50 protein-coding genes and 3 tRNA genes (1 of these 53 cut by a window edge) are annotated in these 57235 nt (G+C 71.2%); 29 read left to right on the forward strand and 24 right to left on the reverse strand.

The genetic code is table 11. From position 1 onward, the window contains the following. The first annotated feature begins 289 nt into the window (after window positions 1–289). The 7 genes from AC2CHE_RS16400 to AC2CHE_RS16430 all read left to right on the forward strand — a co-directional run bounded on the left by AC2CHE_RS16400 (window position 290) and on the right by AC2CHE_RS16430 (window position 12398). On the forward strand, window positions 290–1579 hold the full coding sequence (locus tag AC2CHE_RS16400) for an adenylosuccinate synthase (RefSeq protein WP_484505750.1): 1290 nt from the start codon (window positions 290–292) through the stop codon (window positions 1577–1579). Window positions 1580–1701: 122 nt separating this feature from the next. Next, entirely contained in the window at window positions 1702–2952 is a 1251-nt protein-coding gene (gene purD, locus AC2CHE_RS16405) for a phosphoribosylamine--glycine ligase (protein ID WP_484505751.1), read from the forward strand. A 361-nt stretch (window positions 2953–3313) separates the two neighbouring features. Further along, window positions 3314–3799, forward strand: a complete 486-nt coding sequence (locus AC2CHE_RS16410) for an RNA polymerase sigma factor (RefSeq protein ID WP_484505752.1) — start codon at window positions 3314–3316, stop codon at window positions 3797–3799. Then, the gene (locus AC2CHE_RS16415; RefSeq protein WP_484505753.1) at window positions 3796–4392 is read left to right on the forward strand and encodes a hypothetical protein; all 597 of its coding nucleotides are present in this window, start codon (window positions 3796–3798) and stop codon (window positions 4390–4392) included. Before AC2CHE_RS16410 ends, AC2CHE_RS16415 begins: the two co-directional genes overlap by 4 nt. Before the next feature lie 78 nt (window positions 4393–4470). Next, window positions 4471–5163, forward strand: a complete 693-nt coding sequence (locus AC2CHE_RS16420; protein WP_484505754.1) for a hypothetical protein — start codon at window positions 4471–4473, stop codon at window positions 5161–5163. 139 nt (window positions 5164–5302) lie between these two features. Further along, a complete protein-coding gene (locus AC2CHE_RS16425; protein WP_484505755.1) occupies window positions 5303–7324 on the forward strand; it encodes an SPFH domain-containing protein in 2022 nt (673 codons plus the stop codon). Beyond that, on the forward strand, window positions 7317–12398 hold the full coding sequence (locus tag AC2CHE_RS16430) for a DNA repair ATPase (RefSeq protein WP_484505756.1): 5082 nt from the start codon (window positions 7317–7319) through the stop codon (window positions 12396–12398). Before AC2CHE_RS16425 ends, AC2CHE_RS16430 begins: the two co-directional genes overlap by 8 nt. An 80-nt stretch (window positions 12399–12478) precedes the next feature. Here AC2CHE_RS16430 and AC2CHE_RS16435 read toward each other — a convergent pair whose 3' ends face one another. Continuing rightward, a complete protein-coding gene (locus tag AC2CHE_RS16435) occupies window positions 12479–13624 on the reverse strand; it encodes a serine hydrolase domain-containing protein (protein ID WP_484505757.1) in 1146 nt (381 codons plus the stop codon). 367 nt (window positions 13625–13991) lie between these two features. Here AC2CHE_RS16435 and AC2CHE_RS16440 point away from each other — a divergent pair, with 367 nt between their 5' ends. After that, window positions 13992–14456, forward strand: coding sequence for a G1 family glutamic endopeptidase (locus AC2CHE_RS16440; protein ID WP_484505758.1), 465 nt, complete (start codon window positions 13992–13994; stop codon window positions 14454–14456). 308 nt (window positions 14457–14764) lie between these two features. On the opposite strand, the gene AC2CHE_RS16445 is transcribed toward AC2CHE_RS16440, so the two are convergent. Further along, on the reverse strand, window positions 14765–15979 hold the full coding sequence (locus tag AC2CHE_RS16445; protein WP_484505759.1) for an acyl-CoA dehydrogenase family protein: 1215 nt from the start codon (window positions 15977–15979) through the stop codon (window positions 14765–14767). Between the two features lies 1 nt (window position 15980). Next, window positions 15981–16433 (reverse strand): SCP2 sterol-binding domain-containing protein, encoded by a 453-nt coding sequence (locus tag AC2CHE_RS16450; protein ID WP_093403799.1) that lies wholly within the window; start codon window positions 16431–16433, stop codon window positions 15981–15983. Between the two features lie 67 nt (window positions 16434–16500). Here AC2CHE_RS16450 and AC2CHE_RS16455 point away from each other — a divergent pair, with 67 nt between their 5' ends. Continuing rightward, window positions 16501–17136 (forward strand): TetR/AcrR family transcriptional regulator, encoded by a 636-nt coding sequence (locus AC2CHE_RS16455; RefSeq protein ID WP_484505760.1) that lies wholly within the window; start codon window positions 16501–16503, stop codon window positions 17134–17136. 12 nt (window positions 17137–17148) lie between these two features. On the opposite strand, the gene AC2CHE_RS16460 is transcribed toward AC2CHE_RS16455, so the two are convergent. From AC2CHE_RS16460 to AC2CHE_RS16470, 3 genes are all read right to left on the reverse strand, one after another. Further along, on the reverse strand, window positions 17149–17763 hold the full coding sequence (locus AC2CHE_RS16460; protein WP_484505761.1) for a DedA family protein: 615 nt from the start codon (window positions 17761–17763) through the stop codon (window positions 17149–17151). 255 nt (window positions 17764–18018) lie between these two features. Next, a complete protein-coding gene (locus AC2CHE_RS16465) occupies window positions 18019–18864 on the reverse strand; it encodes a MaoC/PaaZ C-terminal domain-containing protein (protein WP_484505795.1) in 846 nt (281 codons plus the stop codon). A gap of 302 nt (window positions 18865–19166) precedes the next feature. Continuing rightward, window positions 19167–20540, reverse strand: coding sequence for a 3-oxoacyl-ACP reductase (locus AC2CHE_RS16470; protein WP_484505762.1), 1374 nt, complete (start codon window positions 20538–20540; stop codon window positions 19167–19169). Between the two features lie 54 nt (window positions 20541–20594). Between AC2CHE_RS16470 and AC2CHE_RS16475 the strand changes: the two genes are divergently transcribed. The 4 genes from AC2CHE_RS16475 (at window position 20595) to purB (ending at window position 27039) form a co-directional block, all read left to right on the forward strand. After that, the gene (locus AC2CHE_RS16475; protein WP_484505763.1) at window positions 20595–21887 is read left to right on the forward strand and encodes an acetyl-CoA C-acetyltransferase; all 1293 of its coding nucleotides are present in this window, start codon (window positions 20595–20597) and stop codon (window positions 21885–21887) included. A 118-nt stretch (window positions 21888–22005) separates the two neighbouring features. Next, complete coding sequence (locus AC2CHE_RS16480) at window positions 22006–23013, forward strand: glycosyltransferase family 2 protein (protein ID WP_484505764.1); 1008 nt, start codon at window positions 22006–22008, stop codon at window positions 23011–23013. 148 nt (window positions 23014–23161) lie between these two features. Then, window positions 23162–25498: a hypothetical protein gene (locus tag AC2CHE_RS16485; protein ID WP_484505765.1), complete on the forward strand. Its 2337-nt coding sequence runs from the start codon at window positions 23162–23164 to the stop codon at window positions 25496–25498. Window positions 25499–25614: 116 nt separating this feature from the next. Then, a complete protein-coding gene (purB, locus tag AC2CHE_RS16490) occupies window positions 25615–27039 on the forward strand; it encodes an adenylosuccinate lyase (protein ID WP_484505766.1) in 1425 nt (474 codons plus the stop codon). Between the two features lie 32 nt (window positions 27040–27071). Here the strand turns inward: purB and AC2CHE_RS16495 are convergent, their stop codons facing one another. After that, window positions 27072–27635, reverse strand: a complete 564-nt coding sequence (locus tag AC2CHE_RS16495; RefSeq protein ID WP_484505767.1) for a YbjQ family protein — start codon at window positions 27633–27635, stop codon at window positions 27072–27074. Window positions 27636–28041: 406 nt separating this feature from the next. Here AC2CHE_RS16495 and purS point away from each other — a divergent pair, with 406 nt between their 5' ends. The 4 genes from purS (at window position 28042) to AC2CHE_RS16515 (ending at window position 32575) form a co-directional block, all read left to right on the forward strand. Then, window positions 28042–28305: a phosphoribosylformylglycinamidine synthase subunit PurS gene (gene purS, locus AC2CHE_RS16500; protein WP_484505768.1), complete on the forward strand. Its 264-nt coding sequence runs from the start codon at window positions 28042–28044 to the stop codon at window positions 28303–28305. Then, window positions 28302–28985 carry a phosphoribosylformylglycinamidine synthase subunit PurQ gene (gene purQ, locus AC2CHE_RS16505; protein ID WP_484505769.1) on the forward strand — a complete coding sequence of 228 codons (684 nt, stop codon included), beginning with the start codon at window positions 28302–28304 and terminating at the stop codon, window positions 28983–28985. The genes purS and purQ overlap by 4 nt, the downstream gene beginning before the upstream one ends. 67 nt (window positions 28986–29052) lie before the next feature. Continuing rightward, window positions 29053–31815, forward strand: a complete 2763-nt coding sequence (gene purL / locus AC2CHE_RS16510) for a phosphoribosylformylglycinamidine synthase subunit PurL (RefSeq protein ID WP_484505770.1) — start codon at window positions 29053–29055, stop codon at window positions 31813–31815. Window positions 31816–31819: 4 nt separating this feature from the next. After that, the gene (locus AC2CHE_RS16515; RefSeq protein WP_484505796.1) at window positions 31820–32575 is read left to right on the forward strand and encodes a 2-phosphosulfolactate phosphatase; all 756 of its coding nucleotides are present in this window, start codon (window positions 31820–31822) and stop codon (window positions 32573–32575) included. Between the two features lie 141 nt (window positions 32576–32716). Here AC2CHE_RS16515 and AC2CHE_RS16520 read toward each other — a convergent pair whose 3' ends face one another. Next, the gene (locus AC2CHE_RS16520; protein ID WP_484505771.1) at window positions 32717–34846 is read right to left on the reverse strand and encodes a carboxypeptidase-like regulatory domain-containing protein; all 2130 of its coding nucleotides are present in this window, start codon (window positions 34844–34846) and stop codon (window positions 32717–32719) included. Window positions 34847–35036: 190 nt separating this feature from the next. Between AC2CHE_RS16520 and AC2CHE_RS16525 the strand changes: the two genes are divergently transcribed. From AC2CHE_RS16525 to amcA, 5 genes are all read left to right on the forward strand, one after another. Next, window positions 35037–35369 (forward strand): sterol carrier family protein, encoded by a 333-nt coding sequence (locus AC2CHE_RS16525; protein WP_484505797.1) that lies wholly within the window; start codon window positions 35037–35039, stop codon window positions 35367–35369. Window positions 35370–35530: 161 nt separating this feature from the next. Then, window positions 35531–37093 (forward strand): amidophosphoribosyltransferase, encoded by a 1563-nt coding sequence (purF, locus tag AC2CHE_RS16530; RefSeq protein ID WP_484505772.1) that lies wholly within the window; start codon window positions 35531–35533, stop codon window positions 37091–37093. Window positions 37094–37157: 64 nt separating this feature from the next. Further along, the gene (purM, locus tag AC2CHE_RS16535; RefSeq protein ID WP_484505773.1) at window positions 37158–38312 is read left to right on the forward strand and encodes a phosphoribosylformylglycinamidine cyclo-ligase; all 1155 of its coding nucleotides are present in this window, start codon (window positions 37158–37160) and stop codon (window positions 38310–38312) included. Window positions 38313–38486: 174 nt separating this feature from the next. Then, a complete protein-coding gene (amcB, locus tag AC2CHE_RS16540; protein ID WP_484505798.1) occupies window positions 38487–39590 on the forward strand; it encodes a cyclophane-forming radical SAM peptide maturase AmcB in 1104 nt (367 codons plus the stop codon). Further along, window positions 39559–39795, forward strand: coding sequence for a multiple cyclophane-containing RiPP AmcA (gene amcA / locus AC2CHE_RS16545; RefSeq protein WP_484505774.1), 237 nt, complete (start codon window positions 39559–39561; stop codon window positions 39793–39795). The genes amcB and amcA overlap by 32 nt, the downstream gene beginning before the upstream one ends. 146 nt (window positions 39796–39941) lie before the next feature. Here the strand turns inward: amcA and AC2CHE_RS16550 are convergent, their stop codons facing one another. Both AC2CHE_RS16550 and AC2CHE_RS16555 read right to left on the reverse strand, forming a co-directional pair. Then, window positions 39942–40154, reverse strand: a complete 213-nt coding sequence (locus AC2CHE_RS16550; RefSeq protein ID WP_093403828.1) for a DUF3073 domain-containing protein — start codon at window positions 40152–40154, stop codon at window positions 39942–39944. 367 nt (window positions 40155–40521) lie between these two features. Next, on the reverse strand, window positions 40522–41604 hold the full coding sequence (locus AC2CHE_RS16555) for a Glu/Leu/Phe/Val family dehydrogenase (protein WP_484505775.1): 1083 nt from the start codon (window positions 41602–41604) through the stop codon (window positions 40522–40524). A 269-nt stretch (window positions 41605–41873) separates the two neighbouring features. Between AC2CHE_RS16555 and AC2CHE_RS16560 the strand changes: the two genes are divergently transcribed. Next, the gene (locus AC2CHE_RS16560) at window positions 41874–42713 is read left to right on the forward strand and encodes a DUF8083 family protein (protein ID WP_484505776.1); all 840 of its coding nucleotides are present in this window, start codon (window positions 41874–41876) and stop codon (window positions 42711–42713) included. Between the two features lie 253 nt (window positions 42714–42966). After that, window positions 42967–43176, forward strand: a complete 210-nt coding sequence (locus AC2CHE_RS16565; protein ID WP_007073996.1) for a BldC family transcriptional regulator — start codon at window positions 42967–42969, stop codon at window positions 43174–43176. A gap of 101 nt (window positions 43177–43277) precedes the next feature. Here AC2CHE_RS16565 and AC2CHE_RS16570 read toward each other — a convergent pair whose 3' ends face one another. Beyond that, window positions 43278–43658, reverse strand: coding sequence for a PPOX class F420-dependent oxidoreductase (locus tag AC2CHE_RS16570; protein ID WP_484505777.1), 381 nt, complete (start codon window positions 43656–43658; stop codon window positions 43278–43280). Between the two features lie 54 nt (window positions 43659–43712). Here AC2CHE_RS16570 and AC2CHE_RS16575 point away from each other — a divergent pair, with 54 nt between their 5' ends. Continuing rightward, complete coding sequence (locus AC2CHE_RS16575) at window positions 43713–44492, forward strand: class I SAM-dependent methyltransferase (RefSeq protein WP_484505778.1); 780 nt, start codon at window positions 43713–43715, stop codon at window positions 44490–44492. A 108-nt stretch (window positions 44493–44600) separates the two neighbouring features. Here the strand turns inward: AC2CHE_RS16575 and AC2CHE_RS16580 are convergent, their stop codons facing one another. Then, the gene (locus tag AC2CHE_RS16580; RefSeq protein ID WP_484505779.1) at window positions 44601–44897 is read right to left on the reverse strand and encodes a hypothetical protein; all 297 of its coding nucleotides are present in this window, start codon (window positions 44895–44897) and stop codon (window positions 44601–44603) included. Window positions 44898–45091: 194 nt separating this feature from the next. On the opposite strand from AC2CHE_RS16580, the gene AC2CHE_RS16585 reads away from it, so the two are divergent. Both AC2CHE_RS16585 and AC2CHE_RS16590 read left to right on the forward strand, forming a co-directional pair. Further along, window positions 45092–46033, forward strand: a complete 942-nt coding sequence (locus tag AC2CHE_RS16585; RefSeq protein ID WP_484505780.1) for a 3-hydroxyacyl-CoA dehydrogenase family protein — start codon at window positions 45092–45094, stop codon at window positions 46031–46033. Beyond that, window positions 46030–46773 (forward strand): enoyl-CoA hydratase/isomerase family protein, encoded by a 744-nt coding sequence (locus AC2CHE_RS16590; RefSeq protein WP_484505781.1) that lies wholly within the window; start codon window positions 46030–46032, stop codon window positions 46771–46773. Before AC2CHE_RS16585 ends, AC2CHE_RS16590 begins: the two co-directional genes overlap by 4 nt. 60 nt (window positions 46774–46833) lie before the next feature. On the opposite strand, the gene AC2CHE_RS16595 is transcribed toward AC2CHE_RS16590, so the two are convergent. Next, window positions 46834–48192 carry an ABC transporter substrate-binding protein gene (locus AC2CHE_RS16595; RefSeq protein ID WP_484505782.1) on the reverse strand — a complete coding sequence of 453 codons (1359 nt, stop codon included), beginning with the start codon at window positions 48190–48192 and terminating at the stop codon, window positions 46834–46836. A gap of 154 nt (window positions 48193–48346) precedes the next feature. Here AC2CHE_RS16595 and AC2CHE_RS16600 point away from each other — a divergent pair, with 154 nt between their 5' ends. Continuing rightward, window positions 48347–48736 carry a hypothetical protein gene (locus AC2CHE_RS16600; protein ID WP_484505783.1) on the forward strand — a complete coding sequence of 130 codons (390 nt, stop codon included), beginning with the start codon at window positions 48347–48349 and terminating at the stop codon, window positions 48734–48736. Between the two features lie 34 nt (window positions 48737–48770). Here the strand turns inward: AC2CHE_RS16600 and AC2CHE_RS16605 are convergent, their stop codons facing one another. The 11 genes from AC2CHE_RS16605 to hemL all read right to left on the reverse strand — a co-directional run bounded on the left by AC2CHE_RS16605 (window position 48771) and on the right by hemL (window position 57027). Further along, on the reverse strand, window positions 48771–49283 hold the full coding sequence (locus tag AC2CHE_RS16605; RefSeq protein ID WP_484505784.1) for an SRPBCC family protein: 513 nt from the start codon (window positions 49281–49283) through the stop codon (window positions 48771–48773). A 253-nt stretch (window positions 49284–49536) separates the two neighbouring features. Further along, window positions 49537–49610, reverse strand: a tRNA-Phe gene (locus tag AC2CHE_RS16610). Between the two features lie 103 nt (window positions 49611–49713). Next, window positions 49714–49787 (reverse strand) — tRNA-Asp (locus AC2CHE_RS16615). 33 nt (window positions 49788–49820) lie between these two features. Continuing rightward, a tRNA-Glu gene (locus AC2CHE_RS16620) sits at window positions 49821–49893 on the reverse strand. Between the two features lie 154 nt (window positions 49894–50047). Further along, a complete protein-coding gene (locus AC2CHE_RS16625) occupies window positions 50048–50854 on the reverse strand; it encodes a polysaccharide deacetylase family protein (protein ID WP_484505785.1) in 807 nt (268 codons plus the stop codon). 78 nt (window positions 50855–50932) lie between these two features. Further along, a complete protein-coding gene (ccsB, locus tag AC2CHE_RS16630; protein WP_484505786.1) occupies window positions 50933–51916 on the reverse strand; it encodes a c-type cytochrome biogenesis protein CcsB in 984 nt (327 codons plus the stop codon). Further along, window positions 51916–53562, reverse strand: a complete 1647-nt coding sequence (locus tag AC2CHE_RS16635) for a cytochrome c biogenesis protein ResB (protein ID WP_484505787.1) — start codon at window positions 53560–53562, stop codon at window positions 51916–51918. The genes ccsB and AC2CHE_RS16635 overlap by 1 nt, the downstream gene beginning before the upstream one ends. Then, window positions 53562–54401 (reverse strand): cytochrome c biogenesis CcdA family protein, encoded by an 840-nt coding sequence (locus tag AC2CHE_RS16640; RefSeq protein ID WP_484505788.1) that lies wholly within the window; start codon window positions 54399–54401, stop codon window positions 53562–53564. Before AC2CHE_RS16640 ends, AC2CHE_RS16635 begins: the two co-directional genes overlap by 1 nt. Continuing rightward, window positions 54401–54976, reverse strand: a complete 576-nt coding sequence (locus tag AC2CHE_RS16645; protein ID WP_484505789.1) for a TlpA family protein disulfide reductase — start codon at window positions 54974–54976, stop codon at window positions 54401–54403. Before AC2CHE_RS16645 ends, AC2CHE_RS16640 begins: the two co-directional genes overlap by 1 nt. Window position 54977: 1 nt before the next feature. After that, the gene (locus AC2CHE_RS16650) at window positions 54978–55625 is read right to left on the reverse strand and encodes a histidine phosphatase family protein (RefSeq protein WP_484505790.1); all 648 of its coding nucleotides are present in this window, start codon (window positions 55623–55625) and stop codon (window positions 54978–54980) included. Between the two features lie 64 nt (window positions 55626–55689). Then, window positions 55690–57027, reverse strand: coding sequence for a glutamate-1-semialdehyde 2,1-aminomutase (gene hemL / locus AC2CHE_RS16655; protein WP_484505791.1), 1338 nt, complete (start codon window positions 57025–57027; stop codon window positions 55690–55692). Between the two features lie 140 nt (window positions 57028–57167). Between hemL and AC2CHE_RS16660 the strand changes: the two genes are divergently transcribed. Beyond that, window positions 57168–57235, forward strand: the 5' end (the start) of a protein-coding gene (locus tag AC2CHE_RS16660; protein WP_484505792.1) for an STAS domain-containing protein. 268 nt of this gene lie beyond the right edge of the window; only the first 68 of its 336 coding nucleotides appear in the window; the start codon lies at window positions 57168–57170; its stop codon lies off the right edge, out of view.

A 57235-nucleotide genomic window follows, 5' to 3' on the forward strand; every position in this document is an offset into this window, starting at 1 on the left:
CGAGGGGGGGGCCGCGCGGCGGCCGCCCCCCCCGCCCCCCCCCCCCCGCCCCCCCCCCCCCCCCCCCCCCCCCCCCCCCCCCCACAGCAGGCTTCGTCGCTGCCACACCCGGCTCCCGGAGCGTCCCGCTCCGAGCCGAGGGTGAGCAGCACCACGTCGTACACGGGTAGCTCCTCCTGCTGTTCCCGACGCGACCCCTGCCGGCCGTGCCGTCACTACTTGTTAACCTGACACCCCGGGCTCGCTGACCGGTCGCCATCTGGCACCCGAGCCTTCTGGAGGCGAGAAGATGCCAGCGATCGTGCTCCTCGGCGCCCAGTGGGGCGACGAGGGCAAGGGCAAGGTTACCGACCAGCTGGGTGGGCGGGTCGACTACGTCGTCCGCTTCTCTGGCGGCAACAACGCCGGTCACACCGTGATCACCCCGGACGGGCAGAAGTACGCGCTGCATCTGATGCCGTCGGGCGCGCTCTCCCCGAACGCCGTGATCGTCATCGGCAACGGTGTGGTGGTCGACCCGAAGGTACTGCTCAGCGAGATCGACGGCCTGGCCGAGCGGGGTGTCGACGTGTCCCGGCTGCGGATCTCCGGCGACGCGCATCTGATCATGCCGCACCACCGGGCGCTGGACCGGGTGGTCGAGCGGTACCTGGGCAGCTCGCGGATCGGCACCACCGGCCGGGGCATCGGTCCCGCGTACGGCGACAAGGTGGCCCGGATGGGCATCCGGGTGCAGGACCTGCTCGACCCGGGCATCCTGCGCAAGAAGCTGGAACTCGCGTTGCGCGAGAAGAACCAGGTGCTGTTCAAGGTCTACAACCGTAAGGCGATCGACGTCGACGCCACCATCGAGGAATACCTCGAGTACGCGGAGCGGCTGCGGCCGTACATCGCGGAGACCCGGGCGATGCTCTGGGACGCGCTGGACCGTGGGGACACCGTGCTGCTGGAGGGTGCCCAGGCCACCATGCTCGACATGGACCACGGCACCTATCCCTTCGTCACCTCGTCGAACCCGACGGCCGGCGGGGCGTGCGTGGGTGCCGGCATCCCACCGACCGCGATCACGAAGGTGATCGCGGTGAGCAAGGCGTACACCACGCGAGTCGGTTCCGGACCGTTCCCGACCGAGCTGTTCGACGACAACGGTCAGCACCTGCGCAAGGTTGGCCACGAGTACGGCACCACCACCGGGCGGGAACGCCGGTGCGGCTGGTTCGACGCGGTCGTCGCGCGGTACGCCTGCCGCCTGAACGGCGTCACCGATCTGGTGATCACCAAGCTGGACGTGCTCACCGGCCTGCCCACGGTCCCGATCTGCGTCGGCTACGAGATCAACGGCAAGCGGGTCGACGACATGCCGATGACCCAGACCGACTTCCACCACGCGGTCCCGATCTACGAAGAGCACGCCGGTTGGTGGGAGGACATCACCAAGGCGCGCACCGCGGACGACCTCCCCGAGAACGCCAAGCGCTACATCGCCCGCATCGAAGAACTCTGCGGAACCCGCGTCAGCGTCGTAGGCGTAGGCCCTGGCCGCGAAGAAAACGTAACCCGCCACCCCCTCCTCCCCTAACCCGACCCACCCCCCAACCCACCTCTGCGTTGATCATGAATTGTCATCGCCGGCGCGGCGTGTCGGAAGCAATAACCTCATGATCGACGGGATCGGTGGTGGGGTCGGTAGGATGACTCGGCGTGCGGGTTCTACTTCTTGGTGGTGGTGGGCGGGAGCATGCGCTCGCCCTGGCGTTGGCCGATGATCCTTCCGTCGAGGCGCTGATCGCGGCACCGGGAAATCCGGGGATCGCGGCGGTGGCGGAGTTGCGGGGCGTCGATCCGGTCGATCCGGTGGCGGTGGCGGGGCTCGCCGTCGAGGTGAGCGCGGACCTGGTCGTGATCGGGCCGGAGGCGCCACTGGTCGCCGGGGTGGCCGACGCCGTCCGGGCCAAGGGCATCGCGGTCTTCGGGCCGTCGGCCGAGGCGGCCCGGCTGGAGGGCTCCAAGACCTTCGCCAAAGAGGTGATGACCGCCGCCGGTGTCCCCACCGCACGGGCGTACACCTGCACGGACGAGGCGAGCACGGCCGCCGCCCTGGACCGGTTCGACCCACCGTACGTGGTCAAGAACGACGGGCTCGCCGCCGGCAAGGGTGTGGTGGTCACCAGCGACCGCACCGTCGCCGAGGCGCACGCGCGTGAGTGCGGGCGGGTGGTGATCGAGGAGTACCTCGCCGGTCCCGAGGTGTCGCTGTTCGTCGTCACCGACGGCGAGACCGCGGTGCCGCTGCTGCCGGCACAGGACTTCAAGCGGGTCGGTGACGACGACAGCGGCCCGAACACCGGCGGCATGGGGGCGTACGCGCCGCTGCCGTGGGCGTCGGCAGATCTGGTCGACGAGGTCATGCGGGATGTGGTGCACCCGACGCTTACCGAGATGCGCCGCCGGGGGACGCCCTTCTCCGGTCTGCTCTACGTCGGCTTGGCGATCACCGCCGACGGCCCCCGGGTGATCGAGTTCAACGCCCGCTTCGGTGACCCGGAGACGCAGGTGGTGCTCGCGCTGCTGGAGACACCGCTGGGTGGGCTGCTGCACGCCGCCGCCACCGATTCGCTGGCCGACCATCCGCCGCTGCGCTGGCGTACCGGTGCCGCAGTGACGGTGGTGGTCGCCGCCGAGGGTTATCCGGCGGGGCCGCGTACCGGCGACGTGATCACCGGCGGCGAAATGCCGGGCGTGATCCACGCGGGCACCGCCCGCCGGGCTGTCGACGGCACCCTGCTCTCCGCGGGCGGCCGGGTCCTTTGTGGTACGGCCACCGGCCCGGACCTGGCCGCCGCCCGTGATGCCGCCTACCAGGTGGTACGCGGCATCACGCTGTCCGGCTCGCACTACCGTCGGGACATCGCCGCCGCGGCGGTCGACGGACGGATCGCCCTTCCAGGGTGACCCGCCCGCCTGGTCGGGTCTCTGCGTGACGTTGTCGTCTGTCGTGCCCACACTTCATCGTCGGCGCTGCTGCCGTCCCTTTGGGGCTGCTCCACCACCAATGGACCTGGTGGCCGTTGCTGTGCGCTATGGGGGGCGCATGCCGACATTGACTTGTGTGCCTCTCGGGACGACCGACCCGCCCGGTAGTTGTTACTGTCTGCCCAGTTCGAGAAGGCAGACTCCGGCTCCGTCTTCTCGGTGCTGATGGTGCTCCTCCCGCGCTGTCGTGAGGCATCCCGCCCGTCGGTGAAAGTCCGCCGGGGCGATGCTGCAACTTGATGCACCGGTAGTGGCGTCTCTTACCGGTGAGGGAGGTGGGATGGACGCCGACGAGTTCGAGACATTCGTACGCGACACCGCACCGGCGCTACGTCGGTACGCACGCGCCGTCACCGCCGACCCGAATCAGGCCGAGGAACTCCTCCAGCAGACGTATGTGCGGATGGTGACGACATGGCATCGCCGCGACGCCGAGGGCGGACCACTGACGTACGCGAAGCTGGTGATGGTGCGGCTGCATGTCGGTCGGCTGCGGACGATCGTCCGGCGGTTCCGATCGGCGCCGGCCGCTTCGCCGTCGGCGGCTGCCGACGAGGTCGACAGCCTGCGCCGGCTGCTCGCCGGGCTTCCTCCGTTGCAGCGGGTCGTACTGGTCATGACCTATCTCGACGACCTGGACGACGAGTCCATCGCGGCGGCGATCGGCCGTCGTCCGGCGACCGTCCGGTCGCTGCGCCATCGCGCCCTGTTGCGGGCAGGGCTGCCGATCGCCCGGGTACGCGCGGCGGGGGAGGTGACGGGATGACCGATGTCCGGGACGCGCTCCGCGAGGTCTGGAACGCCGATGCCGGGCCGCCGGTCCTGGATCCGTTGCCGGCGGTGCGAGCCCGCCTGCGTCGTCGCCGCAAGCTGCGGGCCGCTGCCGCCGCGCTCGCCTCGTGCGCGGTCGTCGGGATGGCGGTGTTCATGGCCGCTACCGCACGGCACGACGAACCTTCGCCCTCGGTGACCGGGCCGCCTGCCAGCCCGGTCGTTCCCGAGTTGCGGGGGCTGCCGCCCTATCTGCGGCCGGTCGATGCCACGGATGCGGTGTTGCGGATGGCTCGGCCGGAGGTGGTGCCGAGCGGCACCCGGTCGGCGTACGAGGGTGCCGGCCCGGTCTCCCGGGTGGTGATCGTGTTCGACTTCGAGGCGCCGCGTGGGCTGCCCGGCACGCCACGCGAGGTGACCGTGCCGACCCGAGCCGAGGTGATGGCCACGGATGATCCGGCGACGTCCACGGCATACCTGTCGGCGTGGGCGCCGGACGGGCGCTGCTGGTTCATCGCCGTGACGGCGGCCGAGGCCGAGATCCGGTCGTCGACGTTGGACGCCCTGATCGAGGCCAATCTCGGTTGAGCACCACCGCCGGTCGCTGAGCCTGACCGGTCAGGCCGGCGGGATCAGCCGATCGGCCACCGCAGGCATTGACATCCCATGTCACGATCATCGTGCCGGTGGCTGGCCAGCACCCACCGGTACGGGGAGGAGGACGCGGTGACCGGCTTTCTCGGCGCGGCGCTCAGCTTCCCCACCGTGCTGTTCAGCTTCCTGCTGGTGGTGGTCGTCGGCTACTGGCTGCTGGTGTTGACCGGCGTGCTGGATCTCGGCGACGACCTTGACGTCGACGGCGTACCGGGCACCGTACTGGCCGGTCTCGGCCTGGGCGGCGTGCCCAGTGCCGTCATCTTCTCCCTGCTCGTGGCGGTGGCCTGGTTCGTCAGCCTCGCCGGCACCGCCCTGCTCGACGGCCTCGGGCTCGGCTCCGGCACCCGGATCGCCGTCTCGGTCGGTGTGCTGCTGGCCGCCGCGGCCTGCGCGTGGCTGGTGACCCGGCTGGTCGCGGTGCCGCTGAGCCGGCTCTTCCCCACCGAGACGGACGCCACCCGGCACGCCTTCGTCGGTCGCCTCTGCGTCGTGCGCACCGGTACGGTCACCGCCGACTTCGGTCAGGCCGAGGTGACCGCGGCCGACGGTTCGTCGGCGGTGGTCCAGATCCGGCAACCGGGCGACGAACAGATGACGGCCGGAACCTCCGCGTTGATCTACGACTACGACACCGACGGCGAGTTCTTCTGGGTGATGCCCGCCGGACCCGCCTTCGATCCGATGAGACACGTCCCCGAATAGTCCACAAACCTGTCGAGCGCAGCCGGTCGATTCCCTTCGGCCGGCCCGCCCCACGCTGCCCCTGAGCCGCCCCCGAAAGGAGGATGCGCGGCGTCCCGCCCGGCCCGTCGGCCGGTCGCCACCGCACGCGCGCCCAGCCATGGATGTCATCACCACCGGTATAGGCGTACTCCTCGCCGTCGTCCTGCTCGTCGCGCTCGGCGTGGTGTTCATGGTCAGCCGGCTGTTCCGCAAGGTCGAGCAGGGCAAGGCTCTGATCGTCTCCAAGGTCCGGCGGGTCGACGTGACCTTCACCGGCGCGGTCGTGCTGCCCGTCCTGCACAAGGCCGAGACCATGGACATCTCGGTCAAGACCATCGACATCGAACGGACCGGCAACGAGGGTCTGATCTGCCGCGACAACATCCGGGCCGACATCCGGATCACCTTCTTCGTCCGGGTCAACAAGACCGTCGAGGACGTCATCAAGGTGGCGCAGGCGATCGGCACCGCCCGGGCCAGCGACCGGGAGACGCTCCAGGAGCTGTTCAACGCGAAGTTCTCCGAGGCGCTCAAGACGGTCGGCAAGCAGCTCGACTTCGTCGACCTCTACACCAAGCGCGACGAGTTCCGCGACCAGATCATCCGGGTGATCGGCACCGACCTCAACGGCTACAGCCTGGAGGACGCGGCGATCGACTTCCTGGAGCAGACGCCGATGGCGCAGCTCGACCCGAAGAACATCCTCGACGCCCAGGGCATCCGGAAGATCACCGAGCTGACCGCGCTGGAGCACGTGCGGACCAACGAGTTCCGCCGCAGCGAGGAGAAGGAGATCACCCGGCAGAACGTCGACGCCCGGGAAGCCATCCTGGAGCTGGAGCGCCGGCAGGCGGACGCCGAGGCCAAGCAGCGCCGCGAGATCGATACGGTACGGGCCCGCGAGGAGGCCGAGGTCACCCGGGTACGCGCGGAGGAGCGCCTGCGGGCGGAGACCGCGAACATCCGTACCGACGAGCAGTTGGGCATCCAGCACGAGAACCGGGCCCGGGAGATCGCGGTCGCCGAGAAGAACCGCGAGCGGGTCATCGCCATCGAGACCGAGCGGATCGAGAAGGACCGCCTGCTGGAGGTCATCGGCCGGGACCGGGAGACCGAGCTGAGCACGATCGCCAAGGACAAGGAGGTCGAGGCCGAGAAGCGGACCATCGCCGAGGTGATCCGGGAGCGGATCGCGGTGGAGAAGACCGTGGCCGAGCAGGAGGAGAACATCAAGCGGCTGCGGGTCGTCGAGGAGGCCGAGCGGACCCGGCAGGCGCTGGTGATCCAGGCCGAGGCCGAGGCGCAGGAGAACCTGGTCAAGGACATCAAGGCGGCGGAGGCCGCCGAGGCGGCGGCGAAGCACCGCGCCCGCGAGGAACTGGTGCTGGCCGAGGCCCGGCAGCAGGCCGCCGAACTGGACACCCGGGCGAAGATCCGGCTGGCCGAAGGCGTCCAGGCCGAGGCGGCAGCGGCCGGCCTGGCCGACGTGCAGGTCCAGGAGCGCAGCGCCGAGGCGATCGAGAAGGTCGGGCGCGCCGAGGCCGCCGTCGAGCGGGAGAAGGCCGTGGCCGCCGCCGAGGCGGTGCGCGAGAAGCTGAAGGGCGAGGCCGAGGGTCTGACCGAGAAGGCCGCCGCGATGGCCGCGCTTGACGACGCGACCCGCGAGCACGAGGAGTACCGGCTGCGCCTGGAACTGGAGAAGGAGGTCCGGCTGGCCGGGCTGGACACCCAGCGTCAGGTCGCCGAGGCGCAGGCCAAGCTGGTCGCCACGGGCCTGGAAAAGGCGAACATCGACATCGTCGGCGGGGACAGCGTCTTCTTCGACCGGCTGCTCAGCTCGATCTCGTACGGCAAGAGCGTGGATGGTTTCGTGGCCCACTCGGACGTGGCGAAGAACCTGGCCCAGCCGTGGCTTGACGGCACCGCCAGCTTCACCGACGACCTGGCCCGCATGGTCGGCTCGATCGACAGCGCCGACGTGCAGAATCTCACCCTCTCGGCGTTCCTGATGCAGCAGATGCGTTCCGGCGGCGGGGACAAGGGCAAGCTCCAGGAGCTGTTGAAGGCCGCGCAGCGCCTCGGAGTGGCGGAGACCCCGGTGGCCGCCCTGACCGGCCCACGGCAGCGCGCCGGTGAGTGAGCCGACCGCCGGTCCGGCCGCTGCCGGGCGTACGCCCGGCGACGCCGGACCGGCTCCGGCCGCCCCGGACCCGACCGGGCCGGGTGCGACGGACGCCGCTACCCGGCCGGGACTGGACGACGGCAGCTACGAGGTGCTCCGCAGGCGACTCGCCACGCAGGCGACCGAGCTGGCCCGGCGGGCGGAGACGCTCAACGCCCGCCGACTGGAGGTCTTCGGCAGCACCGAGTTGCGGCTGCTGAGCACCGAGCGGATCCGCACCGAGCACAACTGCGTACCCCGGGACATCGTCTCGGTGGGCGGGCTGATGCTGTTCGGCTACAACGTCTTCATCGGGTTGAAGCCGGAGACCTCCGTCGACGACGTCTTCTCGCTGCACCGGTTCAGCCGCGAGCCCGGCGAGGGTGACGAGTCCCGCGACGGCGGGCCGGAGGTGGCCGGGTTCCGGTTCGACGAGGCGGGCCACGACGAGCTGCCCGGCCTGCTCCGCGACCCGCAGTTCGTCCGCGACTTCGGTGAGCTGTACCGCTACTACCGGCAGGCCCGGCTGCTGCAACTGCGTCGGGTGGACGGCCGCCTGCTGGCGGTGTTCCAGACCGGGCCGCGCACCGAGGACATCCGGGTGCTGCGGTGGCGGGTCGGCGTCGACGGCGTGCCCGAGTACCTGGACAGCCGGGGCGAGCGGGACCACGTCTTCCCACCGTCACACGACTTCGAGTGGACCGAGACGACCCGCGAGGACCACGTCCTCGGCCGGCATCCGCACATCTCCATCGACGGCCAGGTCTTCGTGGAGACGGTCGGCGGCACGCTGACCGTGAAGGTGGAGAACAACACCGAGGTCGGCGAGGGCATCTACAGCGAGCCGGTGGACGAGCCGTTGCAGAGCCTCGCCGACGCCGACGTTCACTGGGCCCGGGTGGGGCCGCTGATCCTGCTGCGACTGCGGCCGTACAAGGAGACGCAGTGGCGGCACCTGGTGTTCAACACGCTCACCCGGGAGGTGATGCGACTCGACGGCATCGGCGTCGCCTGCCAACGGCTACCCGAGGACCACGGCATCATCTTTCCCGGCGGGTACCACCTGGTCACCGGAGTCACCCGGACGTTCGACACCGACGTGTCGGAGCTGGAGTTCGAGCGGGTGGTGCGCTCGCCCAACGGCGAGGACGTGCTCTACGTCTTCCACGCCCGCGCCGACGGCCGAAGCCTGCTGCTGCCGTACAACGCGATCCGCAAGGAGGTGGCCGCGCCGATCCCGTGCCACGGGTTCTCGCTGTTCGACGACGGCACGCTCGTGGTGTTCCGGGCGGTGTCCGAGGAACCGACCCGGGTCCACCCGATGCAGGTGTGGCAGACACCGTACGTCTCGGACGCGTACGCGGCGGCGCAGCCGGCCGGCACCGGGCCGCTGGAACGGATCGGCAACGCCGACCTGGTACGCGGCATCTCGGACTGCCTCTCGGCGGCCGGGATGGTCGACGACACCGCCACCGCCGGGCTCTACGAGGCGCTGATCGCCGCCTGCGCCCGGATCGCCGACCACTACCACTGGCTCGGTGAGGACGAACTCGGTGACCTGGCCACGCCGCTGGCCGGGCTGCGCCGCACCGCCGCCGCCGTGCTGGAGGAGCACGAGAAGGTCCGGACGCTCACCGAGCAGGCCCGCGCCGAACTGGACGACAGCGCGGAGCAGATCGCCTCGCTGGCCCGCCGGGCGCGCGGCGAGGCGCCGCTGACCGCCGACGACTGGGTCACCCAGTTGGGCGGCCTGCGCCGCGCCCGGGGTCACCTGGAAACGCTGCGGGAACTGCGGTACGTCGACCACGCCCGGATCGACGAGTTGGCCGGTCGACTTGACGAGGAACTGGCGGCGGCCGGTCGGCGGGCTGTCGAGTTCCTGCGCCGCGACGAGGCGTTCAGCGGTTACCAGCAGGAGGTGGAGCGGCTGGCCACGAAGGCCGTAGGGATCGGCACGGTGGCCGAGGCGGGCACCGTGCACGACGAGCTGGCCGCGCGTACCGACGGACTCCAGACCATCACCGACGTGGTCGGCGGGTTGGACATCGCCGACGCGACGGTCCGCACCGCCATCCTGGGCCGCGTCGGCGAGGTGCTGGGTGCGGTCAACCGGGCCCGTGCGGTGCTGGACAAGCGCCGCCGGGAGCTGGCCGCCGCGGAGGGTCGGGCCGGCTTCGCCGCCGAGTTCGCCCTGCTCGGGCAGGCGGTCACCGGGGCGCTGGCGGCGGCGGACACCGCCGAGCGCTGCGACGAGCAGCTGGGCCGGCTGCTGCTGCGGGTGGAGGAACTGGAGTCCCGGTTCGGCGAGTTCGACGACTTCCTCGCCGAGTTGGCCACCCGGCGCACCGACATCTACGAGGCGTTCTCCTCCCGCAAGCAGGCGCTGCTGGACGAGCGGGCCCGCCGTGCCGACCGGCTCGTCGCCTCCGCCGAGCGGATTATGGTGAGCGTGCACCGGCGAGCCGGCAGCCTTGGCTCGCTCGACGACATCAACACCTACTTCGCGGCCGATCCGATGGTGGACAAGCTGCGCGCGGTGGTCGAGGAACTGCGTACCCTCGGCGACGCGGTGCGGGCCGAGGAGCTGGACGGCCGGGTCCGGGCCGCCCGCCAGGAGGCCGGGCGTGGCCTGCGTGACCGTCTCGACCTGTACGCCGACGGCGGCGAGACGATCCGGCTGGGCCGGCACCGCTTCGCGGTGAACACCCAACCGATCGACGTGGCGGTGGTGCCGGCCGAGGGCCGGATGGTGGTGGCGGTGACCGGCACCGACTATCGCGCCCCGATACGCGACGAGGAGTTCCAGCAGACCCGACGGTTCTGGGACCAGCTGCTGGTCTCCGAGTCGGCGCAGGTGTACCGGGCCGAGTACCTGGCGACCTCGATCCTGGCCGCCGCCGAGGCCGGTCGCGACGGTCCCGGCCTGGACGAGTTGCACACGGCGGCGGTGGACGCCGACGGGCTGCGGGAGCTGGTCCGGCGGATCGCCGAGACCCGCTACGACGAGGGATACGAGCGCGGCGTGCACGACCACGACGCGGCCGAGATCCTGCGGGTGCTGCTGCGCCTGCACGCCGGCGCGGGGCTGTTGCGCTACCCGCCGGCCGACCGCGCCGCCGCCCAACTCTTCTGGCGGTACGCCACGGACGAGTCGGCCCGGTCGACCTGGACGGCGCGCGCCGCCTCGCTGGCCCGGGCCCGGGCGCGGTTCGGTCGTCCGGACGGTGCGGACGCCGCCGACCTGCTCTGCGGCCAGCTGGCCGAGGCGATCGAGGTGTTCCTGCGCGAGGCCGGACTGCCGGTGCCGTCCGGTGGCACCGCGCTTGCCGGCGAGTATCTGTTCGCCGAACTCGCCGCACCGCCGGTGCGCTTCGTCACCGGGGGCGGGGCGCGGGCCCTACTGGACCGCTTCCGCCGGGCGCTCGATGGCCCGCAGTCGCGTTCCTCCCGCGAGTTCGACGACGACCTGCGGGCGCTCGGTGACGACCTGGCCGGCCGGTACCAGCTGATCGACGCGTGGCTGACCGCCTTCCTGGCCACCGACGACGGTGGCCTGTCCGGTTACGACCTGCCGGAGGCGGTCACCGTGGAGTTGTGCGGCCCCGATCTGGCCCGCGAGGACAGCGCGGCGACGATGACGGACACGGTCGGCGACCTGCTCGGCGCGCACTCGCGCGTCGTGGGCTCCACCCTGGACGTACGGCTGGACGAGACGCTGGCCCGCACCCGCAGCTTCCGCACCGACCTGGTCCCGGCGTACCGGGACTACCAGCGGCGACGCAACGCGCTGGTGGAGGTCGAGCGGGAGCGCCTGCGGCTGGAGGAGTACCGGCCGAAGGTGATGAACGCCTTCGTCCGCAACCGTCTGCTCGACGAGGTGTACCTGCCGCTGATCGGCGACAACCTGGCCCGGCAGCTCGGCGCTACCGGCGACGGCAAGCGGGTCGACCAGTCCGGCCTGCTGTTGTTGATCTCACCGCCCGGCTACGGCAAGACCACTCTGATGGAGTACGTGGCCAGCCGGCTCGGCCTGGTCTTCGTCAAGGTCAACGGGCCGGCGCTGGGCTCGAAGGTCACCTCGCTGGACCCGGCGGAGGCGCCCGACGCCACCGCCCGGCAGGAGGTCGAGAAGATCTCCTTCGCCCTGGAGCTGGGCAACAACGTGCTGCTCTACCTGGACGACATCCAGCACACCAACCCGGAACTGTTGCAGAAGTTCATCTCGCTCTGCGACGGGCAACGCCGGATGGAGGGTGTCTGGGAGGGCCGGACCCGCACGTACGACCTGCGCGGCAAGCGGTTCGCGGTGTGCATGGCGGGCAACCCGTACACCGAGTCGGGGAAGCGGTTCCGGGTGCCGGACATGCTTGCCAACCGGGCCGACGTGTGGAACCTCGGCGACGTGCTCTCCGGCCGGGAGGAGGTCTTCGCGCTCAGCTATGTCGAGAACGCGCTCACCGCCAACCCGGTGCTGGCACCGCTCTCCGGCCGGGACCGCGCCGACCTGGAACTGCTGGTGCGGATGGCCCGGGGCGACGAGACGGTCCGCCCCGACCAGCTGTCGCACCCCTACCAGCCGGTGGAGCTGGAGCAGATCGTCTCGGTGCTGCGCAAGCTGCTGCGGGTGCAGCAGGTGGTGCTGGCCAACAACCAGGCGTACATCGCCTCGGCGGCCCAGTCCGACGACGCCCGCACCGAACCGCCGTTCCAGCTCCAGGGGTCGTACCGGAACATGAACAAGCTGGCCGAACGGATCGTCCCGGTGCTCACCGACGAGGAGCTGGAGGCGGTGATCGACGATCACTACCTGGGTGAGGCACAGACCCTGGCGGCCGGCGCGGAGGCGAACCTGCTGAAGCTCGCCGAGCTGCGCGGCCGGCTCACGCCGGAACAGGCCGCCCGCTGGGCCGAGGTGAAGGACGCCTTCCAGCGCTCGCGGGCGCTCGGCGGCACCGGCGACGACCCGGTCGACCGGGCGGTGGGCGCGCTCGGCCTGCTCGCCGACCGGGTCGGCGGCGTCGCCGCCGCCATCGGCCGCGCCACCGACCGCTGAGCCCGACATCAGGAAGGGCTACCTGCCGATGCCTCCGGTGCGGCAGGGCCCTCCCTGACCGGCCGGCGTCGTGGCAGCCCTCAGGTGAGCGCCAGCGCGGCGGCCAGCACCCGCTGGAGCAGCGCCGACTGACCCTCGGCCTTGGCGTCGGTCGGGGTGGCGGCGAACACCAACCGCAGACCACCGTCGTCGAGTGCGCCGACGGCCGCCTGGTAGCCGTAACGGGCGCCGGACTTGCCCCAGAAGACCCGGCCGTCGGGAAGCCGGATCGAGGAGAGGCCGCCGTTGCTGTACTCCGCACCCGTCCACGGATGGGTGAACAGTTCACGTTGCTGCGCGGGGGCGAGCAGCCGGCCGTCGAACAGGGCGGCGGAGAACCGGTCCAGGTCGGCGACGGTCGAGATCAGGTCACCCGAGGCGGGTGTGAAGGTCTGACTCCAGCGAGTCGCATCCACCAGCACGGTCCGGCCGTCCTGGTTCACCTGCTGGTAGCCCCGCACGTGTGGACCACGGATCCCGGTGGCGACGCCCGGGGCGTACGTGTCGCGCAAGCCGAGCGGCCGGAAGATCCGGTGTCGCATCTGCTCGGCGTACGACCGGCCGGTCACCCGCTCGACCAGGATGCCGGCGACGATGTAGCCCATGTTGGTGTAGCGCTGGGCGGTGCCGGGGGCGTAGTCCGGCGGGTTCGTCAGTGCCGTGCGGACGATCTGCTCAGGAGTCCAGCGGTCGAAGCGGTGGGCGAGTTGCCATTCCAGCCCGTCGGGTAGTACCGGGCTGGGCAGGCCACTGGTGTGGGCGAGCAACTGCCGTACGGTCACCGTCGGCCAGTCGGCCGGGATCAGGTCCGGCAGGTAGGGGCGTACCGGGTCGTCGAGGTCCAACTGGCCCTCCGCCACCAGTTGGTAGACCACGACGGCGGTGAAGAGCTTGGTGACGCTGCCGATCCGGATGCGGGCGTTCGGCGGTACCTGTGCCGAGGAGCGCAGGTCCCGTACCCCGAAGGTGTCCCTGAAACAGCCGGTCGGGGTGGTGACCCGCAGTTGGACGCTGGTGGTGGTGAGCTCGGGGTCGGGAATCGCGCCGACGGACGTGATCAGGCTCGTCGGGTCGAACGATCCGATCGGGCAGTCGCGGTGGGTCGCGCCGGCGGGTACCGCCAGGGTGCCGGCCAGCAGCGCGCCGACGGTGACTCCGGCGAGGAGATTACGCATGGTGAGTTTCATGGGGAGAGCCTGCCGAGCCCGGCGGCGCGGGAGGTATCCGGAATCCACCCGACCGTCCCCTGAGGACTCTCCCGTAGGGGCGTGTCCCGATTCCCCTCCCACCGGGTCGCCGCCGCTGCCTCGGTCCGGTCGGCGGGCAACCTCGCACGAAATCGCTGTCGAGTCAAGTCGCGGATTGTCGGATCTCAGTCGAAAACGTCGTCCGATTCTGGCCCGCTTTCCGAATCTCAGCATTCCCCTATTTCTCCCTCAGACTTCCCACAAGAAAGTGCTGGCGCCGATAACGACACTTGGATGTGTCAGCTGCGGCGCGCCGTACCGCCAGCAGCGGGCATCCGTCGAATTGCGAGAGAAGTGGGGTAACGACATGCGATTCAACAACTCCGGTGTGACCGCCGCCATCCTCGGCCGGCGTGGACTGGCGCTGGTCGCCGCGGCCGGGACGGTGGCCGGCTCCGTGCTGCTCGGAGCCGTTCCGGCGTACGCCAACGCGACCACCAAGACGGTGGCGTCCAACGGCGACAGCATCACCTTTACCACCAGCGACAGCAGCCGGAAGGTCAGCGGGAACGTTTCCTTCACGATCAACCGGGACGGGAACTGGGAGATCGACGCGAGCGCCCGAAACGGGAACCTGATCGGCCGCAATGCGCACTGGATCTGCGACCTGACGTTGGGCTCGTCGGACCTGCGGAAGTCGACCGGCACCAAGTGGGTGCCGGGTAAGAAGACCCGCAGCCTCAACGCCGCCGCGTACGAGCCGTTCATCCAGGTCAGCTTCGACGCGCTGGTGGCGACCGGGCAGGCCGACTGCGACATCGTCGTCGGCTGACCCGGACGTCGCCCGGTTCGAGGGGGGGTACGGCCAGAGCCGGTGTGACTGTGGGGGGTCCGGTCGAGGGGCGTTGGTGTGGCGGCAGGTTGCGCCCACCGCGCCCTTCGGCGTTGGCGCTGGGTACGCAGGTCTTCGCCGAGGGGTCGTCAGACGCGGTGAACACCGATGTCACGACGTGCGAAGTTCACCGGCGAGGCTCCAACCCCTTGCGTACCGCGCTGAGCTGGGCTGCGACGCGGATCGGACGACCCGGGGCGAGTGGGCCCCGCCGGGTCAGCGTGCTGACGATGAACGGCAGATCCGTGTCAGCGGATCGGCATCCCGGAGATCGCCCGGGAGATGACCAGCCGCTGAATCTCCGAGGTGCCCTCGAAGATGGTGTAGATCTTGGCGTCGCGGTACCAGCGCTCGACCGGATGGTCCCGCAGGAAGCCGGCACCACCGAGCAACTGGACCGCCTTCTCGGTCACCGAGACGGCCACCTCGCCGGCCTTGAGCTTGGACATCGAGCCCTCACCGGCGCTGAACGGTCGGTTGTTGCGGCCCATCCAGGAGGCCCGCCAGACCAGCAGCCGAGCGGCGTCGATCTCCATGCGCATGTCGGCCAGCGTGAACGCGACCGCCTGGTTGGTGATGATCGGCCGGCCGAACTGGACCCGCTCCTTCGCGTAGTCCAGGGCGTACTCGTAGGCGGCCCGGGCCACGCCGAGCGCCTGCGCGCCGACGGTGGGTCGGGACAGCTCGAAGGTACGCATCGCGGCCTGGCCGGAGGCGCGTTGCCCGGAGCGGGCGCGGGCCAGGCGTTCCTCCAGCGCCTCCTTGCCGCCGAGCAGGCACCGGCCCGGTACCCGGACGTCGTCGAGGAAGACGTCGGCCGTGTGTGAGGCGCGCAGGCCGAGTTTGCGCAGCTTTCGGGTGGCGCTGAGCCCGGCGGTGCCCGGCGGTACGACGAAGGCGGCCTGTCCCCGCGAGCCCAGCTCCGGCTCGACGGCGGCGGTCACCACGTGCACCCCGGCGATCCCGCCGTTGGTGGCGTACGCCTTCTGCCCGCGCAGCACCCACTCGTCGGTGGCCTCGTCGTAGGTCGCCCGGGTACGCATGGCGGCGACGTCCGAACCGGCCTCCGGCTCCGAGCTGCAGAAGGCGGCGACGGCCGGGGAGTCGACGTCCCCGAAGCACTGCGGCACCCATTCGACGAGCTGGTCCGGGGTGCCCGCGCCGTAGATCGCGGCGACCGCGAGGGAGGTGCCGAAGATGCTCAGCCCGATGCCGGCGTCGCCCCAGAACAGTTCCTCGTTGGCGATCGGCAGCGACAGCCCGGTGGGGTCGGCCCAGCAGGTGGCGAGGAACTCGAAGCCGTAGAGCCCGACCTTTGCCGCCTCCTGGATGATCGGCCAGGGAGTTTCCTCGCGGGTGTCCCACTCGGCCGCGGCTGGGCGCACGACCTCGCGGGCGAAGCCGTGCACCCAGTCCCGTAGATCCCGCTGTTCCTCGTTCAGGTCGAGCGAGAACTCGACCATCTCAGGCCTTGGGGATGTCGAAGAGGTTCGCGATGTTGGCGGCCAGGCCCAGGTCGCCCTTTGCCTTGAGCTTGCCGGTCATGAACATCATGACCGGGTTGGCGCCGCCCGAGACGATCTTCAGGAACTCGACCGGGCCCATGGTCAGGCTCAGTCGGGGGTCGTGCTGCGGGGTCTCGTTGACCGTGCAGGTGCCGTCGGCGATGACCACCTCGTAGGTGTCGGTGCCGCCGTCCGGGGCGCCGGTGATGTTCCAGTGGATGACCGCGTTGGTGGAGCCGGCCCGGTCGGCGCGGAACAGCTGCGGCATCCGCCCGAAGACCTCGCCGAGGATCTTGCCGCGCAGGTCACCGGACATCACCTCGGCCAGCTTGCTCTCCGGGGTGTTCTTGACGAGCTGGGCGAACTCCTTCGGGCCGACGTTGGCGAAGTTGGCCGGGTCGAAGTCAGTCATGGAAAGGCACCTCTCGGACAGTGGCTACTCGTGCGTAACCCTACGCATGGGTAGGTATGCTCGCAAGGTGTCCACCGGTCCCGCCTTCAAGCGCCTCCCGCGCGCGGTTCGGCAGCAGCAGATGCTCGATTCCGCGGTGCGGATCTTCGCCCGGCGTGGGTACCACGGTGCGAGCATGGACGAGATCGCCGAGGTGGCGGGCATCTCCAAGCCCATGGTGTACGCGTACCTGGGCACCAAGGAGGAACTTTTCGTCGCCTGCCTGCACCGCGAGGGCACCCGGATGATGGAGGCCATCGCCGGTGCCGCCGTACCGGACCTGCCCGCCGACGAGCGGCTCTGGCGCGGGTTGCGGGCGTTCTTCGGATTCGTCGGCGCGCACCGGGACGGCTGGGCGGTGCTCTACCGGCAGGCCCGCGCCGAGCAGCCCTTCGCGCGCGAGTTGACCGTGATGCGGGCGAGGCTGCTGGAGGTGGTCGCCGGACTGCTCGACCACGCGCTGCGCGCCGAGGGGCGAGAGGTGGCCCACACCGAGTTGGAGGTGGTCGCGTACGCGCTGGTCGGCGCGAGCGAGTCACTGGCCGACTGGCTGGCCGACCATCCGGAAGCCGACCCGGAGAAGACCGCCACGCAGATGATGAACGTCGCCTGGCTGGGCGCCGGACAACTGCTGCGCGGCGTGACCTGGCATCTGCCCGGGTGACCCTGCCACACCTCAGCGCCGTGCGGCCCGGCGATGGGCGCGGCGGCGCAGCCCGCGGGCCAGCTGCACCAGCAGGGTGACCGCGATCGACAGGCCGATTCCGGCCAGGATCCCGTAGATCGGCTCACGTTCGAAGGCCAGCCCGCCGAAGAGGCCGAGCAGCACGCAGTAGAGCGCCCAGGTGCCGGCGCCGATCAGGTCGTAGAGCAGGAACGGGCGCAGCGGATAGCGCACCGCACCCATGGTCAGGGTGACCGCCGTCCGCCCGCCGGGCAGGTACCGGGCGGTGGTCAGGATGACGCCGCCGTGCCGGCACACCGCCCGCCGCGCCCACCGCGATCCGGCCCGGCGTCGGCTGTCCTCCGGCGAACGATCCAGCCGACCTGAGCCGCCGCCGCGCCCGATGGCGTAGGAGATGTGGTCGCCGACCGTGGCACCGAGCATGGTCACCACGATCACCAACACCAGATTCGGCTCGCCGCCGGTGGCGAGAACGGTGACCGTGATGACCGCCGCCTCGGCCGGCACCAGCGGGAGGATCGCGTCGATCGCGGTGAGTCCGAACAGCAGCAGATACACCCACGGTGAGGTGAGCGTGTGCCGGAGCAGGTCGAGCGCGGCCTCCATGGATACATGCTCGCCGTCGGACGGAGGCATCGGGGCGGGACGGACGGATCACCGCAAATGGGGCCTTCCGCCCGCCGTCGACCAGCTAGCCGCGCCGCGTGCGGAACGGGCGGCGTCGAGCTGAGCCGTTCGAACCCGCTTGTCCTCGGCGGCGTCGTCGGCCGGACGAAACCGCCGGGAAGCGCCCAGAGGCCCCCTGCGGCTGTTCGCTCCGGCGAATCAGCAGCAGGGGGCCGGGCGAGCGCCCGGCCCCGCTCAGCGGATGGTGCCCACCAGGTGGAATCGACCCCGCCGGTCGTGCAGGCTGAAATCCCAGCCCGAACCGAGCGAGGTGGCACTGAAGGCCACCGTGCCGGGCAGCGGCACCGGCAGCTTGAACGCCACGTCCACCGTGTACGCCTCGGGCAGTCGGCTCTCCAGCGCCGCGAGACACCGCGCCTTGCTCCACATGCCGTGCGCGATCGGCCGGGGGAAGCCGAGCAGCCGCGCGCCCAGTCGTGAGGTGTGGATCGGGTTGTGGTCGCCGGAGACCCGCGCATAGTCCGTACCCACCCGGGGAGTGACCTGCCAGCGGGCGGTGGCGGCCGGCGGCGGGGGCCGCTCACCGTGGTCGCGCCGCTCGCCGCCGTCCGGGGTGCGCTGCCGGCCGAGGTACGTCGAGACGCCGCGCCACACCTCCTCGCCGTCGACCGACCCGACGAGTACGACGTCCACCTGCCGTCCCCGGTCGTGCGGACGCAGGTTCTCCGCCCAGGTGGTGAAGTCCAGCCGCTCGCTGATGGTGACCGGCCGCCGCACCGTGATCCGGTTGCCGACGTGCACCACGCCGGTCAGCGGGATCGGAAACTCCGGCGCGGTGATCAGGCGCAGCGTCAGCGGAAAACCCATGACGTGCGGAAAGGTCGCGGGCAGCCGGTCGGCGAGGCGGAACCCGCAGACCCGGTCGTAGTCGGCCAGCCGCTCCGGGTCGACCGCCACCCCGGCGACGGCCAACTCCACCGCCGGTACCCCGGCGGCACGCCGGCCACCCAGCCCCGGCACCGCGTTCAGCAGCGCCCGCCGGTACAGCGGCCCGGCCGCCGGCACCCGGGACAGTTCCACCCGGGCCCGCGCTGCGGGGTCGCCAGGGGCGGCCGCGACGCCGGCCGGACCACCGACAGCGGCACCGGCTGCCCGTGTGTCGGCGTGGCTCGTCTGCGCCGGCTGATCCGTCGACGGGTCGGAGTTCCCGCTGGCCGGGGCGAGGTGGGAAAGGTCGTGGGTCGCCTCCAGGTCTTCGCCGCCCGCCCGTCGGGCGAGCGCGGCGGCCCGGATCTCCGGGGTCAGGATCTCGGTGGGCCCGTCGATCAGCTCGCCGACCGAGAGATCGTCGCTCGGCTCGTCGCCGCGTTTACGCCTGGCCATCACGCCCCCAGCATGCTCTGGCCGCAGACCCGGACCACGTTGCCGCTTACCGCACCGGACGCCGGCCAGGCGAGCCAGCCGATCGTCTCGGCGACGTCCACCGGCAGCCCACCCTGCGAGAGGCTGTTCATCCGGCGGCCGGCCTCCCGCAGCGCCAGCGGGATCCGGGCGGTCAGCCGGGTCTCGATGAATCCGGGGGCGACCGCGTTGACGCTGATCTGCCGTCCCCGCAACGTCGGGGCGAGCGAGTCGACCAGCCCGATGACCCCGGCCTTGCTGGTGGCGTAGTTGGTCTGGCCCCGGTTGCCGGCGATCCCGGCGATCGAGGAGACACCGATGATCCGCCCGCCGGCCGGGATCAACTCGCGTTCCAGCAGCAGGTCGTTGATCCGCTCCTGGCTCGACAGGTTGACGTCGATGACCTGGTTCCAGCGGTCGGCGTCCATCCGGCCGAGGGTCTTGTCCCGGGTGATGCCGGCGTTGTGCACCACCACGTCCACCCGCCCGTGCCGGCTGGCCAGGTGCTCGGCGAGCCGGGCCGGTGCCTCGGCGGCGGTCAGGTCGAGCTGTACGGCGCTGCCGCCGATCTCGTTTGCCACCGCGGCCAACTCGTCCCCGGCGGCCGGGATGTCCAGCGCCACCACGGTCGCCCCGTCGCGGGCCAGCACCCGGGCCAGCGCCGCGCCGATGCCCCGGGCCGCACCGGTGACCAGCACCACCTGCCCGTCGAGCGGGCGGTCCCAGTCGGCCGGAGCGGTGGCCTGGCCGGCACCGACCCGGATCACCTGCCCCGAGACGTACGCGGAACGACCCGACAGCAGGAACCGCAGGGTCCCCTCCAGGCTGGTCCAGGTGCCGGCGTCTGCCTCCCGCGTGACGTACACCAGCTGCGCGGTGATGCCCCGGCCGAACTCCTTGCCGATGCTGCGGGTCAGCCCCTCCAGTGCTCGTTGGGCGGTCGCCTCGCGGGGCGTGCCGCACTCGGTCGGCGGGGTGCCCAGCACGATCACCCGGCCGTTGGGCTGCACCGCCCGGGCCTGCGGGTGGAAGAAGTCGTAGAGCTGGCGCAGTTGGGACGACTCGGTGATGCCGGTAGCGTCGAAGACGAGGGCGGCGCTCTCCGGCGTACGACCGGTTGCCGGATCGGGGACGGCGGTGGCCGGATCACGCAGGGCGAGCCCGGCGGCGGCCAGGGCCTTGCCGACCGGCTCGGTGAGCCGCCCGCCGGTGGCGGCTCCGAGCAGAACCAGCCCGGGCAGAATCGGCTCGCCGGGCGCGTGCCGGCGCAGGCGCGGCGGATCGGGCAGCCCGAGGCGCTTGACCAGCGCCCGTCCGGCCCCCGACTGGACGAAGCTCGCATACCTGTCGGTCATAGGCGTAGCCTACTGATGAGTAGGGTGTAGGCAAAACTTTCGAGGAGACGGATCGTGCAGAACGTTCGACGGGTCGCGGTCATCGGCGGCAACCGGATCCCCTTCGCCCGCGCCAACTCGCGCTACGCCAGCGCCGCCAACGCCGACATGCTCGGCGCCGCGCTGGACGGGCTGATCGCCCGGTTCGGTCTGGCCGGGCAGCGGGTCGGCGAGGTCGTCGCCGGTGCGGTGCTCAAGCACTCGAAGGACTTCAACCTCACCCGAGAGGTTGTGCTCGGCTCGAAGCTCGACCCGCGCACCCCGGCGTACGACATCCAGCAGGCCTGTGGCACCGGCCTGGAGGCCGTCATCCTGGTCGCCAACAAGATCGCCCTCGGTCAGCTCGACGTCGGCATCGCCGGTGGCGTCGACACCACCTCCGACGCTCCGCTCGCGGTCAACGAGGACATGCGTCGCACGCTGCTCAAGCTCAATTCCGCCCGCACGCTCGGCGAGCGACTGCGGATCGCCGCGAAACTGCGCCCGGCGCAGCCGTTCAGGCCGGAGATCCCCCGTAACGCCGAGCCGCGCACCGGCCTGTCCATGGGTGAGCACGCCGCGCAGACCGCGCTGCGCTGGAACGTCGACCGGCAGGCGCAGGACGAGTTGGCGCTGCGGTCGCACCAGCGGCTGGCCGCCGCATACGACAAGGGCTTCTTCGACGACCTGATGACCCCCTACCTGGGGCTGACCCGCGACCAGAACCTGCGCCCCGACACCACCCTGGAGAAGCTGGGCACGCTGCGGCCGGTCTTCGGCACCAAGGGGTCGGACGCCGAACGGGCGACCATGACCGCCGGCAACTCGTCGCCGCTGACCGACGGCGCCTCCACCGTGCTGCTGGCCAGCGAGGAGTGGGCGCGCGAGCACAACCTGCCGGTGCTGGCCTGGTTGTCCTGGTCGGAGACGGGCGCGGTGGACTTCGTGCACGGCGAGGAGGGGCTGCTCATGGCACCCGCGTACGCCGTGCCCCGGCTGCTCGACCGGGCCGGGCTCACCCTTCAGGACTTCGACTACTACGAGATCCACGAGGCGTTCGCCTCGCAGGTGCTGGCGACCCTGGCCGCCTGGGAGTCACCGGAGTTCTGCAAGGACCGGCTCGGCCTGGACGCTCCGCTCGGCGCCATCGACACCGACAAGCTCAACGTCAACGGATCGTCGCTGGCCGCCGGTCACCCGTTCGCCGCCACCGGCGGCCGGATCGTAGCCACCCTGGCCAAGCTGCTCGCCGAGAAGGGCAGCGGACGCGGCCTCATCTCCATCTGCGCCGCCGGCGGCCAGGGCGTCACCGCGATCCTGGAGCGCTGACCGCCATTCGCCGACCGTTCACGACAGCGAGAGGTTCGCGTCAACTCGACGCGAGACAGTGCGGGTTCTGCGTACCTCGCAGTGTGACCTTTCTATGTGGAGCGGGGCCAGTAGAAGGATGCAATCCGAGCCAACAGGTGAAATCACGCTGTCCGTCGTCATCCCGATGTACGACGAGGAGGCGATGATCGGCAACCTCGTCGCCCGGCTCCGGCCCGTGCTGGACGGGCTGCACACCAGCTATGAGGTAGTGGCCGTCGACGACGGCAGCCGCGACGCCACGGTCGGCCTGCTCACCGCGCAGGCCCGCGACTGGCCCCAACTGCGGATCGTCCGGCTGCGCCGCAACAGCGGCCACCAGGCGGCACTCACCGCCGGTCTGCACCGGGCCCGCGGCCGGTGGGTGGTCAGCCTCGACGCTGACCTCCAGGATCCGCCGGAGACCATCCCCGAGATGTTGCGGCTGGCCCGCGCCGGTGCCGACGTGGTGTACGGGGTGCGCGCCGATCGCAGCACCGACACGTTCTTCAAGCGGCACACCGCCCGGGCGTACTACCGGCTGATGCGGCGGATCGTCGGCGCCGAGGTGCCGAACCAGGCGGGCGACTTCCGGATGGTGAGCCGTGCCGTGGTGGAGACGCTGCGGCGGTTGCCCGAACGCGTCCCGGTCTACCGTCTGCTCGTGCCCGCGCTCGGCTTCTCCAGCGCCGAGGTCCGCTACGCCCGTGCGGCCCGGCTGGCCGGGAAGACGAAGTACCCGCTTCCACGCATGATCGCCTTGGCCTGGGACAGCGTCGCCAATTTCACCGCCACACCCCTGCGGCTGGCCACCTGGCTGGGCCTGGGCAGTTTCCTGGTCAGCCTGGCACTGATCGTGTTCGGCGTGCTCGGGCACCTGCGTGGGGCGACGATCCCCGGCTGGACCTCGCTCTTCGTCGCGGTACTGCTGTTCGGCGGGGTGCAACTGGTCTGCCTGGGCCTGCTCGGCGAGTACGTCGGACGGATCTACGCCACGGTGCAGAACCGGCCGACCTTCCACATCGGGTGGGACTCCGCCGACGATCCGCCCGGCACGCCGCAGTCGCCGGCCGACAACGGTCGCCCGGTCGCCGCCGTCCGTGGCTGAGACGCGGCTGCCGGTCGACCATCCGGCGGTGTCATCCACGTCGCGCGGGGCACCGGCCTCCCGGACGACGCAGACGGAGTCGGCGGGCGAGCGCGTCAGGGCGACGGCGGTTGTCGCGGGTGATCGACCTGAGTCGGTGAAGTGGACGATGGCGCGCCGGCTCGCAACGCTGCTGCCCTGGCTGGTCGTGCTCGCCTCGCTGCCGGTCGTCTGGTGGCGCGGCGGCACGCCGGGCGCCGACATCGTCGCGTTCGTCGGGTACTGGGCGCTGGCGCTGGTGCTGCCGGGAACACTCGTGCACCGGGCGCTCCGCGGCAGCCGGGGCAACCTGCCCGAAGACCTCGGCTACGGCGCAGCCACCGGCCTGCTGCTCGAACTCGGTGGCTGGGTGCTCGCTGCTGCCGCCGGCACGCAGCACCTGCTGCGTTGGTGGCCGCTGCCGATCCTGGTGGCCTTCCTGGCAGTGCCCCGGATGCGACGGCACTGGCGGACGGGCCCCGGCCGGCGGCTACCGCTGGCCTGGCACTTGACGATCTGCGCGGTGCTCCTGCTGATCGCCCTCTGGGGGTACGCCAACTGGCGGTTGCTGCCACTGCCGCCGGCGAACTACGCCTACTATCCGGACCTGCTCTACCACCTCGGCCTGGTGCACGAACTCACCCGGACCATGCCCTTCGAACTGCCGCAGGTGGCGGGAGATCCGCTGCGCTACCACTACCTGTCGGACGCGCACCTGGCCAGCGCCAGCATGATCAGCGGTGTGCCGCCGGCGACGGTGCTGCTGCGGCTGTGGGTGGTACCGGTCGGCTGGGTGGCGGCGCTGGTCATCGCCGGGCTGGCCCGCGAACTGGCCGGACGCTGGTGGGTCGGACCGCTGGCCGCGGCAGCCGGGTACCTCGGCGCGCCACCCACCCTCGGCTCGCCGCTTAACATCCCCTGGACCCGCGCGCTGTCGTACGCCAGCCTCTCCCAGACGTACGCCCTGCCGCTGTTGATGCTGCTTGCCGCTGTCTGTGTACAGGTGCTGCGCGGGCGCGCCCTGGGCGCGGCCTGGGTACTGGTTCCGGCGCTCGGACTGGCCTGCGCGGGGGCCAAGTCCAGCGCCCTGCCGCCGTTGATCGCCGGACTCGGGCTGGCGGCTCTGGCGGTGTGGGCACGCACCCGGCGGGTGCCCTGGCGGGTGTTCGCCATGCTGACCGTACTGGTGGCGGCGATGGCGGCCGGCTACCGGCTCTTCGCCGGCGGCGGGGCCGGGACACTGCGTGCGCAGCCGCTCGGCCTGATCCGTCACATGCTGCCCTACCAGCAGACGTACGGTGCCGAGGAAGGTGCCCAGTTCGGTGGTCTGCTGCCCCCGGGGCTGGCCGGAGCCGACGGGTCCGCGGCGTGGTTGCTGGCGGTCGCCCTGGTGGGTACGTGGCTGCTCTGGCAGACGCCCCGGCTGGCGGGCGGTCTCCTGTTCGCCGGCCCGGTCCGACGTGACCCGGTGGCCTGGCTGTTCAGCGGTGCCGTGGTCGCCGGTCTCGCCGTCGCCTGGCTCACCTACCATCCCTCGGCCAGCCAGGTCTACTTCTGGCTGCCCGTCATCCCGTTCGGTGCGCTGCTCACCGCCTGGTGGCTCGCCCGGACCGGAGCGTCCTGGCCGGTGCTCGTCACGGCCGGCGTTCTCGGTGTGCTCGCCCAACTCCTCGCCCCGCCACTCGCGTCGCCCCCGATGGTGAGCAGGGCGGAACGAGCGATCGAGTCGGTGCGCGTCGCCGCCGCCGACCGCTGGCTGGTGACGCTTGGATGGTCGGCAGCCCGGTACGCCGCCCTGATCGCGCTCGCCGCCCTGCTGGCTGTGGCGGTGGAGTCGGTGCGCACTCGGCACCGCCGCGCCGTCGTGGTACGTCGGTTGGGCCGGCCGGCTCTTGCGACATTGCTCGGCCGGTCGGCGCTTGCCGGCATCGTTGCGGCGCTGCTCGGTGCGAGCCTCGCTACCGGCGTGGACATCTCGGTCCGTCAGCTGGCACGCGAAAGCTCGCTCGGCACGACTAACCAACAGCTCGTGGTGACCGCAGCCGAGATGCGGGCCGCGCTCTGGCTGGACGGGTACGCCGACCCCGACGACGTGGTGGCTACCAACGTGCACTGCCGGCCGGTACGTCACGCACCGCACTGCGACGCCCGCGCCTTCTGGGTGACCGGGTTGGGCGGTCGCCGGGCGTTTGTCGAGAGCTGGGGCTACGCCGACGCCACCCTCGCCGCCCACGGGCGTGACGGCTTCCGGTATCCCAACCAGCCGGCACCCGACGCGGCGCTGTTCGCCCTCAACGAGCGGGTCTTCACCTCACCCACCCCTGCCGACCTGGCCTGGCTACGCGACACCCACGGGGTGCGTTGGCTGTTCGCCGACGCCAAGGCCGGACCGGTGTCACCGGAGCTGGCTCGGCTGGCCCCGGTCCGGTACGCCGACGGTCCGGTCACCATCCACGAGCTACGGTGACTCTTCGATAGGTCGCTCAGATCGACCGATCGGCCCAGCCCTCGACCGGGTGCCCGACGCCGCCGCGTCCGGCACCCGGTCGGGAGGCAGGGCGGCGATATTGCGAAAATGGTGGGGTGACGATGATTCCCAACGTGCTCGCCAATCGGTACGGCTCGGCCGAGCTGGTCACTCTCTGGTCGCCGGAGGAGAAGGTCCGCCTTGAGCGGCGGCTCTGGCTGGCCGTGCTGCGGGCGCAGCGGGATCTCGGCGTGCCGGTGCCGGACGGGGTGGTCGAGGCGTACGAGCGGGTGCTCGACGATGTCGACCTGACCTCGATCGCGGCGCGGGAGCGGGTCACCCGGCACGACGTGAAGGCTCGGATCGAGGAGTTCAGCGCGCTCGCCGGGCACGAGCACGTGCACAAGGGGATGACCTCCCGGGACCTCACCGAGAACGTCGAGCAGCTCCAGGTGCGCCGCTCACTGGAGCTGATCCGGGATCGGGTGGTGGCGACGCTGGCCCGACTCGCCTGGCACGCCCACGAGTACGCCGACGTGGTGATGGCCGGCCGGTCGCACAACGTGGCGGCGCAGGCGACCACGCTGGGCAAGCGCTTCGCGTCGGCGGCGGAGGAGCTGCTCATCGCGTACGAGCGGCTGGAGGACCTGATCGCCCGGTACCCGCTGCGCGGCATCAAGGGGCCGGTCGGCACCGCCGCCGACCAGTTGGACCTGTTCGACGGCGACGCCGAGAAGGTCGCCGAGTTGGAGCGGCGGGTCGCCGAGCACCTGGGCTTCAGCCGAGTGCTGGGCAGCGTCGGCCAGGTCTACCCGCGTTCGCTCGACTTCGACGTGCTCTCCGCGCTGGCACAGGTGGCCGCGGCACCGTCGTCGTTGGCCACCACGATTCGGCTGATGGTCGGTCAGGAGTTGGCCACCGAGGGCTTCAAGCCCGGCCAGGTCGGCTCCAGCGCGATGCCGCACAAGATGAACACCCGCTCGTCGGAGCGGGTCAACGGCTTCGCGGTGATCATCCGGGGTTACCTGTCGATGGTCGGCGAGTTGGCCGGTGACCAGTGGAACGAGGGGGACGTCTCCTGCTCGGTGGTGCGCCGGGTGGCCCTGCCGGACGCCTTCTTCGCCGCCGACGGGCTGTTCCAGACGTTCCTCACCGTGCTGGACGAGTTCGGCGCGTACCCGGCGGTGATCGACCGGGAACTGGAGCGGTTCCTGCCGTTCCTGGCCACCACCAAGATCCTGGTGGCCGCCGTCCGCCGGGGCGTCGGCCGGGAGGCCGCCCACGAGGCGATCAAGGAGCACGCCGTCGCGGTCGCCCTGGCCATGCGGGAGAAGGGCACCCCCGACAACGACCTCTTCGACCGCCTGGCCGCCGACCCTCGCCTGGGCCTGTCCCGCCCCGAGATCGACGCCCTGGTAGCCGACCGCGCCGCCTTCGCAGGCGCCACCCCCACCCAGATCCAGTCGGTAACCGCCAGAATCACCAAAATCGTCCAATCCCACCCTCAAGCCGCCACCTACTCCCCACCCCCCATCCTCTAAACCCACCCAACGGCAGCGGTGCGGGAGCGGGGTCAGTCGCGGGTGGGGGTTTCGGGGGCGGTGCCGAGGGTGGGGGCGCTGGGGGGTTCGGCGATCTTGCCGAGTTCCTCGGCGAAGGCTGGTTCCTGGGCCGTCTCGGCGGCTACCAGGGGCTGGTCGGAGGGCATGACGTCGGGGGCCTTGGGCACCACGATCACGGCGGTGCCGTAGGCGCAGATCTCCATCCACATCTCGCCGCAGTCGCGGCTGTCGAACCGCATCCCCACCACGGCGTTCGCGCCGAGCCGCCGGGCCTCCTCGCCGAGGCGGGCGACCGAGTCGGTACGCCAGCGGGTCAGGTTGTCCGGCGCCATCGGGTCGTACGCGCCGCCGCGCAGGTTCTTCACTCCCTCGCGGTACGGGTTGCGGGTTCTGGCCATGGAGGAGACCACCTCGCCGAGGATCTGGCGGATCTCGTAGCCGGGCAGTTGATCCGTCGTCACGACCAGCACGTTTCCGATGTTGGCAGGCCCGGGTGCGGCACATCGGGAGCCCTGTTCACCTGCTCTGATGCTGAAAAACCGCCCGGCGCGGACGGCGGGCGCAGGGGCCACCATCCGCGCCGCCACGGACGCTAACCGTCAGACGCCGGAAACGGACCGGATCCAGGCATGGTTGTACGCGACGCTGCCGTAGTTCCGGATGCTCTGGCCGTCGGCGGTGGTGAGGAGATGTAACAGTTCGATTTCCCGTCGCCGGGCCGCTCGGGACCCGCGGCGGCTCTCAACTGCTCTGCCACCGGGGGCCATCCGTTCGGTGGGGCGATCGGCAGGGGCTGGCAACGAAGCCATATCGGGATCACAACGAACCCGTATCGGTCCCGACAGACCCGTGCGGGTGAGGTCCGAGCGGTACTCGGACGGCGTCCGGCCGGTGCGTCTGGCGCGGCATCTGCCAGGTAGGCTGGCTGCGCTCGCCCGTTGTGGGTAGGCACCCAACTGCGTACACAGTCAGGAGTGCCCAGTGCCTCGCGTCGTCGTCGACGTCATGCTCAAGCCCGAGATCCTCGATCCTCAGGGCCAGGCCGTCGCAAACGCGCTGCCCCGGCTCGGCGTCAACGACGTCGCCTCGGTACGGATCGGCAGGCGGATCGAGATCGACTTTGCCGGTGAACCGGACCTGGACCGGGCCCGGGAGATCGCCGACAAGCTGCTCGCCAACCCGGTCATCGAGGACTTCACGGTCCGTCTGGTCGAGACCGACGAGCCCGCGGAAGCCCGGCCGTGACCGCCCGGATCGGTGTGGTGACGTTCCCCGGTTCGCTCGACGACGGGGACGCCGCCCGGGCCGTACGGATCGCCGGCGCCGAACCGGTCCGTCTCTGGCACGGCGAGGCGGAGCTGCACGGGGTGGACGCGGTCGTCCTGCCCGGTGGCTTCTCCTACGGCGACTACCTGCGCTGCGGCGCGATCGCCCGGTTCGCCCCGGTGATGGAGAAGATCGTCGACGCCGCCGGTGGGGGCCTGCCCGTGCTGGGCATCTGCAACGGCTTCCAGATCCTCTGCGAGGCTCACCTGCTGCCCGGGGCGCTCACCCGCAACCAGCACCTGCACTTCCGCAACCGCGACCAGATCCTGCGCATCGAGGCGACCGGCACCGCCTGGACGAACACCTTCCAGCCGGGCCAGGAGGTGCTGATTCCGGTCAAGAACGGCGAAGGGTGCTACGTCGCCGACCCGGCGACGCTGGACACGCTCGAGGCCGAGGGCCGGGTGGTCGCCCGCTACGTCGGCGGCAACCCCAACGGATCGCAGCGGGACATCGCCGCGATCACCAACCAGGCCGGCAACGTGGTCGGCATCATGCCGCATCCCGAGCACGCGGTGGAGGCGCTCACCGGCCCCTCCCTCGACGGTCTCGGCTTCTTCACCTCCGTGCTGAAGCACCTGGTGGGGGCACCGGCGTGACCGTCCACGGCGGGATCATCGGTCGGCTCACCCGCCCTTCTGGCGGCGAGCGCAACAAGGAGACGCCATGACCACGCACCCGGACCCGGTGCGGGAGAACCCGGAGGCGGTCCCGGCGCAGCCGGCCGCTCCGGCCCGGCACGCCGCCGTCCCGGCGGCCGCCGACTGGACCGACGGGGTGGACACCGTGCCGCGCGCCGCCGGCACCCCGGAGGAACTCCAGCCGTACGCCGAGCTGGGGCTCGCCGACGACGAGTACGACCGCATCCGGCACATCCTGGGTCGGCGGCCGACCCAGTCCGAGCTGGCGATGTACTCGATCATGTGGAGCGAGCACTGCTCCTACAAGTCCAGCAAGGTGCATCTGCGGCAGTTCGGCGAGAAGGCCCCGCCGAGCGACCGGCTGCTCGCCGGCATCGGGGAGAACGCCGGGGTCGTCCGGATCTCCGACGAGCTCGCCGTGACCTTCAAGGTCGAGTCGCACAACCACCCGAGCTTCGTCGAGCCGTACCAGGGCGCGGCGACCGGTGTCGGCGGCATCGTCCGCGACATCCTGGCAATGGGCGCCCGCCCGGTGGCGGTGATGGACCCGCTGCGCTTCGGCGCCGCGGACCACCCGGACACCGCCCGGGTGCTGCCCGGCGTGGTCGCCGGTGTCGGCGGCTACGGCAACTGCCTCGGCCTGCCCAACATCGGTGGTGAGGTGGTCTTCGACCCCTGCTACCAGGGCAACCCCCTGGTGAACGCGCTCTGCCTGGGCGTGCTGCCGGTCGACCGGCTGCAGAAGAAGGACGCCAACGGCCCCGGCAACGTGGTGGTGCTGATGGGCGCCAAGACCGGCCGGGACGGCATCGGCGGCGTCTCGGTGCTGGCCAGCGCCACCTTCACCGAGGGCAGCGAGCAGCGCCGCCCGTCCGTGCAGGTGGGCGACCCGTTCATGGAGAAGCTGCTGATCGAGGCGTGCCTGGAGCTGTACGACGCCGAGCTGGTCGTCGGCATCCAGGACCTCGGCGGCGCCGGCCTGACCTGCGCCCTGACCGAGACGGCCGCCTCCGCCGGCACCGGCATGCGGGTGTGGCTGGAGCGGGTACCGCTGCGCGAGCCCTCGATGGCGCCGCACGAGATCCTGGCCAGCGAGTCCCAGGAGCGGATGCTGCTGGTCGTGACGCCGGAGAAGCTGGAGGCGGTGCTCAAGACCGCCGAGAAGTGGGGCGTCTGGGCCACCGCGATCGGCGAGGTCACCGCGCCCGAGTCGGACGGTGCACCGGGCCGGCTGCACATCACCTGGCGGGATCACCCGGTGGTGGACGTACCGCCGGGCTCGCTTGTGGACGATGGACCGGTCTACGCCCGGCCGATGCGCGAGCCGGCGGACCTGATCCTGCTCCAGGCCGACCGGGCTGAGACGCTGCCCCGGCCGAGCGACCCGGACACGCTGCGCGAGACCGTGCTGCGCATGATCGCCTCGCCCAACCTCTGCGACAAGACCTGGGTCACCGAGCAGTACGACCGCTACGTGCTGGGCAACACCGTGCTCGCCCAGCCGGAGGACTCGGGTGTGATCCGCATCGACGAGCGCACCGGGCTGGGCGTGGCGCTGTCCGTGGACGGCAACGGCCGGTATGCCCGGCTCGACCCGTACCAGGGCGCCAAGCTCGCGCTGGCCGAGGCGTACCGGAACGTGTCGGTGACCGGTGCGACGCCGATCGCGGTCACCGATTGCCTGAACTTCGGCTCGCCTGAGGACCCGGGCGTGATGTGGCAGTTCGCCGAGGCCGTACGCGGCCTGGCCGACGGCTGCGCCGAGCTGGGCATCCCGGTGACCGGCGGCAACGTCAGCTTCTACAACCAGACCGGGGCGGCGGCCATCCACCCGACGCCGGTCGTCGGCGTACTCGGTGTGCTGGAGAACGTGGCCGACCGCGTGGCGTCGGGCTTCGTGCCGCGCCCCGGCGCCGATCACGACCAGCTCTTCCTGCTGGGCGAGACGCACGTGGAACTCTCCGGCTCGGAGTGGGCGTGGGTCACCCACCAGCATCTCGGTGGCGTACCCCCGCACGTCGACCTGGCGCGCGAGAAGCAGCTCGCCGGCCTACTCGCCGACGCGGTCCGGGTGGGGCACGTCAGCTCCGCGCACGACCTCTCCGACGGTGGTCTCGCGCAGAGCCTGGTGGAGTCCTGCCTGCGCCATGGCGTCGGGGCTCGGATCACGGTGCCGGAGCGGTTCGAGGGCAACTCGATGCCGTTCGTCTTCCTGTTCAGCGAGTCGGCGGGACGGGTGCTCGTGTCGGTGCCGCGAGGTCACGAGAAGGCGTTCACCGCGCTCTGCGGCGAACACGACGTGCCGTGGGAGCTGATCGGCGTCACCGACCCGACGGGCGGCGCGCTGGAGGTGAACGGCCAGTTCCGGCTCGGCCTGGACGAGCTGCGCGAGGCGCACACCGGCACCCTGCCGGCGCTGTTCGGCGGCGTGCGGCCAATCGAGGTGACCGCTCCGGCAACCGCCGAGGTGGTCATTGACGGTCCGGCCGCCGGCGTCGATGCGGCTGCCGACATCGACGGCGCGCGGGCCGAAGCTGTGCCGGCATCGACCGGAGTCGCACCGGTGCCGGCCGAGCAGGCGTCGGGCGCGACGGATTCGACAGGTGAGTCGGCCGACAGGCCGGCCGAGCGGGCCACCCCGCCGGTGCGTGGCGGCCGTGTCGTGGCGGCCCCGCAGTCGGCCGAGGCCGCCGATCCGACCGCCCCGATGGGCAGCCACCAGGAACCCGGGGCGGACGCTCCGCAGCACGGTGACACCGAGCAGCCCTCCGCACCCGACCAGCGCTGAGGCCCTGGCTGCGGCAGTAGTCGCCCAACCCGGATCGGGGGTCCGGTTCGACTGGGCTCTGGCGGGTGCGGTCGAACTCGCCCGGGTCTGCGCGGTACTGGTGGTGGTGGACGTGCTGTCGTTCACCACCACCGTCGAGGTGGCGGTGGGGCGGGGGATGCGCGTGCACCCGTTCCCCTGGGGCGAGCAGGCCGCCGCCTACGCGCGCCGGGTCGGCGCGGTCGCCGCGACCGGCCGCCGACAGGTCACCCGCGAACATCCGTGGTCGCTGTCGCCGGCCGCGCTGAGTCGGGCTCCGGTGGTGCCCGACCTGGTGCTGCCGTCGCCCAACGGTTCGGCCATCAGCGCCGCCGCCAGCGCCACCGGGCTACCGGTGGTCGCGGCCAACCTGCGCAACGCCCGCGCCGTCGGGCGTTGGCTTCGCATCCAGCGGTACGGCTCGACGGCAGCTCCGATCGGCGTGGTGGCCGCCGGTGAACGGTGGCCGGACGGATCGTTGCGCCCTTCGGTGGAGGATCAGTTGGGCGCGGCCAGCGTGCTGGACGCCCTCTCCGGCGCGCCGGGCGGGCTCTCGGTGGAGGCGGCCATGGCACTTGCCGCGCTGGCCAGCACCCCGGACGTACCGGCGGCGATCCGCGGCTGCGTCTCCGGTCGAGAGCTGATCGAGGGCGGCTTCGCCGAGGACGTCGAGATCGCGGTACACGTCAACGCCTCCGACGTCATCCCACTGCTCCACCAGGGTGTCTTCTCGGCCGCCTGACCGCTGGCGATGCCCAGCGTCGGCCCGGACAGTCGATTCGCACCCGCCGACCGGTGGGCAACGATGAGTGGTACAGGTCCATGTCACTCAGACATGATTATGTCTGAGTGACATAAGGTCGTACGGCGACCACGACAGGATCTAGTCGTCGAGCCAGTCCAGGCGGCGACCGCCACGGTCCTGGGGCGCGCCGTCGGGTCGGCCGCGGCCGGCCTGTGCCGGGTCGCCGTAGCCGCCGCTCTGGCCGTAACCACCCTGGTCGTATCCGCTGTCGTAACCGCCGCGCTGCCGTGGGGGCTCCTGCCCGTACCCGCCGCCGGCCGGGCCGCCGCCGTAGCCACCCTGGTCGTACCCGCCGCTCGTCGGTGAGTCCTGGCCGTATCCGCCGGCGGTCGGGCCGCCGTAGCCGCCCTGGTCGTATCCGCTGTCGTAGCTGGTGTTGTCGTAGCCACCGCGCTGGTGCCCGGCTTCCTGGCCGTAGCCCCCGGCCGGCTGGTCGTACCCGCCACCGGATGCCGCGCCGTAACCGCCGCCCGACTGTCCGGGAGGGTAGCCACGGTTCGGATCGCCCTGGCCGTATCCGCCGCCTGGCTCACCGTCGCCGTAGCCGCGCGTCGGGTCGCTCTGGCCATAGCCGCCGGCAGGCTCGTTGCGACCGTAGTCGCCCCCGGCCTCGCCTCGTCCGTAGCCGCCCGGCTCGGACTGGCCGTAGCCCTGGCCAGCCTCCGGCTGGTACATCCCGGTGGCGTACGGGTCGGCGGGAGCCGGGTAGGCCGTTTCTTCGCCCTGGTAGCGGCCGGTCGGCTCGTCGTACCGCTCGCCGTAGCCGCCGCCTGCCGGCGGATAGTCCGGGGCGGCGTTGCCGGCACCGTAGTCCCGGCTGCCGTAGCCACTGCCGGACGACGGACTGTTGCCGTAGCCGCTACCGGAGGACGGGGCGTTGCCGTAGCCGCCGCCCGACGAGGGGGCGTTGCCGTAGTCGGGGGCGCCGTAGCCGCCCGGCTCGTCGCCGTAACCGCCACCACCGGACCAGCCACCGGGTCCGCTCGCGGCACCGTAGGGCTGCGGCGGTGCGCCGTAGGGGTCCGGCGGAACGTCGTCGACGACCGGCTGGTGCATCATCGTCGGCGCGTTCGCCAACCCGGCGCCGCCGACCATTGTCGGGTCCGGCGCGGCATTGACCCGGTTCACCACCCGGGTCTGGTCGTCCGCACCAGCGAACGAGCCGCGGGCTGCCGGGACCGCGCCGGCCGGAGCGCCGGCGGGAACATCACCGTCGGGCTCGACGTCCTCGTTTTCCTTGCGCTTCATCCAGAGCAGCACGATCGTGCCGACACCGACGGCCACGAAGAGACCGCCCAGCAGGATGAGCAGCCAGTTGCCGAATCCACCCGAGTCCTCGTTGGAGGCCGGGGCCTGGGCAGCGGCGCTCTCGGCGGGGGTCTCATCATCCTCCTCCTCGCCGAGTTCCTCCTCGAACGGGTCCTCGGTCGGCACCGCCGACTCGCTGGCGCTCGGGCTGGCGCTCGGGCTCTTCGAGGCCGCCGCGATCGGGAGGGTGATCCGCCGACCGGTGATGCTCTGCCCGGCCTTGGCGGTGAAGCTCGCCACGGCGTTCTTGTTCTCGGCGCTCGCGCCGATGTCGATCCGCCCGGGCGTGATCGGGTTGTCGCTGCTGCCGGTGAACCGGAAGTTGCCGTCGCCGTTGGTGGTGGTGTCACGCTGCTCGCCGGCGCTGTCCTTGAGCAGCACGTACGCGTTCGGCACCGCCTCGCCACCCTGGTTGACGACCTTGCCGGAGATCGACCGCACCGTCTGCGGCGCCTGCGTCGTCGGCGGCGGTTTGGGGCCCCGCACCGTCATGTCCCGCTCGTCGCTGCCCTGGTCCCCGCCGGCCTGGGCGGAAACTCGCACCTTGCCGGACCGCTCCTGGCCGGCCGCCACGTCACCCGCGACCAGGTTCACCGTGAACGACACTTCTTCGCCGGCCGGGATCAACCGGGCCGGGACGTTGCAGTCGCCCTGGCAGCTCAGACCGTTGAAGGTGCTGACGCTGATCCTGAACGGCGTCGGTGCATCGTTGTTGTTCTTGACGGTGAACGCCATCGACGTTTGCTGACCGGGCTGAAGGGTACCGTTCGGCAGGCTTGTGATCTGGACGTCCGGGTCCTCGGCGAAGGCGGGTGTGGCAGGGGCGGCGAGCAGGGCACCGATCATCAGCGCCACGATCACACCGGCCCGCTTGTGCCAGGCTCGTCGGTGCGTTGACACGTCCACCGCCTTCCGGACTGACCTCCCCTGACCGGCGGGTGCCGGGCGGGGGGAACATCACGGTACGAATACGCCGTCGGCAACTATGCCTTGTCTGGCCGGATCGGCGCGACCCAGGGCCAGCGCGACGGGCTGCACGGTCACACCGTATCGTCCCGTCGTGTCCTCTCCGTACATTAAGTCCGCCTCGATAGCGGCGGCGTTGTCGGCGCTCGATGAGGGGCGTGTACCCGAACGGCCGGTGCTCCGCGAGGCGGTCAGGGCCCTGTTGGCCCTCCTCGCGGACCGCGCCCCCGGCCGATCGGTGGAGGTGCGAGTCCCACCTTACGGTGCAGTTCAGTGCGTTCCGGGGCCGCGACACACCCGCGGTACTCCCCCGAACACGGTGGAGATGGATCCGGAAACCTGGCTCGGTTTGGCCACCGGGCGACTGGACTGGGTGCGAGCGGTCACGGAGGGTCGCGTCAAGGCGAGCGGGGCTCGCGCGGACCTGTCCGCCTATCTGCCGCTCGAACTGGGATGATGGCTGGTACTGAATGACGCATAGCGGCGACAGTGTGACTGTATGTGGCGACATGCATTCGCGTACACTGTCAGGCGACGACAGTGTGGTCCTGGCCGAGAGGTGCGGAGCAACCCCCGTGGTTCCGCCAGGCCAGTCCAGACCAGCAAAGGGAGCGGCAGGTGCCCCGAGGCGACGGCCGGCTGAGCCACGACCTTGACCCCCATCGACCCGGCCCCCAGGACGCGTGCGGTGTCTTCGGCGTCTGGGCCCCGGGAGAGGAGGTCGCCAACCTGACCTACTTCGGGTTGTACGCACTGCAGCACCGAGGTCAGGAAGCGGCCGGCATAGCGGTCAGCGACGGCTCCGGCGTGGTGGTCTACAAGGATCTCGGTCTGGTGGCCCAGGTCTTCGACGAGCCGACGCTGGCCAGCCTGCGCGGTCATGTCGCGATCGGGCACGCGCGTTACTCCACGACCGGCGCGTCGACCTGGGAGAACGCCCAGCCGACCATCCGCGCGACCAGTTCGGGCACCACCATCGCGCTGGCACACAACGGCAACCTGGTCAACACGGCCGAGTTGCAGCGTGAGGTGGCCGAGCGTGGCCTGGGCGCCGACGGTTCGACGAACGACACCTCGTTGGTCACCATGCTGCTGGCCAGCCGGCCGGATCTGTCCGTCGAGGCCGCCGCGCTGGAGGTTCTGCCGCAGCTGCGAGGCGCGTTCAGCTTCGTCTTCATGGACGAGTCGACCCTCTACGCCGCGCGCGACCCGCACGGTGTGCGTCCGCTGGTGCTGGGCCGACTGGATCGCGGCTGGGTGGTGGCCAGCGAGACCGCCGCGCTGGACATCGTCGGTGCCAGCGTGGTCCGCGAGGTCGAACCGGGCGAGTTGATCGCGATCGACGCGGAGGGGCTGCGGTCCACCAGGTTCGCCGCCCCCGAGCCCAAGGGTTGCCTCTTCGAGTACGTCTACATAGCCCGGCCGGACGCCACCATCGCCGGTCGCAACGTGCACGCCGCCCGGGTGCAGATCGGGCGGCAACTGGCCAAGGAGCACCCGGTCGACGGCGACCTGGTGATCCCGGTACCCGAGTCGGGCACCCCGGCGGCGATCGGGTACGCCGAGCAGTCCGGCATCACCTACGGTGCCGGCCTGGTGAAGAACCCGTACGTCGGACGTACCTTCATCCAGCCGTCGCAGACGCTGCGTCAGCTCGGCATCCGGCTCAAGCTCAACCCGCTGCGGGAGAACGTGCGGGGCAAACGCCTGGTCGTGGTCGACGATTCCATCGTCCGCGGCAACACCCAGCGCGCGATCGTGCGGATGCTGCGCGAGGCCGGTGCGGTGGAGGTGCACGTACGCATCTCCTCGCCGCCGGTCTCCTGGCCGTGCTTCTACGGCATCGACTTCGCCACCCGCGCCGAACTGCTCGCCAACGGCCTCGACAACGACGGCATCCGGCGCTCGATCGGCGCGGACACGCTGGGTTATGTCTCGTTGTCCGGCCTGATCGCCGCGACCGAGCAGCCGAAGACCCGGCTCTGCCGGGCCTGCTTCGACGGGGAGTACCCGATCGAACTGCCCGTCGGCAACCTGATCGGCAAGCACGTGCTCGAAGGGATCGGCCGTCGGGTCGCCCACCACACGGCCGGCGAGATCGGGTCCGCCGAGCAACTCGTCCCGCCACTCGACAGCAGCTTCGGCGAACTCAAACCGTCGGCGACCACAAACTGCCCGTAGCACCGCCCGGCTGGCGTGTCGGTCACCGTCGACGCGACAGCCGAGAACCACAAAGGGGAGAACCGTGACGCACGTGTCCGAGCGCAGCGGCGCAGGAAGCAGCCCGAGCGGCGCTGGCGGGGACCGTCAGCCCTGGACGGCCGGTTCCGGCCGCCCGGCGCGCAAACGCGCGGTCTCGTACGCGGACGCTGGCGTGTCCATCGAGGCGGGTGACCGTGCCGTGGAGCTGCTCAAGTCGAAGGTGAAGCAGACCCGGCGGCCGGAGGTGATGGGTGACCTCGGCGGCTTCGCCGGCCTGTTCCGGCTGGACACCACGAAGTACCAGCACCCGATCCTGGCCTCCTCCACCGACGGCGTCGGCACCAAGCTGGTGATCGCCCAGCAGATGGACATCCACGACACGGTCGGCATCGACCTGGTCGCCATGGTCGTCGACGACCTGGTCGCCTGCGGCGCGGAGCCACTGTTTCTGCTGGACTACATCGCGACCGGCGAGGTGGTGCCGGACAAGGTCGCCGAGATCGGCGCCGGCATCGCCGACGGCTGCCGGTACGCGGGCTGTGCGCTGCTGGGCGGCGAGACCGCCGAGCACCCGGGCGTGCTGCGCCCCGACGAGTACGACGTCTCCGCCACGGGCGTCGGCGTGGTGGAGGAGGGCGAGATCCTCAGCTCCGAGCGGGTCGAGGTGGGCGACGTGGTGATCGCGATGCGGTCGTCCGGCCTGCACTCGAACGGCTACTCGCTGGTCCGGCACGTGCTGCTGGGCGCCGGCCGGATGCGGTTGGACGTGGTGATCGACGACTTCGGCCGCCAGCGCACCCTCGGTGAGGAGCTGCTCACCCCCACCAAGATCTACGCGCAGGACTGCCTCAAGCTGATCGCGGAGGCCGAGGTGCGGGCCCTGGCCCACGTCACCGGCGGCGGTATCCCCGGCAACCTGGTGCGGATCCTGCCGGAGCACGTGGACGCCGTGGTCAACCGGTCGACGTGGAAGCCGCAGCCGGTCTTCGACCTGATCCAGTCCAAGGGCCGGATCGAGGACCCGGAGATGGAAGCGACCTTCAACATGGGCGTCGGCATGTTCGCGATCGTGTCGGCGGAGGACGCCGACCGGGCGTTGGCCACGCTCACCGGGCGGGGCGTCGACGCCTGGCAGGTCGGCGAGATCATCGAGGGCACCGGCGAGGTGCGGATGGTCGGCCAGCACACCCGAGGATGATCACTTTGCGCTGATCGTCCGACCACCTGATCAGGGCTTCACCCGAGTGGCCGTCGCGGCCTAGCCTGAAGGGCACCCTCAAGAGCTGCGGGGCGCGCCCCTGCCGGGTCGCCCGGCAGCCCAGGACCGCTACGGAGGAGGGCGATGGCTGCGCGGGCACGGTCATTGGGCGGGATGCGGGGCCTGGCCACCGTCCCGTCGTACGTTGTGATGCAGCCCACCACGCTTTGCAATCTCGACTGCGCGTACTGCTATCTGCCGTTCCGGGCGGCGGACCGGCAGATGCCGGTCGCGGTGGCCGAGGCGGTGGCCGCCTCGGTGAACCGCTGGGCGTCCACCGGCCGGTTCTCCGTGGTCTGGCACGGTGGGGAGCCACTGGCCACCGGCCGGGAGCGGCTGGCGGCGCTGATGGCGCCGTTCGGGCCCGAGGTGGAGCACCACGTCCAGACGAACGCCACTCTGATCGACGATGCCTGGTGCGAGTTCTTCGCCCGGCACCGGATGCGGGTGAGCGTGAGCGTGGACGGGCCACCGGAACGCAACGGTGAGCGGGTCACCCGGGCCGGTCGACCCGCGTACGACCGGATCGTCCGCGGGGTGGCCGCGTTGCGTCGACACGGGCTGCCCTTCTCGGCGCTCGCGGTGGTCAACGACCCGTCTCCCGGGCGCGCCACGGAGCTGTACGAGTACTTTCTCGACCTCGGTTGCGAGGTGCTCGGCGTCAACATCGAGGAGACCGAGGGCGTCAACACCCGGGTCAACGCCCACGACGCTCCGGCCGTGACCGGGTTCTGGGCCGAGTTGGTCGCGGCCTGGCGGCGGGATCCCCGGATCCACCTGCGGGAGGTGGAGTGGTCGTTGCGGTACGCCGCGGCGGTGCTGGACGGCACGGCGGACGATCTGCTGCCCAGCCGGCTCGATCCGATACCGACCGTGGCGTACGACGGCTCGGTCGTGGTGCTCTCACCCGAGCTGGCCGGCTTCACCGATCCCCGTTACGGCGACTTCTCCAGCGGAAGCGTGCTCGCCACCCCGTTGCACACCATCCTGGCCGACGCGGGGCGCACCCCCTGGGTCGGCGAATTCATCGACGGTGTGGAGGCCTGTCGCGCCTCCTGCCCGTACTTCGGTTTCTGTGGCGGAGGCCATGCGGCCAACCGCTACTTCGAGCTGGGGCGTTTTGACGGTACGGAGACCGAGCACTGCCGCAACAGCAAGATCCGCCTACTGGAGGGAGTGTTGGAGCATGCCCGAGACCACCAGTCACCGGGAGCTTGAGACCGTGACGGGAGACGAGCCCGACCGGGTCGCCGACCGGGTGCGGGAGGCCGCCGTCGGACTCAACGCCCTGCTTCACGAGGCCGAGGTCGCGCGTCAACTACGGGCGGAGGTGGCGGGTGGCGACGGTGCCAGCGCGGTCTGCGCCTGGAACCACTTCGAAAACATCCCGACGTTCTACAACTGGAACAACCGTCCCCGCTGATCGATCGGTGCCGAGGGCCCGCCACGCCGCCGGAGCATCGTCCGGCCGTGGTGGGCCCTCGACTCGTCGGGTGCTGCACGCCGCTGCGTAGCGGGCACATGCGTGAGCACGCGGGCAGTCACCGCGTGCTCAGATGTGACCGGGGGTCAGCGGGTCGGACGGACCCAGTTGTCCGGGTCGTCGTCGGAGTGGTCCTCGTCGTCGTCGACGTACTCTTTGTAGTCGTCGTCGAAGTTGCGGTCCGACTTGCCGCTGCCGCCGAGTTCTCGCTGCAAGGCGGCGAGGTCGGTGTTCGGGGAGTGGTACTTCAGCTCCCGGGCCACCTTTGTCTGCTTGGCCTTAGCACGGCCGCGCCCCATGGCTCGACCCCCTCGCACAGAATGCGGGGCAGCCCGAAGGCGGGCCCCGATGACGTCAGGCATCTCTCGTGGCTCTTACGGTACATGGGGATGCCGCCGTTCGGCACCTCGGGTTACCCACGACGACGACCGCGCGTTGCGGTTGTCAGGACGTCACCCAGTGTACCCGGTAAGGAGCGGTGCCGAGATCGGTCGTGACACAGGGCAAATCTCCGCGAACGCGTCGTTAATTCAGCTTAGCGGGACCGGTGCCAGCATTCGCCCGGGCTGCGGCGTGTCGTCACGCGTCCACCGCCCTGTCCGCTGCTCCGCTTGGTCGGAGCGGGCCGTCGGGGGCGGACACCGGCCCGCCCCGGACGGTGCGTCGTCAGCGCAGGTGGATGGTGCGCAGCCGCCCGATCTCGGCCATCCGCCGTTCGGCCAGCCGGTCCGCCGCCACTGCCGGCGGTACGCCGTCGGTGTCGGCGAGACGGAGGATCTCCCGGGTGGTGTCGTAGATCCTGGTGGCGCGCAGCTTGGCCCGCTCGAAGTCGAAGCCTTCGATCTCGTCCGCGACCTGGATCACACCGCCGGCGTTCACCACGTAATCGGGCGCATAGAGGATGCCCCGGTCGGCGAGCAGCTTCTCCACTCCGGAGTGGGCGAGCTGGTTGTTGGCCGCCCCGGCAACCACCTTGGCTCGCAGCGCCGCCACCGTGCCGTCGTCGAGGGCGCTGCCGAGGGCGCACGGGGCGTACACATCGATGTCGGCGCTGACCAGCGCGGAGGCGTCGTCGACGAGGTGGACCTGTGGGTGCGTGGTGCGCGCCCAGTCCAGCGCCCGCGCGTCGACGTCGGTGGCGACCACCTCGGCACCGTCCTCCAACAGGTGGCCGACGAGGTACTTGCCGACCTTGCCCAGCCCGGCGACGCCTATCCGTCGACCGTCGAGCGTCGGTACGCCCCAAAGGTGCTCGGCCGCCGCCCGCATGCCCTGGAACACGCCCCAGGCGGTGAGGATCGAGGAGTCGCCCGCCCCGCCGTGCTCGACGCTGCGGCCGGTGACGTACCGGGTCTCCCGGGCGATCACGTCCATGTCCGGCACGTAGGTGCCGACGTCGCAGGCGGTGTAGTACCGGCCACCCAGAGACTCCACGAAGCGGCCGTAGGCGCGCAGCAGCGCCTCGCTCTTGATCTGCTCCGGGTCACCCCAGATGACCGCCTTGCCGCCGCCCAGGTCCAGACCGGCGAGGGCGTTCTTGTACGCCATGCCGCGAGAGAGGTCGAGCACGTCGGCGAGCGCGGCCTGCTCGCTGTCGTACGGGTAGAACCGGGTGCCGCCGAGCGCGGGGCCCAGCGCGGTGGAGTAGATGCCGATGATCGCCTTCAGGCCGGTCTGCTTGTCCTGGCAGAACACGACCTGCTCGTGCCCCGTGGACTCCGGGTCGTCCGTGGTGGCGAATACACCCATGACTGGCTCCTGTGTGGCGGGTGCCCTTGTGAGGCGCGGACCTGGTCAACGTCGGCGGGGATGCTGCGGTGTTGCGAGCCTAGTATCGGCGCGCGTCGCGCCGCTCTCCCCGGCGGGCCGCCGTCCCGTCCTACGGGCGGTCTGTCCCGGCCGCGCCGTCGTCGGGTTGCGGGGTGGCGCCGGGCTTGCCCGGGTTGCTCCTGCGCCGCGCCGGGTCGCCCGATGACGCCGAGCGACGCTCGGCTTGCCGTTCGTGGGAGGATCGCGCCGTGCCGTCGCTCTTCGCTTCATACCTGCGCGTGTACGAGCCGCTGACCGCCTTCGACCGGGATCGCCAGTCCTACTGGCGGCGCTACGTCGAGCAGGGGCGGGCCGTGGCGCCGGTAGAGGGGCCCGGCCGGCAGCGGACCTCGGTGATCGAGGCGCTCGGTGCCGGTTGGACGCGGCTGCCGGATCTGCCGGACGAGGCGTACGTGCTGGAGACCGACGAGACGCTGCTGGTGTGCCCGTGGAACCTGCGTATCCGGGTGGCTGAGGCGGCGTTGAGCGCGCGGGACGGCGTACCGCCGGTGCTGGCCGACGCCTTCGTGCCGCCGGTGCTGGCCGGGCAGGCCAAGGCCGTGGTGGAGGACTGGCGCAGCGGTGCCCGGGTGCTGGAGCACGGCGTGCCCCGGGTGCACGAGCAGATCGCGACCTGGGGCGTACCGCTGCGCTGGTTCGTGCTCTTCGACGCGCAGGAGCGTAACCACGTCACCGTGCCGGACCGGCGCTCGCTGCGCTTCCGGACGGAGATCTCCAAGGCCCGCCGCCGCTCGTCGCGGGCGCTGGCGGTGCTCCGCAAGTCGGTCGGCGACGCGCCGATCACCGAGGCGGTGGAGGAGGCGGCCCGCTGGCTGGAGGAGTTCCATCCACGTTCGGTGGTGGAACTCGACTACGGCGGGCTGGTCGAGTTGCTCTCCGACGAGACGCTGGCCGAGGACGACTCGCCGGAACTGGTCGCGGCCGGGCTGGCCGGGCTGTCCCGGGGCGAGGCGGAGGAGGCCTCGGCGGCGTACGACAAGTTGGTCGCCCGGTGGCGCGCGGTGCAACTTCTGGAGCGTTGCAATTAGGTCACTGATGTCCCTTTTCTGGGGGTGCAACGCGAGGCTGTCTCGTAGTTGACGCATCACGAACCGTGATCATGAGTCCGATTAAGTTACTTTCTGGCGTGTAAAAGTCGTATAAATCGGGCATGGTTCATCCGTCCGTCTAGGGACGTTCGGCCGTTCGGCCCATGTCGGACATCGGGGACTAGCCGGACCATGGGAGACGCGTCGGCCGGCGGGACCCCGGCCGATGTCTATACATGTGGAGGAGTGACCGATGGCATCGCGAACGCACGAACCAGAGCCGCTACTCACACCGGCCGAGGTGGCGTCGATGTTCCGTGTCGACCCGAAAACGGTGACCCGCTGGGCGAAGGCTGGCAAGCTGAGCGCCATCCGGACCCTCGGCGGTCACCGCCGATACCGCGAGTCTGAGGTCAGGGCACTGCTGCAGGGACAGATTCCGCAGCAGCGCCAGGGGGACTGACCAACCGGTTGATAACAGAGCTACACGAAGGGCGGCGGACTCGTTCCGCCGCCCTTCGCCATGGTCGGGCGGGCGAAGTCCCCGAACGCCGGGTCGGACCGTCAGTCGGTCAGCTCGACCCGGATGCCCACCGTGCCGCCCTCCCCCCGGCGCAGCCGGCTGCCGAGCAGGGTCAGCCGGCCGATCACCCGGTACTTCTGCTTGATGAGGCCACGGATGCGGTTGGTCGCGCCGGGGCCGTAGAGGCTCGCCCGGCCGGGTACCGCCTCGCCGTGTGGTCGGCCGCGTACGTCGCAGGGAGCCACGGTGACGTGCCCGCTGCGGCGGATCCGTTTCACCTTGCCGGCGTCGGCCGCCGACCACACCGCCAGGGCGTCGCCGTCGCGGACCGCCCAGACCGGGGTCGGCACCGCACGACCGTCCTTCCGGAACGTCGTCAGGAGGATGTACTTCTCGGCTGAGAGGCGGTCCAACGTGGTCACGCCGCCAGGATACGGGCGCTGCGGCCAACCGACCGGCGGGATAGCGTGAAGCATGTGACGGGGGAGCCACGGATCGGTGACGTCTTCGGGGAACTGCTGCGCGACGCGCTGGCGGTGGCGACCGGCATCGGTCCCCGGCCGCTGGCCGGTGGGCGCCTGCCCCGCCCGGTCATCGAGATCATCGAGCGGGACGACGGGCTGGTCAACGGCGCACCGGCCGCCCACTATCTCGACGGACCGCAGGACTGGCAGCCGCACGATCACCGAGCGGTCGACCGGGTACGCGGCGCGACGCTGGACGTCGGTGTCGGCGGCGGACGGATCGCGCTGCTGCTGCAGGAGCGGGGCGTACCGGTCACCGGGCTGGACACCTCGGCCGGCGCGTTGCGGGTGTGCCGCCGCCGGGGAGTACGCGACCTGGTGCACGCCACCGTCGACGAGCACGCCGCGAGCGGGCGGCGGTACGACACCTTCCTGCTGCTCGGCAACAATCTCGGTCTGATCGAGGGGCGGGAACGGGCACCGGCCTTCCTCGCCGCGCTGGCGGCTCTGGCCCGCCCCGGCGCGCAGGTGATCGCCCACGGCACCGACCCGTACGGCACCCGCGATCCGGTGCACACCACGTACCACGAGCACAACCGGCGGCGGGGCCGCCTGGGCGGGCAGTTACGGCTGCGCCTGCGCTACCGCGAGCTGGGTACGCCCTGGTTCGACTACCTGGTCTGCGCCCCGGAGGAACTCGCCGAGCTGGTGCAGGGCTCTCCCTGGCGGTTGGTCGACGTGGACAACCGCGACGCCCCCTACTACCTGGCCACCCTGCAACTGACCCGCTGACCCGCCGACCCGCTGACCCGCTGGGCCGGCGACCCGCGCACGGCGGAAGTGTCGAGAAGGGCCCCCTGCTCCACCGGAGGCGTCAACAGGGTGCCCGTCCCCAGAACCTCAGACCTGGACGGTCGGCGGAAGCTGCTCCGGGGGGAGCCCTCCGTCACCGTCGACCACCTCGTCGGGCTGGCCGTCCTCGTCGATGTCGACCATCGTGACGTCCACCTTGCCGTCCCCGTCGGTGTCGAACTGGAACAGGTCGGCCTTCCCGTCCCCGTCGGTGTCGACCACCCACACGTCGGTGCGGCCGTCGTTGTTGGTGTCGGCACGCAGCAGCTCGACGCGCTCGTCGCCGCGCGTCTCGACGGTCCCCTCGGCGCCCGCGCCGTCCATGGTCTCCGGTGCCTGGCTCATCTGCTAGTCCTTCCCTCGGTTGTCGGCGATCTGTACCCGATCCCGCCCGCCCCCACGCATGCCACCGATGCCGGCGCTGCATAGGGTCGCAGCATGACTGAGCGGAGCGTACGGGCTGACCCCCGGCGTGGCGGCGACCTCGCGCGCCGCAGGCGTAAGCCGGGGACCGATTCTCACGGTGCGGTGGTGTCGCGATGACTGAACGGTTCGTGGTGGTGGGTGCCGGCACGATGGGTCTCGGCATCGCGTACGTGGCGGCGGGCAGCGGGCACACCGTAGAGCTGGTCGAGGTGGACCGGGAGCGCGGTGCCGCGGCGGTGCGGCGGCTCACCGAACTCGGGGAGCGGGCCGTTCGGCGCGGCAGACTCAGCGCCGGGCAGGCCGCTGCCGACCGGGAACGGATCACCCTGCGGGCGGGACTCGCCGAGGTCGCACCGGCACCGGACGTGATCGTGGAGGCGGTGCCGGAACGGGCCGAGCTCAAGCGGGCCGTGCTCGCCGAGGCGGAGGCGCTGCACCCGGCCCTGCTGGGCAGCAACACCTCCAGTATTCCGATCGCCGACCTTGCGGCGGAGTTGACCCGGCCGGAGCGTTTCTGCGGGCTGCACTTCTTCAACCCGGTCTGGGCGATGGCGCTGCTGGAGATCGTGGTCGGGCCGGCCACCGCCCCGGAGACCACGGACGCGGCCGTCACGCTCGCCGGGCGACTGGGCAAGGACCCGGTCGTGGTACGCGACATGCCGGGCTTCGCCACGTCACGGCTCGGCGTGAGCCTCGGGCTGGAGGCGATTCGGATGGTCGCCGACGGGGTGGCCAACCCCGCCGACATCGACAAGGCGATGGTGCTCGGCTACCGACACCCGGTCGGGCCGCTGGAACTGACCGACCTGGTCGGTCTGGACGTGCGCCTGGACATAGCGCGGACGTTGCAGGCCGCATACGGCGATCGGTTCGCACCACCGCCGCTGCTGGTGGAGCTGGTCGCCGCCGGCCGGTTGGGCAAGAAGTCCGGGCACGGCTTCTACCGGTGGACCGACGGGGTGCGCTCGGCCGGCAGCGAACTCTTCGAGGCTGTCGGCGTTGCTCCGGCGGGATCGATCCCGGGCGGTGCGGACTCGCCGGAGGCGGCACGATGAGCGGACTGCGGGTCGAGGAGCAGCCGGACCGACTGGTGGTCACGCTGGACCGGCCGGAGAAGCGCAACGCCATCGACGCCGACCTGATCGCGGCCCTGCACCAAATCTGCGCCGAGTTGGAGGCACGCCCTCGGATGCTGCTGCTGACCGGCGGCACCGACGGGATCTTCGCCGGCGGGGCGGACATCGCCCAGCTGCGGGAGCGGGGCCGACTGGACGCGCTGGCCGCGATCAACTCGGCGGCCTTCGCCCGGATCCGGGCGCTGCCGATGCCGACCGTGGCGGCGATCGACGGCCCGGCCCTCGGCGGCGGCGCGGAGCTGGCGTACGCCTGCGATCTTCGGGTCTGCTCCGAGCGGGCCGTCTTCGGCCAGCCGGAGGTGCGGCTCGGCATTCTGGCCGGTGCCGGCGCCACCCACCGGTTGCCGGCGCTGGTGGGCGAGGCGCTGGCCAAGGAGCTGTTGTTCACCGGCCGGCGGGTGGACGCGGCGGAGGCGCTGCGCATCGGCCTGGTGAACCGGGTGGTGGCCACGCCGGACGAGCTGCTGCCGGCGGCCCACGGGCTGATCGACGAGATGGCCAAGGGTTCGGCGTTGGCGCTGCGGTTGACCAAGCTCGCCGTCGACGCCCCGGCCGCCGCGCATCCACAGCTGGACCTGGTCAGCCAGGCGGTGCTCTTCACCGACGAGGAGAAGCAGCGCCGGATGACGGAGTTCCTGGAACGGCGGCGCGGACGCTGACACCCCCGCAAGCAGCGACGGCCGCACCGCGATCCGGTGCGGCCGTCGGCGTCGGCTGGATCAGGAGGCCAGCGCGGCCAGCGGTACGTCGGCGTCGGCGAGCGCCCGGATCACCGCAGCCGACTCGCTGAAGCCGATGATCAGCACCGCGTCGGCCCCGAACTGCTTGATCTGCTTGGCGCCCTCACCGAAGTTGATCGGGGCGGCCTCGGCGCCCTCTCCCGGCTCGTAGCCGAGCAGCTTCACCGTGTCGCCGCCGAAACCGGCCCGCTCCAGCTCGGCCCGGACGACCTCCTGGAGCCCTTTGCCGTAGGAGTCCTCACGCGCCACGATAGCGATCTTCTGCGGGCCGTCCCGGAGGATCACGTCGGCCAGCGCCCGCCCCTGGAGGCTGTCCGGCGGGGCAGTGCGGAAGTAGAGGCCCTTGTCGTCGGCGTTGGTGAGGTCCGCCGCCGTGTTCGACGGGGAGAAGAGGATCAGACCGGCGTCCACCACGTCGGGCAGCACGGCCGCGGAGATCCCGGAGCCACCGGCACCGATGATCACGTGTACGCCGGCGTCGATGTGGCTGGCCACGGTCGCCTTGGCCACGGTCGGGCTGGTGCCGTCGTCCCCGTCGATCCAGACCACGTCCTTGCCGAGCACCCCACCGGCCGCGTTGATCTCCTTGAGGGCCAGCGCCGCACCGGCCGCCATCGGCGGGTTGGCGATGGCCAGATCACCAGTCTTGGGGAGCAGGCCACCCAGGACCAGCGGGGCGCCGCTGCTCGGCCCGGGGAGGCTGCCGCTCTGCCGCTTCGCCTTCGGCGGGGATTTCTTGCTGGCCGTCGACTCGTCACCGGCGCCGACGAACTCCGTCTTGGCGTCGTTGAGCTGTTGACCGTCGAAGTGCAGGGTGGCGTAACTGGCGGTGGCCGGCTCGCCCGCGTCCGTGAAGCCGGCTCGGGTGATCGACACGCTGCGGTATTCGATGTCAGTGCCCTGGCGAGCCAGTTTGAGACACTGACTGGCCGTGGCGCAGTTGGTGCCGTTGTTCGTGACGCCCACGATCTGCTTGGCGATGTCCGCGGGGTCGGTCGACCCGGCGAGCTGCGCCGCCAGTGCGCTGATCAGCACCGCGTCGTACGCCTCGGCGGAGTAGAGGTAATCGGTCAACCTCGGGTCCACGGACCGTAGCCGGTTCTTGAAGTCGTCCGGCAGTGGCGTGAGCGGGGTGGTGCCCTTCATCCCGTCGACCAGACCAGCGCGATCCTTCAACTCCTCCGGGTACGAGTTGAGCATGTTGCCGTCCGTGCCGTAGAGGCGCACCTGTTGGGTGGTCGCCTCCTCGGGCTGGTCTTCTCCGCAGGCACTGGTGGCGAGCAGGACCGTGGCGCAGACAGCCAGGATGGCCGTCCGCGAGCCGCGCGACATGTGCATGGTCGTCCTTCCTCGGGCGAAGGTCCGCTGCGCAGACTAGCGTGCCGTGACCGGCGGCGGGACCGTGGAGGCGGGTCTAACCGCAGGTCGCCTCCACCATGTGCGGAGAGTAACCATGGTGGGCTCCTTGACTGGCACCCGTACTGTGCGGTCCGTGACCGACTCGCCACAGCAGACGTTCGAGGACGCCGCCGCCATCCTCAGCTCGGCCCTCGACGGGGACTCCGAGGCGGTGGTGGGGACCTTCGACGCGGTGGTCGACCGGGCTGGCCTGTCCGGGGTGCACGACGTGGCGTGGTGCCTGGCCGCGACGATGGTGGGGGACCCGGTGCCGCTCGGGGCCTGCGCGCTCGACTTTCCCGGGATCGACCAGGCCGGGTACGACGCTCGGTGGGTGGCCCGCTTCGTCAGCGCGTACGCCAACGCCGACCTCGACACCGCCCGGGCGCTGCTCGGCGCGGCGGCGGCCGACGGGCTGCTGCCGGAGTGCCTGCTCACCCTGGCCGGCTCGACCGTGGCGACGCTGCGGCGTCGGGCCGCCTGACCGTTCGAGTCGGTCAACGCGCCCGACGCGGCGTTCATGCCCGCGTGTGGATCAGTGTCGTCGCGTAGCGGGAGAGCAACTCGTGCCAACCGGCGGTCAGGGCTTGTCGGTAGCCCTCCGCAGCCGTGCCGTGCCGGTCGAAGTGCCGGTGCGTCACCTCGATGAGGGTGCCGGATTCGGCGGGCGTGAAGAGCACCTCGACCTCGCTGGCCTGCGCCGGATCGGGCACCGGTGCGCGATCCGCACCGATCTGCCAGGTGAAGACCAGACGGCGGGGTGGATCCCAGGTCAGCACCCGCCCCCAGTCGTTGCGGAAGCCGTACGGCCCGACCTCGTAGAGCATCCCGCCGGGTCGGGGTTCCATGCCCAGCTCGGCCAGAACTTCCGGGCCCGACCAGGTGTACTCCATCACCCACCAGTCGGTGAGCCGACCGGTGAAGACCTCGTACGCCCGCTCCGCGGAGGCGGGTACGCGCAGGGTGTTGCGGAGCGCGAACCGCTCAAGGTCCTGCTGGATCTCGGTTGGATCGGCCATCCCCTGTCCCATGGGCCCGGACCATACCGGCTCATGCCTTGGTGCGCAGCTTCCCCCGATGTCCGTCCCGCCTGATGTCGACCGGTAGCCGGTCGGCGAAGCCCGCCCACCACGCCGCCGGCATCCCGTAGCACCGGCCAGGCCGTCCGGTTGAGGTGGAGGCATCCAAGGACGATCAACGGGCGCCAGCCCGAGGGGGCGCAAAGCAAAACGCCGACCGGCGTTTCCGCTGATCGGCGTTGCAATAGCCCGGCGAAAGGCTATGTGGCCAGGGGCGGGGTCGAACCGCCGACCTTCCGATTTTCAGTCGGACGCTCGTACCAACTGAGCTACCTGGCCGAGGTGCTCGGCTCATGCTACCCAACCTGCGGGATCGCCGCTGGGACGGGTCACATGCCCCGATACGCAGAACGCCGCGCGAGGTGCGCGGCGTCAGCGCTTGCGGTCCTGACGGGACTTGAACCCGCGACCTCCGCCTTGACAGGGCGGCGAGCACTCCAACTGCTCCACAGGACCTTGCTGGTGTTGCCTCCGGCCTGAGCCGAACCGTGCCCCCAACGGGATTCGAACCCGTGCTACCGCCTTGAAAGGGCGGCGTCCTGGGCCGCTAGACGATGAGGGCGGCCCCGCCATCATTGCACACTCGCAACGTTGAGCGGACTTGCTCCCATCCGGCCCCGCCGGAGGCTTCGAAAGCATACGTGATGGCGTACCGGTCGACCAAACCGGTATGGCGGCAGCCACAACGACCCGAAAAGCGCCAGCTCGGAGCCGGTCTAGGTGAGCCTGGCGACGCCATGGTCGCGCTTCAGGCCGGCGATCAACTTCGTGCAGGCCGCGAGGGTGGCCGAGCGGTTGCCACCCCCGTCGTGCAGCAGCACCACGGTGCCGGGACGGGCCGAACGCTTCACCCGCTTCTCGATGGTGGCCGCGGTCGGCTTGGCCCAGTCCTGTGGGTCGACGGACCAGTGCAACGAGCGCATGTCGAGCTGCCTGGCGACCTTCACCACCTCGGCGGTCCACCGGCCACCGGGCTGCCGGTAGAACGGCACCTTCGCGTCCGGCACCGCCCGCCGGATCTCCCGGTTGGTGCGTACCAGGTCGGCCCGGATCTCGGAGACCGGCCGCCGGGCCAGGTCCAGGTCGTGGTCCCAGCTGTGGTTGCAGAGCTGGTGCCCCTCCCGGACGATCCGTCGCAGCAGGCCCGGATGCTTACGGACCTGGGCACCCACCACGCAGAAGGTGGCGGTCACCTTGGCAGCCTTCAGCCGGTCGAGCACCTGAGGCGTCCAGGCCGGGTTCGGGCCGTCGTCGAAGGTGAGGGCCACCTTCTTGGTGCCGGTGGTGCGGATCAGCCCGGCCGGCAGTTTCACCGGCAGCGGCCGTAGCCGCGGCTTCGGCGGCACGGTACGGGCCGGCGACGGGGCCGGTTCCGGCGGCAGGGCGGCTGAGGGTGGCGGGGCGGCTGAGGGTGGCGGGCTGGACGGGACGGTGGCCGCCGGGGCGTCGCCACCGCCGCCGCAGCCGGCGGCGAGCAGGACGACCAGGCCGGCCAGGGACGCCAGGACGGTACGTTGACGCATCGTTCGCTCCCGAGAGGGGTTCGGGGTACGCGGACGCCCTGACGCTAGTTCACCCGACCCAGGTGGAACCACGACGGGTCAGAGGCCGCCGTAGGAGTGCAGGCCCTCGAAGAAGACGTTCACGCCGAAGAGGTTCATCAGCACGGTCAGGAAGCCGAGGATGGCCAGCCAGGTGGCCGTGCTCCGCCGCACGCTCGGCGTGGCCCGGGCATGCAGGTAGCCGGCGTACACCACCCAGGAGATGAACGCCCAGGTCTCCTTCGGGTCCCAGCCCCACGGGCGACCCCAGGCCGCCTCGGCCCAGATCGCCCCGGCGATCACCGCGAAGGTGAAGATCGGGAACGAGAAGGCATGCAGCACGAAGGTGAGCCGTTCCAGCCCGGCCGCCGCCGGCAGCCGCTTCGCCAGCGTGTACGGGAAGCTGCGCCTGCCGTTCTCGTACCCGGCCCGCATCAGGTACGCCGCCGCCGGCACCGCGCCCAGCAGGAACAGACCCGACGCGAAGACGATCGTCGACACGTGCACGACGAACCAGTACGAGTTGAGCGCCGGCACCAGCGGCACGATCGGGGTGTAGAGCACCAGCTCGGCGGTGGCCACCAGCAGCACCATCACCAGCGTCAGGAACAACCCGAGGCGGCGCAGGAACGGCCACTTCACCAGCACGACCAGCCAGGCGGCGACCCCGATGAACGAGACCGTGAGCACGAACTCGTACATGTTGCCCCACGGCATCCGGTCGGCGGCGAGGCCCCGGGTGACCAGTGCCGCGAGGTGCAGCGCGGCGGCCACGGCGGTCAGCCCGACCGCGATCCGGCCACCCAGCTCAGCGCGGCGCGCGGTGCGCTCGGCCCGACCCGGTGCCGCCGGACCCACCACAGCAGAGCCGTCCACCGCCCCGGTCGAAACCGCGCCCACCCCCGCGCCGACCAGCTCGCGGGCCGGTGCCGCGACCGCCCTGGCGCGCGAGTTGCCGAGGGCGTACTCGACGGCGTGACTGATCATCGCCAGCAGGTACGCCAGCGCGGCGATCGACACCAGCTGATCGGAGAGTGCGGACATCACTCGGCTCCTTCCCGCGCCCGGGCCGGCGCGCCCGGGTCGGTGCCGGCGTCACCGGATCGTCCACCGATCGCGGCGACCAGTTGGGCGAACTCGGCGGCGAACCCGGGGTGCTCGGTACGCGGCAGACCCGCCACCTCGACCAAACTACTACCGCCCGTCGGAGATCCACCGTCGGGGTCGCCCGGACCGGCGGGCAGCAGCCGAACGAACACCCGCCGACGCCGGACGAACAGCGAACCCATCAGCCCCAGCACCAGCCCGACCGAGCTGACCAGCAGCAGCATCGTGCCCGGGTCGTGCCGTACCGACAGCACGATGTACCGCTCGGTGCCCACGAACTCGACGGTGGTGCCGTCGTCCAGCGTCCAGCTCTCGCCGATCCGCAGCTGCTTCGCACCGATCTCGGTGAGCCGACCATTGCGTAGCTGACGCTGGTCGAGCTGGTAGAGCGAGCCGGGGATACCGGCGTCGAGCCCCAGATTGCCCCGGTACGCGACCAGGTCGAGCAGCGGATTCTGCTCGGTGGGGTGCTCGGAGCGGACGAACGGCGGCTCCTGCGGCGCGGTCGGCAGGTACAGGCCGGAGAAGGCCACCTGGAGATCCGGATTCCGCTCGCCGGTCTCCGGGTCGACGTTGGCGTCCGGGAAGGCGGCCAGGCCCTCCCCGGTCAGCCCGATGTCGCCGGTGGTCAGGAACGGCACCGGGCTGGTCTGGGTCCTACCGAACCGGTCGGTGTACCGGATCACCGGGGCGTAGCCGTGTCCGAGCAGGTAGACGTTCGCATCGTCGAGGCGCAACGGTGCGTTGACCGAGAACTCGGCCTGACGCGGAGCGCCGCCGTCCTCGTCGACGGTCACCTTCGCGCTGAAGGAGGACGCCTGGCCGTTTGGCAGGAACTGCCCGTCGAACTCGTCCAGTTGCATGCAGAACCGGGGCAGGTCGTCACCGACGCGCGGGCCGAGCTTCGCCTCGGCGTACTGCTGGCGGGTGTTGCAGAACACCTGGTCGGCACCGGCGACGAGCAGCCGGTTGCCGTGCCAGCCGTACCAGGAGCCGAGCGCGACACCGACCAGCATCAGCACTATCGAGGTGTGGAAGATCAGGTTGCCGGTCTCTTTCAGGTAGCCCTTCTCGGCGGAGACCTCGTCACCGCGTACCACCACCCGCCACCGCCGTCGCCGCAGGGCCTCCGCGACCACCGCCGCGCCGCCCTCGGGCGCGGGCACCACCGTGTGCTGCGGCAGCCGCTCCAACCGCTTCGGTACGGCCGGCGGACGGACCCGCAGCGCCCGGGCGTGGTCGCGCAGCCGGGGCGTGATGCACCCGATCAGCGACGCGAACAGCAGCAGGTAGATGGCGGAGAACCAGACCGAGCTGAACGCCTCGAACGCGCCCACCCGGTCGAGCAGCGGGGCCAGGTCCGGGTTGGCGGTGTAGAAGTCGCGTACGTCCTCCGGGTTGACCCCACGCTGCGGCAGCACCGACCCGGGGATCGCCGCGACCGCGAGCAGGAAGAGCAGCACCAGCGCGGTACGCATGCTGGTCAGCTGCCGCCACGAGTTGCGCAGCAGCGCGAGCAGCGGGTTGCGGCGGCGGCGGGGCGCTTCGGCCGGTGTGGCGGGACGGTCGTCGACGGCGGTCATCAGATGCCCACCTCGAAGCTGCCCACCCCGACGGTGGTCTGCAACCAGATCACGACGTTGGTCCAGCCGCCGCTGACCAATGCCAGCCCGATCAGGATCAGCAACGCCCCGCCGATCCGGGTGACCCAGCGGCTGTGCCGGCGTACCGTGCGGAACACCCCGAGCAACCGGTTGAAGCCCAGCCCGAAGATGACGAACGGCAGGCCCAGCCCGAGGCAGTACGCCACGGCCAGCACCACCGCCCGGTCGGTCTGCCCGCTGGTGGTCGCCATGCCGAGCACCGCGGCCAGCGTGGGCCCGGTGCAGGGAACCCAGCTCAGCGCGAACACGGCACCGAGCACGGGCGCGCCGAACAGGCCGGCGGCGGGCAGCCGGTTGATCCGGAACTCGCGCTGGAACCCGGGCAGCGCACCGAGGTAGCCCAGACCGAGCACGACGATGAGCCCGCCGACGATGATCTCCAGCGTCCGTTCGTGGTCGAAGAAGACCCGACCGACGCCGCTGAACAGGACCGCGGTGGCGGTGAACACGACGGTGAAGCCGGCGATGAACAGCAGCGTCCCGGCCAGCACCCGACCCTTCACCGCCGGGGCGACCCGGGCGCGCTCCCGCACGGCGGTGCCGACGCCGCCACCGTCGCCCGGTGTCCCGTCCACGGCGGGCGACTCGTGACGGCCTTCGAGGTCCGAGCCGGCCAGCCCGGTGACGTAGGAGAGGTAGCCGGGCATCAGCGGCAGCACGCACGGGGACAGGAAGCTGACCAGACCGGCCAGCGCCGCAGCGCCCAACGCCAGCAGCAACGGGCCGGACTCGGCGAGCTGACCGAATGTCCCGCCCATCAGCGCTGACCGGCCGGCGCGGGCGCCTCGGCGGCGATCCGCTCGACGATCGGTTGCAGCCCCTCCTGCCGGACCGCCGCCCGGACGACCGTGGCGATCCGTCCCTTCCGGTCCAGCACGATGGTGGCCGGAATGGTGTTCGGCGGGATGTCCATGTCCAGGGCGAGCCGGCTGCCCGGGTCGAAGATGCTCGGATAGCTGACCCGGCCCTCCTCGAAGGCGACCGCCTTGTCCCGGCTGTCCTGCACGTTGATGCCGAGGAAGGTCACCCCGGAGTCCTTCGTCGCCTGGTAGGTGTTCTCCAGGTCGTCGGCCTCGGCCCGGCAGGGCGCACACCAGGAGCCCCAGAAGTTGACCACCAGGACCTTGCCCCGCTGGTCGGCCACGTCGTAAGACCCGCCGGCCAGCAGCTCACCGGCGATCTTCGGGGCGGCGGAGCGCTGCTCCGGGGCGCACTCGACGATGCCGCCAGCGCTGTCGCAGTCGGATTCCCGGCCGTCGCCCGTACAGCCGCTCAGGAGCACCGCGGTGGTCGCGGCGGCGAGCAGGCCGGCAGCCAGCCTCCGGACCCCCATCTCAGGCCCCCTTTGCCGTCCGCGCGGTCGGCGACATCGCCACCAGGTGCGCGGCCGGCTCGGAGTAACCGATGCCGACGATCTTGGCACCGTCGAAGTGGAAGGTGGTGAGCGAGGCCAGCGCACACTGCCGGCGACGCGGGTCGTGCCACAGCCGCTTGCGCTCCACGTAGCGGCGCAGCGTCCAGATCGGCAGCTGGTGCGAGACCAGGACGGCCTCCCGGCCCTCGGCGGCGATCCGGGCGGCGTGCAGTGCGCCGAACATCCGCTCGGCGATGGCCCGGTACGCCTCGCCCCAGGACGGGGTCACCGGATCACGCAGCACCCACCAGTTACGCGGGTCGCGGAAGGAGCCGTCGCCGGGCGAGACCTTCTTGCCCTCGAACCAGTTGGCGCTCTCGATCAGCCGCTCGTCCACCCCGACGGGCAACCGGAACTGGGCGGCGATCGGCTCGGCGGTCTGCTGGGCACGTTCCAGCGGACTGGCCGCCACGTGCACGACCTCGTGTTCGGCGAGCCCCTGCGCGGCGGCCTTGGCCATCTGGACGCCCAGTTCGCTGAGGCGGAAACCCGGCAGGCGGCCGTAGAGGATGCCGTTCGGGTTGTACACCTCGCCGTGCCGGAGCACGTGCACAACCGTTTTGCTCACCGCTGTGCCCCCCTTGTTCGCGACTGCGGGGCTCGCAAACCCGGCTCACTCCTCACGCCCACCGCTACCCCCCGTGACCTGCCGCTGCCGCCGCGTTGGCCGCCGTCGGCAGCGCGCCGGCGATCTGTTCCAGGGCGGCATCGTCGATCGCCGCCGAGACGAACCAGGACTCGAACGCGCTCGGCGGCAGATAGACCCCGGCGGCGAGCATCGCGTGGAAGAACGCCTTGAACGCCGGCACCTGCTGGGTGCGGGCGCTGTCGTAGTCGACCACGTCGGCGTCGGTGAAGAAGATCGAGAACATGTTGCCGGCGTACGACAGCCGGTGCGGGACCCCGGCGGCGGCCAGCGCGTCTGCGGCGAGCCTGCCCACCACGGCGGCGGTGTCGTCCAACCGGCGGTAGAGCGCGTCGTCGGCGAGCCGCAGCGTGGTCAGCCCGGCCGCGCAGGCGAGCGGGTTCCCGGAGAGGGTGCCGGCCTGGTAGACGGGGCCGGCGGGCGCCAGTCGCGACATGATCTCCGCGCGCCCGCCGAACGCCGCGGCGGGCAGCCCACCACCCATGACCTTGCCGTACGTCCACAGGTCCGCCTCGACCGGGTCGAGGCCGTGCCAGCCGGCGCGGGAGACCCGGAACCCGGTCATCACCTCGTCGACGATCAGCAGTGCGCCGTGCGCGTGCGCGATCCGGGCCAACTGGGCGTTGAACCCGTCACGGGGGGCGACCACACCCATGTTGCCGGGTGCGGCCTCGGTGATCACCGCAGCGATGTGCTGGCCCTCGGCGGCGAAGGCGGCCTCGACGGCGGTCACGTCGTTGTACGGCAGCACGATCGTCTCGCTGGCCGCCGCGCCGGTGACCCCCGGTGAATCGGGCAGGCCGAGCGTGGCCACACCGGAGCCGGCGGCGGCCAGCAGCGCGTCGACGTGCCCGTGGTAGCAGCCAGCGAACTTGATGATCTTTGAGCGGCCGGTGTACCCGCGCGCCAGGCGGATCGCCGACATGGTCGCCTCGGTGCCCGAGTTGACCAGCCGGATCTGCTCGACCGGGGTACGCGCGACGATCTCGTCGGCCAGTTCGACCTCGCCGGGCGTGGGCGTACCGAAACTGGTGCCATGCGCGGCGGCCGCCTGCACGGCCGCGACCACCTCGGGGTGGGCGTGGCCCAGAATCAGCGGACCCCAGGAGCAGACCAGGTCGACGTAACGGCGACCGTCCGCGTCGTGGAGCCAGGGTCCCTCACCGCGGACCATGAAGCGTGGTGTGCCGCCGACCGCCCGGAAGGCGCGCACAGGGGAGTTGACCCCGCCCGGCACGATGGCGCAGGCGCGGTCGAACAGGGCCGCTGAGGCCGGCGCGTCGACCGGGTAGCGGTCGGATCCGGCGGTAAACACCTCGGTCACGATGCCGCCATTGTGTCAGCGCCCGGCGACGGATCGGCAGCCACCCCGCCCAGGGGTTACCGGGCTCACCCCCGGCACGCTGCGCGGGGACGGCACGCCCTCGACAGGCCGGTCGACGGAGATCGCGATAGGCTGACCCGGTGGATCGTGCCGAACTGTCCATCACCGTACACCGAACGGGCGACGAAGCAGTCCTCCGCCTTGCCGG

This window comes from Micromonospora sp. ATLC16 (assembly GCF_057196645.1).

Coding starts and splice junctions, on each gene's coding strand:
- AC2CHE_RS16400 (WP_484505750.1), top strand. CDS start 290: ATGCCAGCGATCGTGCTCCTCGGCGCCCAGTGGGGCGACGAGGGCAAG.
- AC2CHE_RS16410 (WP_484505752.1), top strand. CDS start 3,314: ATGGACGCCGACGAGTTCGAGACATTCGTACGCGACACCGCACCGGCG.
- AC2CHE_RS16415 (WP_484505753.1), top strand. CDS start 3,796: ATGACCGATGTCCGGGACGCGCTCCGCGAGGTCTGGAACGCCGATGCC.
- AC2CHE_RS16420 (WP_484505754.1), top strand. CDS start 4,471: ATGTCACGATCATCGTGCCGGTGGCTGGCCAGCACCCACCGGTACGGG.
- AC2CHE_RS16425 (WP_484505755.1), top strand. CDS start 5,303: ATGGATGTCATCACCACCGGTATAGGCGTACTCCTCGCCGTCGTCCTG.
- AC2CHE_RS16435 (WP_484505757.1), bottom strand. CDS start 13,624: ATGAAACTCACCATGCGTAATCTCCTCGCCGGAGTCACCGTCGGCGCG.
- AC2CHE_RS16440 (WP_484505758.1), top strand. CDS start 13,992: ATGCGATTCAACAACTCCGGTGTGACCGCCGCCATCCTCGGCCGGCGT.
- AC2CHE_RS16445 (WP_484505759.1), bottom strand. CDS start 15,979: ATGGTCGAGTTCTCGCTCGACCTGAACGAGGAACAGCGGGATCTACGG.
- AC2CHE_RS16450 (WP_093403799.1), bottom strand. CDS start 16,433: ATGACTGACTTCGACCCGGCCAACTTCGCCAACGTCGGCCCGAAGGAG.
- AC2CHE_RS16460 (WP_484505761.1), bottom strand. CDS start 17,763: ATGGAGGCCGCGCTCGACCTGCTCCGGCACACGCTCACCTCACCGTGG.
- AC2CHE_RS16470 (WP_484505762.1), bottom strand. CDS start 20,540: ATGACCGACAGGTATGCGAGCTTCGTCCAGTCGGGGGCCGGACGGGCG.
- AC2CHE_RS16480 (WP_484505764.1), top strand. CDS start 22,006: ATGCAATCCGAGCCAACAGGTGAAATCACGCTGTCCGTCGTCATCCCG.
- AC2CHE_RS16485 (WP_484505765.1), top strand. CDS start 23,162: ATGGCGCGCCGGCTCGCAACGCTGCTGCCCTGGCTGGTCGTGCTCGCC.
- AC2CHE_RS16495 (WP_484505767.1), bottom strand. CDS start 27,635: ATGGTGGCCCCTGCGCCCGCCGTCCGCGCCGGGCGGTTTTTCAGCATC.
- purL (WP_484505770.1), top strand. CDS start 29,053: ATGACCACGCACCCGGACCCGGTGCGGGAGAACCCGGAGGCGGTCCCG.
- amcB (WP_484505798.1), top strand. CDS start 38,487: ATGCGGGGCCTGGCCACCGTCCCGTCGTACGTTGTGATGCAGCCCACC.
- amcA (WP_484505774.1), top strand. CDS start 39,559: ATGCCCGAGACCACCAGTCACCGGGAGCTTGAGACCGTGACGGGAGAC.
- AC2CHE_RS16550 (WP_093403828.1), bottom strand. CDS start 40,154: ATGGGGCGCGGCCGTGCTAAGGCCAAGCAGACAAAGGTGGCCCGGGAG.
- AC2CHE_RS16555 (WP_484505775.1), bottom strand. CDS start 41,604: ATGGGTGTATTCGCCACCACGGACGACCCGGAGTCCACGGGGCACGAG.
- AC2CHE_RS16565 (WP_007073996.1), top strand. CDS start 42,967: ATGGCATCGCGAACGCACGAACCAGAGCCGCTACTCACACCGGCCGAG.
- AC2CHE_RS16580 (WP_484505779.1), bottom strand. CDS start 44,897: ATGAGCCAGGCACCGGAGACCATGGACGGCGCGGGCGCCGAGGGGACC.
- AC2CHE_RS16585 (WP_484505780.1), top strand. CDS start 45,092: ATGACTGAACGGTTCGTGGTGGTGGGTGCCGGCACGATGGGTCTCGGC.
- AC2CHE_RS16590 (WP_484505781.1), top strand. CDS start 46,030: ATGAGCGGACTGCGGGTCGAGGAGCAGCCGGACCGACTGGTGGTCACG.
- AC2CHE_RS16595 (WP_484505782.1), bottom strand. CDS start 48,192: ATGCACATGTCGCGCGGCTCGCGGACGGCCATCCTGGCTGTCTGCGCC.
- AC2CHE_RS16605 (WP_484505784.1), bottom strand. CDS start 49,283: ATGGGACAGGGGATGGCCGATCCAACCGAGATCCAGCAGGACCTTGAG.
- AC2CHE_RS16625 (WP_484505785.1), bottom strand. CDS start 50,854: ATGCGTCAACGTACCGTCCTGGCGTCCCTGGCCGGCCTGGTCGTCCTG.
- ccsB (WP_484505786.1), bottom strand. CDS start 51,916: ATGTCCGCACTCTCCGATCAGCTGGTGTCGATCGCCGCGCTGGCGTAC.
- AC2CHE_RS16635 (WP_484505787.1), bottom strand. CDS start 53,562: ATGACCGCCGTCGACGACCGTCCCGCCACACCGGCCGAAGCGCCCCGC.
- AC2CHE_RS16640 (WP_484505788.1), bottom strand. CDS start 54,401: ATGGGCGGGACATTCGGTCAGCTCGCCGAGTCCGGCCCGTTGCTGCTG.
- AC2CHE_RS16645 (WP_484505789.1), bottom strand. CDS start 54,976: ATGGGGGTCCGGAGGCTGGCTGCCGGCCTGCTCGCCGCCGCGACCACC.